Annotated in this window: 40 protein-coding genes and 3 tRNA genes (1 of these 43 running past the window's edge); 19 read left to right on the top strand and 24 right to left on the bottom strand. The window is 64.1% G+C overall.

Annotation, left to right across the window (positions count from 1 at the left end):
- Window positions 1-1,498, top strand: partial view of a sodium:solute symporter family protein gene (locus B7R93_RS06675; protein ID WP_103020042.1) — the 3' portion only. It extends 5 nt beyond the left edge of the window; the window shows 1,498 of its 1,503 coding nt (coding positions 6-1,503); its start codon lies beyond the left edge, outside the window; the stop codon is at window positions 1,496-1,498.
- A gap of 70 nt (window positions 1,499-1,568) precedes the next feature.
- Window positions 1,569-2,564, top strand: coding sequence for a DUF6588 family protein (locus B7R93_RS06670; RefSeq protein WP_103020041.1), 996 nt, complete (start codon window positions 1,569-1,571; stop codon window positions 2,562-2,564).
- Between the two features lie 140 nt (window positions 2,565-2,704).
- On the opposite strand, the gene B7R93_RS06665 is transcribed toward B7R93_RS06670, so the two are convergent.
- The 7 genes from B7R93_RS06665 to B7R93_RS06635 all read right to left on the bottom strand — a co-directional run bounded on the left by B7R93_RS06665 (window position 2,705) and on the right by B7R93_RS06635 (window position 12,175).
- The gene (locus tag B7R93_RS06665) at window positions 2,705-3,250 is read right to left on the bottom strand and encodes an inorganic diphosphatase (protein WP_103020040.1); all 546 of its coding nucleotides are present in this window, start codon (window positions 3,248-3,250) and stop codon (window positions 2,705-2,707) included.
- 105 nt (window positions 3,251-3,355) lie between these two features.
- A complete protein-coding gene (locus B7R93_RS06660; protein ID WP_103020039.1) occupies window positions 3,356-4,036 on the bottom strand; it encodes a hypothetical protein in 681 nt (226 codons plus the stop codon).
- Window positions 4,037-4,148: 112 nt separating this feature from the next.
- Window positions 4,149-5,135: an L-histidine N(alpha)-methyltransferase gene (gene egtD / locus B7R93_RS06655; RefSeq protein WP_103020038.1), complete on the bottom strand. Its 987-nt coding sequence runs from the start codon at window positions 5,133-5,135 to the stop codon at window positions 4,149-4,151.
- A 175-nt stretch (window positions 5,136-5,310) separates the two neighbouring features.
- Complete coding sequence (locus tag B7R93_RS06650) at window positions 5,311-6,162, bottom strand: SDR family oxidoreductase (protein WP_103020037.1); 852 nt, start codon at window positions 6,160-6,162, stop codon at window positions 5,311-5,313.
- A 121-nt stretch (window positions 6,163-6,283) separates the two neighbouring features.
- On the bottom strand, window positions 6,284-6,988 hold the full coding sequence (locus tag B7R93_RS06645; protein WP_103020036.1) for a hypothetical protein: 705 nt from the start codon (window positions 6,986-6,988) through the stop codon (window positions 6,284-6,286).
- A gap of 319 nt (window positions 6,989-7,307) precedes the next feature.
- A complete protein-coding gene (locus B7R93_RS06640) occupies window positions 7,308-10,874 on the bottom strand; it encodes an AAA family ATPase (RefSeq protein WP_103020035.1) in 3,567 nt (1,188 codons plus the stop codon).
- Window positions 10,871-12,175: a metallophosphoesterase family protein gene (locus B7R93_RS06635; protein WP_103020034.1), complete on the bottom strand. Its 1,305-nt coding sequence runs from the start codon at window positions 12,173-12,175 to the stop codon at window positions 10,871-10,873. Before B7R93_RS06635 ends, B7R93_RS06640 begins: the two co-directional genes overlap by 4 nt.
- Window positions 12,176-13,221: 1,046 nt before the next feature.
- Here B7R93_RS06635 and B7R93_RS06630 point away from each other — a divergent pair.
- Entirely contained in the window at window positions 13,222-17,010 is a 3,789-nt protein-coding gene (locus B7R93_RS06630; protein WP_103020033.1) for a PAS domain S-box protein, read from the top strand.
- A 421-nt stretch (window positions 17,011-17,431) separates the two neighbouring features.
- On the opposite strand, the gene B7R93_RS15235 is transcribed toward B7R93_RS06630, so the two are convergent.
- Window positions 17,432-17,566 (bottom strand) — tRNA-Leu (locus tag B7R93_RS15235).
- Between the two features lies 1 nt (window position 17,567).
- Between B7R93_RS15235 and B7R93_RS06625 the strand changes: the two genes are divergently transcribed.
- On the top strand, window positions 17,568-18,746 hold the full coding sequence (locus tag B7R93_RS06625) for a tyrosine-type recombinase/integrase (protein WP_157942221.1): 1,179 nt from the start codon (window positions 17,568-17,570) through the stop codon (window positions 18,744-18,746).
- Between the two features lie 1,020 nt (window positions 18,747-19,766).
- On the opposite strand, the gene B7R93_RS06620 is transcribed toward B7R93_RS06625, so the two are convergent.
- The 3 genes from B7R93_RS06620 to B7R93_RS06610 all read right to left on the bottom strand — a co-directional run bounded on the left by B7R93_RS06620 (window position 19,767) and on the right by B7R93_RS06610 (window position 23,330).
- The gene (locus tag B7R93_RS06620) at window positions 19,767-20,363 is read right to left on the bottom strand and encodes a COG1361 family protein (protein ID WP_157942220.1); all 597 of its coding nucleotides are present in this window, start codon (window positions 20,361-20,363) and stop codon (window positions 19,767-19,769) included.
- Window positions 20,364-20,832: 469 nt separating this feature from the next.
- The gene (locus tag B7R93_RS06615; protein ID WP_157942219.1) at window positions 20,833-21,747 is read right to left on the bottom strand and encodes a DUF2806 domain-containing protein; all 915 of its coding nucleotides are present in this window, start codon (window positions 21,745-21,747) and stop codon (window positions 20,833-20,835) included.
- Window positions 21,748-22,010: 263 nt separating this feature from the next.
- Window positions 22,011-23,330 (bottom strand): hypothetical protein, encoded by a 1,320-nt coding sequence (locus B7R93_RS06610; RefSeq protein ID WP_103020029.1) that lies wholly within the window; start codon window positions 23,328-23,330, stop codon window positions 22,011-22,013.
- 561 nt (window positions 23,331-23,891) lie between these two features.
- Here B7R93_RS06610 and B7R93_RS06605 point away from each other — a divergent pair.
- The 3 genes from B7R93_RS06605 (at window position 23,892) to B7R93_RS06595 (ending at window position 25,112) form a co-directional block, all read left to right on the top strand.
- A complete protein-coding gene (locus B7R93_RS06605) occupies window positions 23,892-24,125 on the top strand; it encodes a hypothetical protein (protein ID WP_103020028.1) in 234 nt (77 codons plus the stop codon).
- On the top strand, window positions 24,118-24,363 hold the full coding sequence (locus B7R93_RS06600) for a hypothetical protein (RefSeq protein WP_103020027.1): 246 nt from the start codon (window positions 24,118-24,120) through the stop codon (window positions 24,361-24,363). Before B7R93_RS06605 ends, B7R93_RS06600 begins: the two co-directional genes overlap by 8 nt.
- A 188-nt stretch (window positions 24,364-24,551) precedes the next feature.
- Entirely contained in the window at window positions 24,552-25,112 is a 561-nt protein-coding gene (locus B7R93_RS06595; protein ID WP_103020026.1) for a hypothetical protein, read from the top strand.
- 327 nt (window positions 25,113-25,439) lie between these two features.
- Here the strand turns inward: B7R93_RS06595 and B7R93_RS15230 are convergent, their stop codons facing one another.
- Together B7R93_RS15230 and B7R93_RS06590 are read right to left on the bottom strand one after the other, a co-directional pair.
- Window positions 25,440-26,288, bottom strand: a complete 849-nt coding sequence (locus B7R93_RS15230; RefSeq protein ID WP_157942218.1) for an AbiJ-NTD4 domain-containing protein — start codon at window positions 26,286-26,288, stop codon at window positions 25,440-25,442.
- A gap of 510 nt (window positions 26,289-26,798) precedes the next feature.
- Window positions 26,799-26,883 (bottom strand) — tRNA-Leu (locus B7R93_RS06590).
- 153 nt (window positions 26,884-27,036) lie between these two features.
- On the opposite strand from B7R93_RS06590, the gene B7R93_RS06585 reads away from it, so the two are divergent.
- From B7R93_RS06585 to moeB, 9 genes are all read left to right on the top strand, one after another.
- Window positions 27,037-29,115, top strand: a complete 2,079-nt coding sequence (locus B7R93_RS06585) for an alpha/beta hydrolase family protein (protein WP_103020025.1) — start codon at window positions 27,037-27,039, stop codon at window positions 29,113-29,115.
- A 206-nt stretch (window positions 29,116-29,321) separates the two neighbouring features.
- A tRNA-Asn gene (locus B7R93_RS06580) sits at window positions 29,322-29,396 on the top strand.
- 271 nt (window positions 29,397-29,667) lie between these two features.
- Window positions 29,668-30,231, top strand: a complete 564-nt coding sequence (locus B7R93_RS06575) for a fasciclin domain-containing protein (protein ID WP_232798110.1) — start codon at window positions 29,668-29,670, stop codon at window positions 30,229-30,231.
- Window positions 30,232-30,343: 112 nt separating this feature from the next.
- Window positions 30,344-31,102, top strand: a complete 759-nt coding sequence (locus B7R93_RS06570; RefSeq protein WP_103020023.1) for an SDR family NAD(P)-dependent oxidoreductase — start codon at window positions 30,344-30,346, stop codon at window positions 31,100-31,102.
- Between the two features lie 117 nt (window positions 31,103-31,219).
- Window positions 31,220-32,764, top strand: coding sequence for a cryptochrome/photolyase family protein (locus tag B7R93_RS06565; protein ID WP_103020022.1), 1,545 nt, complete (start codon window positions 31,220-31,222; stop codon window positions 32,762-32,764).
- A 377-nt stretch (window positions 32,765-33,141) separates the two neighbouring features.
- Window positions 33,142-34,089 carry a PLP-dependent cysteine synthase family protein gene (locus B7R93_RS06560; protein WP_103020021.1) on the top strand — a complete coding sequence of 316 codons (948 nt, stop codon included), beginning with the start codon at window positions 33,142-33,144 and terminating at the stop codon, window positions 34,087-34,089.
- 81 nt (window positions 34,090-34,170) lie between these two features.
- Window positions 34,171-34,608 (top strand): M67 family metallopeptidase, encoded by a 438-nt coding sequence (locus tag B7R93_RS06555; protein ID WP_103020020.1) that lies wholly within the window; start codon window positions 34,171-34,173, stop codon window positions 34,606-34,608.
- A 55-nt stretch (window positions 34,609-34,663) separates the two neighbouring features.
- Window positions 34,664-34,957, top strand: a complete 294-nt coding sequence (locus B7R93_RS06550) for a ubiquitin-like small modifier protein 1 (protein WP_103020019.1) — start codon at window positions 34,664-34,666, stop codon at window positions 34,955-34,957.
- Between the two features lie 108 nt (window positions 34,958-35,065).
- Entirely contained in the window at window positions 35,066-36,271 is a 1,206-nt protein-coding gene (gene moeB / locus B7R93_RS06545) for a molybdopterin-synthase adenylyltransferase MoeB (RefSeq protein WP_103020018.1), read from the top strand.
- A gap of 413 nt (window positions 36,272-36,684) precedes the next feature.
- On the opposite strand, the gene B7R93_RS06540 is transcribed toward moeB, so the two are convergent.
- The 3 genes from B7R93_RS06540 to B7R93_RS06525 form a co-directional block, all read right to left on the bottom strand.
- Window positions 36,685-38,769 carry a carboxypeptidase-like regulatory domain-containing protein gene (locus B7R93_RS06540; protein ID WP_157942217.1) on the bottom strand — a complete coding sequence of 695 codons (2,085 nt, stop codon included), beginning with the start codon at window positions 38,767-38,769 and terminating at the stop codon, window positions 36,685-36,687.
- Window positions 38,770-40,181: 1,412 nt separating this feature from the next.
- Complete coding sequence (locus tag B7R93_RS06530) at window positions 40,182-40,547, bottom strand: FxLYD domain-containing protein (protein ID WP_232798109.1); 366 nt, start codon at window positions 40,545-40,547, stop codon at window positions 40,182-40,184.
- 141 nt (window positions 40,548-40,688) lie between these two features.
- The gene (locus B7R93_RS06525; protein ID WP_232798108.1) at window positions 40,689-43,382 is read right to left on the bottom strand and encodes a valine--tRNA ligase; all 2,694 of its coding nucleotides are present in this window, start codon (window positions 43,380-43,382) and stop codon (window positions 40,689-40,691) included.
- A gap of 290 nt (window positions 43,383-43,672) precedes the next feature.
- Here B7R93_RS06525 and B7R93_RS06520 point away from each other — a divergent pair, with 290 nt between their 5' ends.
- Together B7R93_RS06520 and B7R93_RS06515 are read left to right on the top strand one after the other, a co-directional pair.
- Complete coding sequence (locus tag B7R93_RS06520) at window positions 43,673-44,326, top strand: metal-dependent transcriptional regulator (RefSeq protein WP_103020014.1); 654 nt, start codon at window positions 43,673-43,675, stop codon at window positions 44,324-44,326.
- Window positions 44,327-44,741: 415 nt separating this feature from the next.
- Complete coding sequence (locus tag B7R93_RS06515; protein ID WP_103020013.1) at window positions 44,742-46,118, top strand: putative manganese transporter; 1,377 nt, start codon at window positions 44,742-44,744, stop codon at window positions 46,116-46,118.
- 15 nt (window positions 46,119-46,133) lie between these two features.
- On the opposite strand, the gene B7R93_RS06510 is transcribed toward B7R93_RS06515, so the two are convergent.
- From B7R93_RS06510 to B7R93_RS06500, 3 genes are all read right to left on the bottom strand, one after another.
- The gene (locus tag B7R93_RS06510; RefSeq protein WP_232798107.1) at window positions 46,134-46,451 is read right to left on the bottom strand and encodes a DUF971 domain-containing protein; all 318 of its coding nucleotides are present in this window, start codon (window positions 46,449-46,451) and stop codon (window positions 46,134-46,136) included.
- 135 nt (window positions 46,452-46,586) lie between these two features.
- The gene (locus tag B7R93_RS06505) at window positions 46,587-49,415 is read right to left on the bottom strand and encodes a PAS domain S-box protein (RefSeq protein ID WP_103020012.1); all 2,829 of its coding nucleotides are present in this window, start codon (window positions 49,413-49,415) and stop codon (window positions 46,587-46,589) included.
- A gap of 257 nt (window positions 49,416-49,672) precedes the next feature.
- Complete coding sequence (locus B7R93_RS06500; RefSeq protein WP_232798106.1) at window positions 49,673-50,452, bottom strand: hypothetical protein; 780 nt, start codon at window positions 50,450-50,452, stop codon at window positions 49,673-49,675.
- Between the two features lie 424 nt (window positions 50,453-50,876).
- Between B7R93_RS06500 and B7R93_RS06495 the strand changes: the two genes are divergently transcribed.
- Window positions 50,877-51,461, top strand: a complete 585-nt coding sequence (locus tag B7R93_RS06495) for a YceI family protein (protein ID WP_232798105.1) — start codon at window positions 50,877-50,879, stop codon at window positions 51,459-51,461.
- Between the two features lie 47 nt (window positions 51,462-51,508).
- On the opposite strand, the gene B7R93_RS06490 is transcribed toward B7R93_RS06495, so the two are convergent.
- The 5 genes from B7R93_RS06490 to B7R93_RS06470 all read right to left on the bottom strand — a co-directional run bounded on the left by B7R93_RS06490 (window position 51,509) and on the right by B7R93_RS06470 (window position 57,418).
- Window positions 51,509-52,318 carry a VOC family protein gene (locus B7R93_RS06490; RefSeq protein WP_103020010.1) on the bottom strand — a complete coding sequence of 270 codons (810 nt, stop codon included), beginning with the start codon at window positions 52,316-52,318 and terminating at the stop codon, window positions 51,509-51,511.
- A gap of 87 nt (window positions 52,319-52,405) precedes the next feature.
- Window positions 52,406-52,963, bottom strand: coding sequence for an iron transporter (locus tag B7R93_RS06485; RefSeq protein WP_232798104.1), 558 nt, complete (start codon window positions 52,961-52,963; stop codon window positions 52,406-52,408).
- Between the two features lie 179 nt (window positions 52,964-53,142).
- The gene (locus tag B7R93_RS06480; RefSeq protein ID WP_103020008.1) at window positions 53,143-53,499 is read right to left on the bottom strand and encodes a P-II family nitrogen regulator; all 357 of its coding nucleotides are present in this window, start codon (window positions 53,497-53,499) and stop codon (window positions 53,143-53,145) included.
- A gap of 24 nt (window positions 53,500-53,523) precedes the next feature.
- A complete protein-coding gene (locus tag B7R93_RS06475; protein WP_103020007.1) occupies window positions 53,524-55,992 on the bottom strand; it encodes a DUF2309 domain-containing protein in 2,469 nt (822 codons plus the stop codon).
- Window positions 55,982-57,418, bottom strand: a complete 1,437-nt coding sequence (locus tag B7R93_RS06470; protein WP_103020006.1) for a proton-conducting transporter transmembrane domain-containing protein — start codon at window positions 57,416-57,418, stop codon at window positions 55,982-55,984. Before B7R93_RS06470 ends, B7R93_RS06475 begins: the two co-directional genes overlap by 11 nt.
- Window positions 57,419-57,671: the final 253 nt, after the last annotated feature.

The raw sequence follows: 57,671 nt of genomic DNA, 5'->3' as shown, positions 1-57,671 counted from the left end.
CGAGCGGGCCGTCATTCTGGTCATCTGCGGTCTCTATCTTGTCCTGGTGCTGGGGATCGGCGTCTGGTCGGGGCGCACCGCAACCGCAAGCGTGGACGGGTACGTGGCGGGCGACCGGACGCTGGGCGTGGTCGTGCTCTACTTTGTGCTCGGGGCATCGGTCTTCTCGTCGTTCGCGTTCCTCGGCGCCCCCGGCTGGGCCTACTCCCGGGGGGCGGCGGCCTTTTACATTATTGCCTACGGCACGGTGGGAATGGTGCCCTTCTATTTTCTCGGGCCGCGCGCCCGACAGGTCGGCGAGGCGTTCGGCTTCGTCACCCAGGCGGAAATGCTGGCCCACCGGTACGACAGCCGCACGCTCTCGGTGGTGCTGGCCGTGCTCAGCGTCGTCGCGTTCGTGCCCTACCTCACGCTGCAAATGAAGGGGGCAGGCCTGCTGTTGTCGACCATCTCCGAAGGGCTCGTGCCGCAGTGGCTCGGGGCGCTCCTGGCCTACGGCGTGGTCCTGGTGTACGTCTTCGCCAGCGGCATGATGGCGATCGGGTGGACGAACACGGTCCAGGGCCTCTTCATGATGGCCGTCGCTTGGTTCCTGGGGCTCTACCTGCCGGAGACGCTGCACGGGGGCATCCAGCCTATGTTCGAGGCAATTGCGGCGAGCGACAAGGCGGCCCTGCTCGACGTGCCGGGCCTCGCGGCGGACGGGGCGCCCTGGAGCTGGGCAGGCTACAGCTCCGCCGTCGTCGTCTCGGCCGTCGGCTTCTCAATGTGGCCCCACCTCTTCATGCGCGCCTTCACGGCGAAGAGCGACCGCACCCTCAAGCTGACGGTGGTCCTGTACCCCACCTTCCAGCTGTTCCTGGTGCCCATCCTGCTGATCGGCTTCGCGGGCGTCCTGGCGTTTCCGGAGGTTTCGCCGCCCGACACGATCGTCCCTCACCTGCTCACCCAGATCGAGCTGTCGCCCGTCCTGGTGGGGCTGGTGTGCGCGGGGGCGCTGGCCGCCTCGATGTCGTCGGGCGACGCCATCCTGCACGCCGCGGCCTCCATCGGGCTGCGCGACGGCATCAAGCCGCTGCTCTCCGATCCCATCAGCGATGCCCAGCAACGACAATGGATTCGCGGCCTCGTCGTTGCCACGAGCGCAGTAGCCTACTACTTCGCGGTCTTCTCGGAGGTCGGCATCGTGGCGCTCCTGCTCGGGGCCTATGGCGGGGTGGCGCAGATCTTCCCCCTCATCTTTGCCGCCTTCTACTGGCCCCGCGCCACCGGCCCCGGCGCGCTGGCGGGCCTGCTGGCAGGCATCGGGGTCAACACCTTCTTCCTCGTGGCATCGCACCTCCACCCCTTCCCCCTGCACGAGGGCCTCTACGGACTCGGGGCGAACGTAGCCGTGTTTGTCGTGGTGAGCCTCCTCACTGCGCCGCACGCGCGAGACCGCCTCCGGGCCTATACCCACCCCCACCGTCTCTCCGCCGACGAGACGGCCACGCCGTAGCCCACGGCACAGAGCTTGCTTCGTTTTTGTCTCCCCAACTCGCACGCTGTTCTTGACTCCCCCTCTTCTCATGCACACTCTCCGATTCCGCCTCCTTTCGTCCCTAATCGCCCTCACCGTTCTCATTGTCCCACCGGCCCAGGCCCAGGACGAGCTTGGCGACGCCCTAAACAGCATCGGCCAGCAGTACGCCGACGGCTACACGCAGCCGGTAACCGACGCCCTCGGAGCCGACCTGAACGCCGGGCTCTTCCGCACCGCGGAGGTCGGGGGCGAGGGCATCATTCCCGGAATCGACGTGTACATAGGCGTCGCTGGAATGGGCGCCCTCACGTCTGGATCAGCGGAGTCGTTCCGTCTGAGCGACGAGGTGATCGAGACCGAAAGCGGCCGTCGACTGCGCATCGAGTATCCGAATACGGACCTCCCGACGGCCTTCGGCGAGAACGAATCCCCCGGCTCGGCCGACGTTATTGACGAGCAGACCGGCGTTCCGGTCGACGAGGTTCCCCTTCCCGCCTCGTTAATCGACACCCCCATTGCCCCCCTGGCCGTCCCACAGATTGGCGCCGGGACCGTCTTCGGCACCGACGCGCAGGTTCGCTTCCTCCCGGAGACGAGCATCAGCGACTACGGGTCCGTCTCGCTCTTCGGCCTCTCCGTGCGGCACAGCATCAGCCAGTACATTCCCCTCTCGCCCGTGGAGCTCGCCGTGCAGGGAACGTGGCAGAGCCTGTCGCTCTCCGGCAGTGACGACGGCCCCAATCCCGGCGAGATCGTCGACGCCTCCGGCTGGGCCCTCAACGCGCAGGTGAGCAAGAGCATCCCCGTCGCCCCCATCACGTTCTACGGCGGCCTGCAGTACGAGCAGTTTGGCGTGGACGTGGGGTACACGTTCCAGACGCCGGACGGCAGCACCTCAACCGTCTCGCTCGATCAAGACGCCTCGAACAGCGTCCGGGCCCTCGCCGGCGTGTCCGTCACCCTCGCCGTCGTTCAGCTCAACGTCGACTACGCCCTGGCCAGCAACAACACCGTGAGCGCGGGGGTGGGCATCGCGCTTTAGATACTGCCCTCCATGCGAGCGGTCGTCTCCGACGGCAGAGAGGCGTCCGCGCGGCAGTCCCCGCTCGTCGGGAGGCCGTCGCTCCCACGCCGTCTTGTGCGGATGAAGGTCGACGTGGGACTCATCGAAGCGCTCAGAGATCACTCCTCGTGCTTCGCGGTAATTTCGTTCTCGTAGCGTTTGAGGGCCCCATCGACGATCCCCTTCGCCCGATCCGGCCCGAAAAAGTCTTTCACCTGAACGGTCTTGTCCTCCAGGGCCTTGTAGTCCTGGAAAAACCGGCGCAATTCCCGAAGGCGATGGTCGGGAAGCTCTTTGATGTGCCAGTAATCGTTGAAGGCCGGGTCGTCGAGATGAATGCAGATGATTTTCGCGTCCTCCTCGTCGTCGTCGAGCATGTTCATGAGCCCAATGGGACGGGCGCGCAGGATGCTCAGCGGGTCGACACTTTCCTGCGCCAGCACGAGCATGTCGAGGGGGTCCCCGTCGTCCGCGTAGGTGCGCGGGATGAAGCCGTAGTTGGCCGGGTAGACGACCGAAGAGTGGAGCATCCGGTCCACCCGGAGCAACCCGCTCTCCTTGTCCAGCTCGTACTTGACCTTGCAGCCCTGGGGGATTTCGATGATGCAGCTGAACATGTCGGGGGCCTCCGCCCCCACAGCAATGTCGTGCCAGGGATGGCTCATGATGGGTCTACGGGCAGTGGGCAAAACAGAAAGCACAGGGGACCGCAGGAAGGCCGGACGGACAGATACAGCCCCCGGGATTGAGCATCTGGGCGGGGCTCGGGCCTAGGCCCCGGCATCCGACGCGGCATCCGTTTGGGGCGCCCCCTTCAGGCGCTGGGACGGATCGAACGATCGCTCCGCCCCGAGCCATACCGCAATGGCGGCACTTGTGATGTGCGTGGCCCCGGGGTCGAAGGAGAGGCCCTCGGTCTGCGTCTCGCCCAGTCCCTCCATGTCCCCGTCGATCTCGTCGAGCCGCTCGGAGAGGACCTGCACGTCTCGGGCAAGCTGGGACGCTGCCTCGGTGGCATGGTTCTCGAGACGGAGTCGCTCGTCGCGGTGCAGGTTGACAAACCGATGCAGGACATTTCTCCCCTCAAGGTGGACGCCCATCTCTTCGGGATCACCGGCCGCCGCTCCGCCTCCGTTCGTGACGGTTGCCGCGACAGGATCGAGGCCCCGGTCCTCGAGGGCCTCCACGAGCGCCGCGCCGATGTCGGGCCCCCGGTTGACGATGAGGCTCGTGCGGCCGATATAGGGCTGGTCGGCCACGAGCTCCTGAAGACGGTCGGCGAGGTCGTCGGCCGACTCCCCATCCGTGTGGTGTCGGATGCGGGTGAGCCGGTAGGTCGCCGGCTCGTCGGAGTTCTCCTTCGACTTTTCGAACAGCGCATGGGTGACGTCCGGGGCGCCGTCCCCGTCGGCCGGGGTGACATCGACGCCCAGAAAGAATGCGTGGGCCATATCGGGCGGAGAGATGGACGGTTGAAGTGTGATAAGCGGGGACCATACGGATGGACCTCTCCACCCACTCGTTCCCTTTCGAGGAACAGCGCCCTCCCGGTGCCGCATGAATTCACGCCGAGTCAGGGCTGGTGGTGCAGTACTGCACGCTGAAGTACGAACGATCATCCGTCCATACCGACTCCACCTCGAACCCGGTTTCGGCCGCGAGGCTCGCAAACCCCTCGAGCGTATACTTGTGGGAGTCTTCGGTGTGGATTGTCTCGCCCTCCTCAAAGGCAAACGACTCGCCGGCCACAGTCACAGACTGTGCGATTGTGCTTCGGAGATGGCTCTCCACACAGCCACGCGCTTCGTTCCAGCGCACCTGGTGCTCGAAGGCGTCGAGGTCGAAGGTCGCGTTCAGCTCTTGGTTCATGCGACGGAGCAGATTCTTGCTAAAGGCCGCCGTCACTCCCTCGGCGTCGTCGTAGGCGGTCGTCATCACGTCCACGTCCTTCTTCAGATCCACACCGATGAGCAGCCCGCCGTCGGGCCCTGTCGTGTCGGCAATCTGTGACAGAAACGCGCGGGCCTGGGCTCGCGGAAAGTTTCCAATCGTAGAGCCCGGATAGTATCCCACCGTGCGGCGTGCCGGGCGCGGCGACTCGGGCAGCTCAAAGGAGGCCGTGTAGTCCGCACACACCGGCTGAATGGGCACCGCCGGATGGTCCTCGGCGAGTGCCTCGGCACTTTCGAGGAGATGACGCTTCGAGATGTCGACCGGCACGTAGGTCGCCAGGTCCTCCCCCATCCGCTCCAGCAGGATGCGTGTCTTCAGGCTGCTGCCACTGCCGTACTCGACGAGGCGGGCCGCCGGCCCGATGGCCTCGGCCATGGCGGACACGTTCTCCCGCATGATTCCAATCTCAGTGCGGGTGGGGTAGTATTCGTCGAGCTCGCAGATCGCGTCGAAGAGCTTCGACCCGCGCTCGTCGTAGAGGAACTTGGAGGGAACACGTTTCTGATTCTTGCGGAGACCGCGCAGCGTCGCCTTCCGGAAGGATTCCGTGGTAGGCGCCTGATCAAGGACGGGGTGAATGCTTGTGGAGGTGGGCATACACCTGGGGTGTTGGTGGCAAGAAGAGATCGCAGGGGCCCCGATTCGGACCCGCACGTGTGTCGGAGACTCGAGATTGGCCTTAAACAATGGGGGGCCCGCCGGGAAATCAACTGCACGCGGGCGTGCCCCGAAGCATGGGGGAATCGTTACAGGCCGTGCCCGGGACGCTGCCCTACCCCTCCAGGTCCGCCAGAGGATCGGGCCGACGAAATTGATACCCGCACCGGTCCTTGACCTTCTGGCTGTCGACGCGTTTTCCGGTGGTGGAGTCCGATGCGTCGAAGGCCGGCGGGTCCAGGCCGAGCACCTCCGCCGCGCGGGTGTAGAGGGCTTGTCGGGTCGGGTGGGCGTCTGCACAAGCGTTGAAGACCTCGTCTCGAACGTCTTGTTCGAGGAGAGTGGTGAGCAGAGCCACACAGTCCTCCCGATGAATCAGATTGACCGGGGCCTCCGGCCGCCCGATGCCGGATCGTCCCGCGAGGAAGCGCCCAGGGTGACGATCGCCCCCGTAGAGCCCACCAAGCCGCACGACCGTGGTGGCAAACGACGGGTCGCTCATCAGCCTCTCCTCGGCGGCCAGTACGGCCCGCCCCGTTGAGCGGCGTGTTCCCGGCAGGGCACCGGGGCGGCCCGGCGGCTGATCGGCCTCCGTCACCGTCCGCTCCACGTTCGGATACACCCCGGTGGAGCTCGCAAACAAAATCCACTCGACTGCCCCATCGGAGGCGGCCTCGCGGACCGCATCGATTTGGCGACAATAGTACGCCTCCGCGTCGTCGGCGCTCCGGGACGGGGGGACGTTCAGGACGAGGATGGGCGACTCGAAGAATGCCGATGCGTTCTCGCCGGCGAGCGCCGGGGCAAGGGTCAGCAGGTACGGCTCGAGGCCCTCTCCACGTAGGGGATCGACCTTCTCCGGAGTGGTGGTGGAACCGCGCACGTGAACGCCGTGCGCCACGAGGTGCCGGCCCAGCGGCCGACCGAGCCAGCCGCAGCCGAGAATACTGATGTCCGCGTCGATCATGCAGGACAGAATCCGATTCGTCTGAGCAGTGCTTGTCCCTGATTCTGCTCAAGGCAGAACCGTCGGACGACCACACAGGGAAGGCGGCGGGCTGTTTCCTCGACGCCTGCGTCCCCCTCCGTCACGGACCGTACAACCGCTCCTGGAGGTCTTCGAGGGCGTGTTTCACAATGTCCTTCCCAAAGACGCCGGTCGTTGTCCCCTCTCCTGCTTCTCCTTTGCTCGGCGACCCCGGCGCCTCTTCTTGGGCCGCGGGGGACTTCGTCGCGTCATCGGGGGCGTTCCGCTGCCGCGTCAGGTACTCTCGGACCTGGCGGCGGCAAATGGGCCTCTGCAGGGCCGCTCGAACAGTGTCCATGTCGAGCACCGGCCGGGCGAGCTGTCGAAGCGCCGCTACGTCTTCGGACGTGTAGTCGAGAAGGTCAAAGTCCAGGACCGGCCCTTCAAGCCCTTCCGCCTCGGTCCCGCCGCCCGCGTAAAACTGGAACCGAAGGCCATTCGTGAACAGGACGAGCGGCCCTCCCGTCGGTGCGGCACGCCGGAACAGAACATGATTCTCCGGAACGTCCAGGGGCCTCGTCGCCTCCGTGCACTCGACGAGGACCAGCGGCGTGCCATCTCGTCTCAGGACGTAGTCTGCCCTCCCGTTTTCTTTATCGTCAGTGCTCGCTTCCGGCTCCACAGCCCGAACATCGAAAGGGTCGTAGCCCAGCGCGTCGAAGAACGGAAGAACAAGCGCGGTTTCGGTCTTCTTCTGACAATCGAGGACGGCATGCTGTCTGTCGGCCCGGGCTTGAAGCGTCGAGAGTCGGTCGGCGAGATTCATCGGGACGACGGCACCACACATCAGAACGGCGAGGGTGCCTTTTGAACCACAAACACGATGCCAACGCGGCTCCCTTTTCGTTCCCGATGCACAACGACATCCCCCCGTGAGGGACGGGCCGAGTGGATCCCTCCGGTGAACGCACGGGCCGCCGGGTGACCTGCGCAATGCTCGACGGGGACAGGACGGTTCTCGTCAGACGGCCCCAACCGAGCAAACGTGGGAGACACCACCGTTCTTCGGAGTGAGGAGACACGAGACGTGAAGCTGTTCGCCGAGACGCGCACACCGTTGACGGGAGAGAACGTGGAAGACCTCGTCAGGTCGAATTCGCGTTCGTTCCGGCAGAGGGACTGTCTTCGATTCCCGGAGCACGGTCACAGATTCGGTCCAGCACGGCCTCGACCTCGTCCCGCCGGATGCGCCCCGCTTCAAGGTCCTCGCTTACTGCCTCCAGGGCCCGGCGCCACCACGCCTCAGGGGGAAACTTCGTCTCCGACGTCAGGTGTCCTTCCGCCTGGAAATAAGCATCCAGCTCGTCCACCTTATCGGAGCGGAAGCGCTTGACGGCCCCCTTTCTCAGTCCGTCGAGAATGCGGGCGGCCTCCCCGTCGACGCGCTCCGCCAGGGCGGCCACCTCGTCGATGAAGGTGTCGGACACGGCGTCCGTCGCCTCCAGGGCCGCCCGCCCCACCGGGCTCCCGCGTCCCACGCGCCACGCGGCGGCCCAATGCTCCACCGCGCGGGCCAGCGCCTCCAAACGCCGGTAGCTCGACGGATCCAGGTCGATGAGCGAAAGGGCGTCCCGCTCCGCCAGGCCGGCGAGCTGTCCCCACCGCCGATAGGAGGCCTCCACGGCACGACACAGCAGGTTCCCGTCGTCGGTCAGGTGCCACAGATGCAGCGCCGCAACGTCATTTCGGGGCGTCCAGACCGGGATGTCGAGGTGACGCGCAAGGGCCTCGTGGCTGCGCTCGTCGGGGGGCGGGAGTGCCGGCGACGCGGGCCGTCCCGACCGGAGGGCACCGTCCCCACTCATGTTCTCAACCGCAACGCTCCCCCCATCGGCCCCGGACAGCGTGTGGATCGCAAGTGCCGTGTCGGTTTCGTCGAGCTGCCGCCGCCACTTCGCAACTTCATCGGACTGCGCCGTCAGATAGAACACCTGGCGTCCCTCGGCGGCGATCGTGTGGATCGCTTCGATGAGGGCCGCCGCCTTCTCGTCGTCACTGTTGGCCAGGGCCTCGTCCAACACCAGGGGCAGCTGGACGCCTTGCTCCTGGGTCTCAACAAAGGCCATCCGAACGGCAAGCAGGAGCTGGACCTTGGTGCCGCCCGACAGTTCTCGAAGCGCGAGCCCGCGTCCGGCGTCCGTCACCACGCGGAACGTGCTTTCCGCCCGGTCAAGGTCCAGGCGGTAGCGGTCACTCGTGACTTGCCGGAAGAGTGCGTCGGCACGGGAAAAGACGGCCGGCAGATCCTGATTTCGGGTCCGCTCGTGGACGACGTCCGCCAGGGCCTGCCCGACGACCCGCCGCAGGTCGCGACGGCCTCGACGCCGCAGCGCCCGGCGGGCCGATTGGTGCTCCGCGAGTGCCTCTTCAAGGCCGTGGTCCGCCTTCGCGTCTTCGACCTGCTGCTGAATGCGGCTGATCCGGTCGGAGAGGTCGTCGGCCTGCTCGGCCTGCCGGGTCGCCTCCTCCTTCCGCCGCTCCAGCTCTTCGGCCGTCGCTGCGAGCATCGAGTCCTCGCCCCCCTCCCGTTCCTGGAGGCGCTCGCGTTCGAGCTCGACGGACCGCTCGGCCCGGTTCAACGCCTCCTCGGCGGCCTCGTACGCGTCGAACTGAGCGCACCACTCCGCAACCGTCTCGTCGCTTCCCTCGTCCAGCCCGAGCCGATCAAACAGCTGCTCGATCTTGTCGTCGATCCGTTCAACCTGTTCCGTCGCCTGATCGAGACGCTGCTGTGCGGTTTCCCGGTCGGCATGGGCCGCCTCGAGGACGCGCTGGTCGTCCCGGAGTTGCTCCAGGGCCGCCTGGCCGTCGCTGATGTCCTCCACGTCCTTTCCGTACGGCTCGACGAGCGCTTGCACCTTGTCCCACCACGCCTCTGCCTGGCGCTCGGCCGCGCGGATCTTCTCCTCCGCCCCCCGGACCTCCGTCCACGCCGCCTGCCAGGCCCCCAGCCGCTGCACGAACCAGAGTAGCGAGTGGGCCCCGAGCCCAGGGTCTACCTGGAGCCGATCCGCAAGCTCGGCCTCGCGTTCCCCCAACGCTGCCCGTTCGTCCTCGATGGCCCCCGCCTCGTCGGCGTGGCGGGCCCACTCCTGTGCCTTTGCCGCCTCCAGCCGCGCGTCCGTCCAGTCGTGAAGGAGCGAGTCGAGGTGGGCGTGGACCGCGTCGCGCGACCAGGCTGGGGGCGTGGGAAGGTCGAGCCGCTCGAAGCGCTGTTCTAGATCCGGCCGACGCGTCCCCGTCGGGACGCCGGTCGAGCGGGGGGCGACGTACGCAGCGACGGCCACGACGACGCCCCCCCCAGCCACGACCCAGCCCAGGAGCGCCCCGTCAAGTCCCAGTACGGTGCCCAACGCAACGATGGCGACCGTCCCCGCGAGGACCACATAGCGACGGATCTGTCCCCGTCCTGCCTCAGCAGGAGCCGACGCCGGCTCGCGCAGCCACTCCGCAAGCTGCTCGACCCCGCGACGAATCTGCTCCGGAGGGGGCTCGGGGTCGGCCTCGCCAAGCCGCCGCTCCAGGGCGCGGAGCGCCTCCTCTCGCCCCTGCACCTCCAGGCGTGACTCCGCCAGCGACCGGACCGCGTCGACCGCCGGCGCGTCGATCTGGGCGGCCGCCTCCCTGTCGTCCCCCGACAGACGCTCCCACTCCGTCGCCTCCGTCTTTGCCGCCCGGGCTCGCTCGCGCTCCGCCTGGTCGACGGTCGTCCGCGCCTGCTCCCATTCCTGTAGGGCCGTCCGGAGCGTGTCGAGGGTGCCGTCCGGCAGCCCCTCCGCCGGCAGCCGGCTTTCGGCGATGCGTGTCTCCGCCGCCGCCCGCTGCGCGGTGGCATCCCCTTGTTTCTCGACGGCGTCCTCCCGGTCGGCCCGAAGGTGTTCGAGGCGCTCGGCCTCGTCTCCCTGAAGGGCGTGCATGCCCTCGGGAAACGCGTTGACCGCCCGTTCGGCCTCCTGGCGCTCCTGCTCCGCCCGCGCCACCGCCAGGGCCTGCGCAAGGGCGTCGCGTCGACGGGCCGCCGCCTGCGCCTCGTCCCGCTCGCGGCGGAGCCGCCGCAGCGACCGCTCTTTGCGCTCCAGGGTCCGGTGCAGCGACCGGGCCTCCTCCACACGCCCCCGCGCCTCTTCGACCTCGCGCGTCTCCTTCAGCGTTCCCTTTGCGTACTCGCCGAAGCCAAGCGCCCCGGCGGCCCCCGGCACGTCGTACCCGCCCTGGGCCTCCTGCAGGATGGCGTCGGCCAGGGCCCGTTCCGAATCTTCGGTGGCGGCGAGCAGGTCGCGCAGGGACATGTGGTAGCGATCCCGGTGGCTAGGCGGCGGCATCGACGGCGGGCCTGCCGGGGCGCCGCCCTTCTGGTACTGCACCCGGCTGCCCTCCACATCGCCCCGCCACGGCTCGTCCCTCAGGCGAAACGTTCCCTCAACGAGAGGCCGCCCCCACCCGTGGGCCTCCGGCCATAGGAGCACCGTCACGGCCCGGGCGAGCGTGGTCTTGCCGGAGCCGTTCGGCCCCGCGATGACGTTGACGCCCGGGACGAGCCCCTCTGCCTCAAGCCCAAACGACCGGCCGTACATCCGCTGCACCGCAAGGCGGCGGAGGTGGAGGGCAGCGTCGGCCGTTGCCGTCGGCGTGTCGGAGGAAGCATCCGTCATTTGTGGGGCGCAGCGTCGGTCTGAGAGCGCAGTTCGTCGAGGAGCAGGAGTCCCTGACGCTGGACCATGTCGGCAAGCGCCTCCCGATCCGGCGACAGGTCGTCCGCGTCGGAGAGCGGGCCGTAGGCGGGCGAGTCCTGTACCGCAGAGCATGCCTCTTTGATCGCGACCCAGGCGTCCTGGGCAGGCTCGTCCTCCTCCCCGTGCCGCACCGCTAGAAGAAGCTGAGCGAGCACGGCCGGCGGATCGGTGCCCTCCGCGATGCGTTTCAAATCGAGAGCCGGGCGCGTCCGGGCGGCGGCCGACTCCACGATGGCGGTCGACCCCTCCACCGGCACCTCAAGCGCGCCCGGCCACGTCTCCACCAGGTCGCACACCGCACGGTGAACGGACGTACGGCCCGTGAGCGTGAGGCGACAAACGAGCCGCTGCGGCGTGGGGCCTTTCTCGCGGGCCGCTCGGAGCCGGTCACGCATCGCATCCGTCACCGCGGCCTCGACGGCCCCCTCCTCCATCGCATCCACGTCCACGTCGAGGTGCTCATAGCGGAGGGGAGCGCGGGGCAGATGGGTCGCCGTGCTGTCTCCGTCCGGGGCCACCTCTACGCGCCAGGGACCGTGGGTGCCCGTCTCCGACGGGTCCAGCGGCTGGAGCGAGCCGGGGTACAGCACGAGGGGCGACCGGTCGTCTCGAAGCGAGGGCGCATGGATGTGGCCCAGGAGCCACGCCGATACGGGACGTCGGCGCAGGGCGTCGAGCGACACTGGGGCGTAGACGCTCTCCGGGGCGTTCAGGTCGGCGTGCAGCAGCCCCACCGTCGGGACGTCGTCACGGAGGCGCCCGTCCGGAAACGACTCGACCGGAGACCGCTGCGTGTGCGCCTCTCGAAACGACCACCCGACAAACTGAAGAGGCGCGCGCCCCTCCGGCGCTACGGTCAGGGTGCCCCACTTCCCGCCGCGCCCCAGTAGGTGAAAGTGGTCGGCCTCGATCATCCCGGCCAGGCGGGGCAGCGCATCGAAATCGTGGTTCCCGGCCACCGCCACGACGGGAATGCCGGCCTCTCCGAGCCGGCGGAGTCCCCGCTGGAGCGGCCCCAAGGCCTCGTACCGCTTGTTCTGGGCGTCCACCACATCTCCGGTCAGCACCACCACGTCCACCGCCTGCTGCACGGCGTACGACACCGTGTCCTCCCACACGTGGTCGACCGCCCAGGCCCGGTCGCGCGAGTGGGTGCGGGACGGGTAGCGCCCGAGATGAAGGTCCCCAGTGCACAGAATCCGACACGGTGCGTCGGCCACGCGGACGTACAGAGTTGTGAAGACGAGAGCGGCACGCTTATCCCGTGAACTTGCCCAGGATAATAATGAGGGATCTCCAACGTAAGAAAACCTGCGCCCGTCCCCAACCCGCCCACGCGCATCGTAACGGTCGTCGTCCTCAGAACGACTCGACTGTGCATTGGTGGCGACCTGAGTGTACCTGGGACGAAGCTAGCCCCAAACCGTTGTTCGGGTCTTGCCCACGGAGCTGTGGGCGCCCCACGTCGGGAGTCCCTTCCAGAGACCAATCCGGCGTGGGGCTTTTTGCATGCCAGCCGGCCGGCCCTTGGGGTGTCCTCCGGTGCATTCCGCCCCCCCAGATGGTCGGCGTCCACTTCGGGCATTCGTCCCCGACCTGTTTCCCCTCTTCTCCAGCGAAGGACTCCGCTGCATCGGCTCCTCGAATCCAAGAGGCCCCCCACATCGCCGGTGTCAGGCCTCAGAGGGCATTCTGAGGACCACCGGGGCGTTCGTCTCCGCCCCTTGACGGTTCTCGAGAAGCCGTTGCTCGAGACGTCGCCCCGCCCCAACGTGTACAGCGTCGATAGCCTCGGGGACATCCGGGGCTGAGTTCGTTGTTCTCCGGACGCCCCGAGCGGATCTCGGGCAGAATGGGATCTGCACTCGCCCATCAGCGCCGCTACAGAGACCATTCGGGGTCCATTCGTGCCCGTCGCCCGTGGGCATCTCGGCTCGCGATCAGTCTACCGCCCAGCCCCTGGGACCAGCACACATTCAATTTGCACAGGGCCGGGGCCAGTGAGAGACCCGTCCGGGGCTGGTCCTCCTGCACGCACTGAGTACTGCCCTGCAATCGTTTACATAAACTTCACTCATGGAACAAACGGTACCTCTTTGTTGGACGTCGAGGCTTTTTAGGGAGAGGTAAGATTTGTATGATGTATATTCTTGCTCTGGTTGGTTCTCTTTCTACCAACTCATCGTTTTTGTGACCGCTTTTCGTCGCCTCCCGTCGGGGCATTTGGCTGGGTGCTGCCTTCAATCCATACTCCCCTCCCTGTACGATGGGCGAACTTGACTCTGTTTTCCTTTCCGCCCCCAGTAGGCTGGCCGCCCTGCGTCGTTACGGCGTTTCTGGCGGCTTCTCCAAAGAGGCATTCGAGCGCGTGGCCGCTCTAGCAGCGCGCGTTTTTGACGCCCCCATCGCCGGCGTCCACTTTGTCGACGACCGGTGCCGATGGGCCGAAGCCCACGTGGGCCACGAGGCCCAGACGGTGGACCTTGACGTGTCGTTCTCTGCCCGTGGACTCGGGACCGAAGAGGTGCTCGTCGTTGAGGACGCGGCCGAGGACCCGCGGTTTCAAGACCATCCGCTCGTGGCCGGCGAGCCGGGCGTCCGTTTCTACGCCGGTGCTGCCATCACCACGCCCGAGGGGCATGCGCTGGGGCGGCTCTGCGTGCTCGATACGGCGCCGCGATTGGAGGGCCTCTCCGAGCACAATCGGGGGACGCTCCGTGAGCTTGCCGGTGTCGTCATGGACGAGCTGACGCACCGCGCCCAGCCGCCTCCCCGCGAAGAGATTCTCGAAAGCATTACCGACGCGTTTTACACGCTGGACGACGAATGGCGCTTCACCTATGTCAACCAGCGAGCCGAGGCACTTCTTGAGTGTTCTAGAGAAGAGATACTGGGCGAAACGATCTGGGAGCAGTTTCCCGAAACGAAGGACCTTCCGACCCACGAAAAATACCACCGCGCCGTAGCGACCGGCGACCCCACTCAGTTCGAGACGTATTCGTCCCGGTTCGAGGCATGGTTTAGCGTTACGGCCTCCCCGTTTAGGGGCGGACTGTCGGTCTGCTTCAACAACATCACGGAGCGCAAGGAGCGCGAGCAGGCCCTGCGGGAGCGGGAGGAGTATCTGTCGGTCACGCTTTCCTCCATCGGTGATGCCGTCATCGCCACCGACACGAGCGGTCGCGTGACCGAGATGAACGGCGTCGCCGAGCGTCTCACCGGCTGGGCCCAAGAGGAGGCCCAGGGGCGTCTCCTGGAAGAGATCTTCCAGATCAAAAATGCCAAGACGGGCGCCCCGGTGGAGAGCCCGAGCAACGAAGTGCTCCGCAAGGGCCGCACGGTCGGGCTTGCCAACCACACGGTTCTCACCGCCCGCGACGGCACCGAGTACCAGATTGCCGACAGCGCAGCCCCCATTCGCACCGATGAAGACGACCTGTTGGGTGTGGTTCTGGTCTTCCGTGACGTAACCGATGAGTATGAGCGGCGGGCCGCACTCGAGGAGCAACGCGAACGTCTAGAGATGGCCCTGCTTGGGGGAGACGCGGGGATGTGGGACTGGGACATGCAGACGGGAGAGGCCGTCTACAACGAGCGCTGGGCGGCCATTCTCGGCTACACGCTCGACGAGGTCGAGTGTGACAATACATTCTTCGAGCGCCACGTCCACCCCAATGACCTTGAGCGGGTCTACGACGACATCGAGCGCCATGCCCGCGGCGAGACTCCCTACCTCGACCAGGAGATCCGGATGCGCCACAAGGACGGCTCGTGGCGGTGGGTCCTCAACCGAGGCCGAATCGTAGAGCGGGCCGAGGACGGGACCCCGCTTCGCATGGTGGGAACGCACGTGGACATCACCGATCGCAAAGAGCGGGAGCAGGAGCTCCGCACGGTCCGTCGCCGGTTCGAGCAGTTTGCAGAAAACGTCCAGGACGCGTTTTTCCTCTTGCCCACGGACTACTCGGACCTCGAGTACGCAAACTCCGCGGTCGAACGGATCTATGGTGTATCGTTGGAGACGCTCAACGAGGCCCCAATGGCCTGGCTCCGGCACGTGCACCCCGACGACAAGGATGAACTGCTGGCAGACATGACCCGCCAGCAACACGAATCGGTCGACTGGCCCGTGCAGCAAGAGTTTCGCATCCAGCACCCCGACCGGGGGCGCCGCTGGGTGAACTCGCGACTCGACATCATTGAGACCAATGGGGGGCTGTCACGAATCACTGGCGTGGCGACGGACATCACTGAGCGGAAGGACGCCGAGCAAAAGCTCCGCCTCCAACTGGATACGCTCCGGCAGGTGGCGACAGGCCCCCCCCTCCAGACCACCCTACGAGGCCTCATCACGGCCATCGAAGCGCAGCGTCCAGACATGATCGGGTCGATTCTGTTCCACGACCGCGCACAGGGTCGCATCCAGCACGGCGTGGCCCCCAACGTGCCCGATTCCTACAACGCGGCCATAGACGGCATGGAAATCGGTCCGGCCGCCGGGTCCTGCGGCACGGCGATGCACGAACGCGCCCCCGTCATCACCGAAGACATCGAACGCGACCCGCGCTGGTCCGACCACCGCGACCTTGCCCGTTCGCACGGGCTCCAGGCCTGCTGGTCGGTTCCCATTTTTGATTCCCACGACGACGTACTCGGGACGTTTGCGCTCTACCACGAGCAGCCCACCGCTCCAACCGAGAAGGACCGGACGCTCATCGACCAGGCGTGTTCACTGGCCGGCATCGCCATCGAGCGCCACCGCACCGCAGAAACACTGCGTACCCGGGAACAGCGCGTGGAGAAGCTCTACGACGCCATGAGCACCCTGGCGCAGTCCGACACGCCAAACGAGCTGGCGGAGGTGCTCCTCGACCTCATCGCCGACACGCTGGGCTATTCCATCTGCGCAGTGCGGTACGCCGAGGGCGGCCGGCTCGTCCCAGCGGTCGTCTCGCCCACCGGTCGGGACGTCCTGGGTCCGCACACGGACTGCCCCGTCGACGGCCCACAGGCTGCGGCCGAGGCCTTTCGCACCGGCACCCTGCTGCACCACGACGCCGCCGCGGAGGCAGACGTGATCGATGCGCCGGGTCCAGTGGAGGGCGCCGCCTACGTCCCCCTCGGGCCCTATGGGGTTCTGTCCGTTGGCCTGACCGGCTCCGGCTCGCTTCCCGCCTTCGATGTCCGCCTGCTCAACCTCCTGGCCCAGAACGTTGAGGGCGTTCTCCGTCGCATTGAGCGCGAGCAGGAGTTGGTAGAGGCGAAGGAGACGGCCGAGGAGATGAGCCGCCTCAAGTCGGCCTTCCTCGCCAACATCAGCCACGAAATCCGCACGCCGCTAACCTCCATTCTCGGCTTTGCGGAAGTGATCGGCGAGGAGGTTGAGGGCGCGCTGGACGTCCAGGAGCTTGATCTTTCATCGCTCGCACAGTTTTCGTCGCTGATCGAACGGAGCGGACAGCGTCTGATGGACACCCTGACTGGTGTGCTGAACCTTTCAAAGCTACAGACTGGGGAGATGAACCTCAGCTTCGGTCCGGTCAATCTAGCGGCGGAGGCCGGGGCGGCGGCCGATGAGTTTACCCCCCAGGCGGAAGACGCTGGCGTGGACCTGACCGTGCAGGGGGACGAACGGACGGTCTGGGCCTGGGCCGACGCGGGCGGGGTGCAAATCGTGCTCCGCAACCTGCTGTCCAACGCGATCAAGTACACGGAGGAGGGGGGAGAAGTGTGCGTCCGCGTCCGCAGCGAGCAGGCAACAGCGGCCGTATTGGAGGTGGAGGACACCGGAATTGGGATGGACCCCGAGGCAACAGACGGGCTGTTTGAGGCGTTCAAGCAGGCCTCAGAAGGCATCGGGCGAGAGTACGAAGGCACAGGGCTGGGCCTGACCGTCGTCAAGGAGGTCCTGGGCGAAATGGAGGGCTCGATTGCGGTGGAGACCGAGGCGGGCGAGGGAAGCCGATTTACTGTGCGGCTGCCACAAGCCGACCGGACGGATCAGGGCCAGACCGGGCCCGAGGGCGCGAACCAGTTAGTCCCCCCCGAATCGTGACCTGGGCCTGGGCCGAGGCGGGAAGCCCCCGCCGCTAAATGCACAAGACCAGCCGCCGAGAGCAGAGCCGAGCGTGCCACGGGGACGGGTCGTCGGGGCGGCGCGTTGAGCCGCAAACGGAGGCCTCTCTTTCCGTGGCGAGTCCCGGTTCGCCTGCGCTGTCTCCCGCGGTGCTCGCCCCGCACAGGTCCTTCGCCACTCGCCAATGACAGACGTCGTGTGGGGGTGCCTGCCCGATGCACGATGGTTCTCAGTCTGCCCCGAACAAGGTGCTCGACGGTGAACTGCCCTGCCGATCTCAAAGAGGGGGGCGAGGAATTGCTGCGCGGAGCGCTTGACAAAGGTGCAAAACGATAGGGCTCACACACCACAGACGTATGAAAGCCCGCCTGAGGGCTAATCTCAAGCGGGCTGCGTGCAGTGCCCGAGAGAGGACTCGAACCTCCACGGCCGTAGAGGCCACGTGACCCTGAACCACGCGCGTCTACCGTCCGAATCCTTGCTCAGCGCCGCTGAGCGGCGGATTAACGGACCTTCCGGCCTCCGCCACTCGGGCATTGTGTACAGTCGCGTGTGCAGTTGCTGTGTGCAGTGGGCTTTTCGACGCCATAACCCCCGATTTGGTTATGGCAAGCATCTTCGACCGCTCCGGCAACTATTACGCTCAGTTCTACGACTCCAACCGATCTCCGAAGCGGAAACGGTTCTCCCTCCGCACATCGAACCGCAAGGAAGCGCGGAGACGGCTCACAGACTTCGAGCGGGACTACGATAACGGGCAGTTCGACCCGTGGACCGATGACCCGTTCGCAGAGGACTCCGACAGCGACGAAGAGAAGACGGGACCGTCTACGGTCGGTGAAGCGATTGAGGCGTTCTGTGAGGCGAAGAAGGAGCAGGGACGCACCGAATCCACAATCCGCAACTACCGCAAACAGTGGCGGCTCTTCCGGCGTCGCGTCGGCGAGGAAACGCCGCTCGACGATCTCCAATCGAGTGACGTTCGCTCGTTCGTCTACGACAGCGACGTGAAGGCCACAACCGGCGCGAACCGTTACCGGCACGTCGGGGCCGTCCTCCGTTGGTGCGGGCATGAGAGCGTTATAGACGCCGTAGAGAAGCCAAAGACAGGCGATAAGCTACCGAAGGCGCTCCGCCCGGACGAACTCCGCTCAATCTGCCGTGCAGCCGTTAAGGACTATCGAGAGAAGCGGCTGAATGGCGGTTGCCGTTCCCGAGAGATCGTGTGGATCGTTCCTGCGCTCCGGTTCGCTTACTTCACGGGTCTCCGTGGAAGCGAACTTGCACGTCTCCGTTGGTCACACGTCGATCTCGAACGAGAGCAACTGACGATCTACCGGCAGAAGAACGGAGACGAGAGCACTGTCCCCCTTATCAAACCTGCACAGGAGATGCTGCGGCGTCTCTACGACGGAGAGAACGGGGACACCTTCGTTTTCCGTTCGCCCGGTTGTGATCCCGAAGAGAGGTCTGCACGGCGGTTCAGGGAGCACGTGAGCCGCAAGTTCGCCGAGTGGAGAGACGAAGCAGAGGTCCGCCCGGAACTGACTCTGCACTCGACCCGGCACGGCTTCGCTACGCGCCTTGCGGAGAACGGAGTTTCTACCGTAGCGATCAAATCAGCGATGCGCCATTCGGACATCAGCACCTCGATGAAATACGTGCACATGGCGGGCAAACGGCTGCAATCGGAGGTAGAGGCCGCGTTCGCTTGACGAGCCACATACGACCGCTCTCTGCCAGTTCGTTCCGGTAGGGAGTGCCATGGGCAAGCCCATAAGTCCCCTCACAGACGTTGTCTGATCTGCTCGACTCAACTCCGTGCGGTAGCTCCACACCGCTCAACGCGCTATCGCTTCTGCAGGGCGATGAAGGGGCGATCCTCTCCGGTCCCCTGCGGACAGCGGGCAGGTCTCACAGCGCCCCGCACAGCGGTTCGGGCTCGCAGAGGGGGCAACGGGGGCAACACGTTGCCGCTACCACGAACGGCACTCTCCGTACTCTGCACCGATGGATTTGGAATTCTGAAGGGTGTTGGGCGTCCGATCCGAGAGCCGTTGACCTGCAGGACACCGAGATTGGAGCCGCCAACCTCAACGTGCCTACAGAGATTCAACTCACCCTCATAGAGATACCGTTCGAGCCGTTTTGAAGGGGTTATGCCGGAGAGTTGAGGCACACGCGCCCCCCACCCCACCGTCCACAGGGGCAGAAATGGCACCCCACACCCCCTACCGGTCCGGGAATTGCCGATCACCGAGACAGTAGCGAAACGAACGGGAAAATCGGTCTCGGTGACGTTAGCGTGAGAGCGAACCGTGCGATATACCCGAATATTCCCGCTGTGACGGGTCTTTTACGGTGCTCTGCGGTCATGAATCGAACGATACCGTTCACTTCGACCCTTGCCGTTCACCGTTTATTGGAAATAAACTGAACGGTTGCGAAACGGTAGATCCGGGGCTGTCCGTAGGCCTATACACTGCAGTGAGGCAGAGTATGTCAGAAGATTCTATTGTCCAACTCTCTCGGGGCGACAGCAAGTGTCAAGAAGGATTTGGGGAGCGTCTCAACCCCGCAACAGTGATGAGAAGGCGGTTCGGAACTGCACGGCGATGTCTTTAACTCTTGACGCACGCCGATATCCACATAGGTATGCAAAAAGATTAATCTGCAGGGGTGAGCAGGGCACTTCTCCGTTCATCAGGCACCTCTTCCGCGTCGGCTGAATCATGCTACGCTTTCGAATCTCTTTTCCGTAAGTGCGAAATGATCCTCAACGTTGCCAACACGGTGACCAATGTCCCTAACACACTCGCTATTACGTTTCCCCACGCGTCAGATTCTTTTTCATCCCCTCTCTCTTGACCGACAACACCACGACCCCGAACGTCCACTTCCACAGCTTGCGGAGAAGGGGAGCCTGAAAGCAGGAACGAGAATTTGGCGCTCTCACCGGGGTTCAGCAGTGGAAAGGCGTACTCACGGATGCTCAGAGCAGACGTATCTTCGAAGGTGTAGGTCATCGCCCCGGATGAAGTGCTAACCTTACTGTCCTGCACCTTCACTCCGTTTGGGAAATCGACCACCATTCGCACATCTTCTGCTTCCGCATCCCCTTGATTTGCAGCGCGCACTGTGTAGATCGTTCGTTCCGTCTGCTCACTTACAAAGGAAGACGGCGGGAAAACTTCATAGGTCAGATCGGGTGACTCATTCGTGAAGTAGAAGAACGGGAGACTTGCAAGAAGGGTGAAGAAAGCGCCTCCGGCCCAATCCATGATACGGTCCATGAGTAGCCTTCTTTGTGGTGAATCGGTTTCGTCAGCCATTGTGGAAGACTCCGAACCGGATAGTCCCTTGACTTTCAAGCAGAGGGTTGAATATAACGGAGAAAGCCTCCGCATCGCGATCTGTCGTTGTGCCATTATATAGCGGAGCCACGGCATTCACAACGGAGACCCCCTGACTCTCATTTCTAAGCGGTAGAAACCGGGCAAGTAAAGTGGCTCCATCCCTGCAGACGTTGACTCAGTGCCGTCAACCTTGACACTTCCGCGCTGCTCTTCAGTATCAAATCGAAAGATACCGTTTTTCTCACCCCCCTGCCGTTCACCCGTATATCGAAGGTAAGCTAAACGGCTTCAAGACGGGGTTCCCGGCATGTCTGCTTCGCAGCATATCAAATACTTCTCGGAGCGGCTACGGCTACTCCAAACACGAACCAAACAGATCTGAGCCTTGGAAAACATTAATATCACTTGGGCCATATCCCTAACATTCAACCACCCTTGTGAACTTCTATTCTACCTTTTTATCTATATACTCTGTAGCATGCTTATAGAACCCTTCTACGTGATTTCTTTCTACTATCTCAAACAGCTCAGTACCCGTCTTCGTGAATAGTGCATTTCCTACAGGTAATTTTTCTTCTTCGTAAACTTTCGCTCTTCCGTCGTATTCGAAAACTACTTTTCCGTCTTCCCCTATAATGTAAAATGATCTAAATCCACCTCTGTCGTAATTTACTAACCCTATAGAGTCTATATGTGACAACATGTCGTACGAAAGATTAGTGTATATATCTAATGTTATATCTGTTATTATAGGTTGATAGTCTTCGCCTACCGACGCAACATATTTGCACGCCCTCCTAAATATTTCTGCATCACCCTTGGACATCGTGGAAAGGGTATGGAGCGTACGTTTCGAAAATGAACCGGGTCTATTTGCCTCTCCGGACAACACCCTTGACCAAGCATGCTTCATTTCATCGCTTGTCACACTACCCACGTGGTCAAAGAACTCAAAAAGCCAACTGTCGTCAATTTCTTCAGGGCTTGAATTATCTTCGAGCATCTCAAGAGATCTCTCAATTACATCATCCCTATTTTCCTTTTTTATCTTCCTCTCAGCCAACATAGATCCTGCTAGCTTCTTGGCTCTTCTCTTGCTAATTCCAATTTCCTTTTCTGCGAGTTGTGCAATCTCATCTATTCCCCGAGCTTCTAATTTCTTTTCTTCAACGCGAGCCACTGCCATACGCTCTCGATGTATAGGCTCATAGAGGTGACCAATGCCATCTGCGATCTTCTCAACGAGGGCTTCAGCAGGACCCTTCAAACCAAGTACATCTGAAACTTCAAAATTCAAATCAACAAGACCTCCCTCGCTATCCTTCATACCGTTGGATTCCGAAGCGGAGTTCGCAGTCATAGACATTCTCGTTGCAAGTGAATGATATCAAAGTCGATTTAGTTTTATTCTTCAAGCACCTTCGGGATTCATCGAGATAATTTGCTCTACACACCTACATTGGGACGAGAGCAACCCCTCTTCCTATCCCGACTCTCATCGGGATTACAATTTGATCTTTGTTCTTAGGTAATGAGCCGATACATATTTTCTTTGGTCTTCGGAATTCACGTATTTGCATCATCAGATATGTTGTCCGACGCAAATGATATCATTGTATCAGCTCACTCCACTTCCAACTCCGTAGGATACCCTTCCCGTCGGCACTTCCGGTTGACCGCCCGCATGATCCGTTTGTGGTGGTGCTCCTTCGCGTAGTGATACTTGACGGAGAAGCCGTCGTATTCGTAGAGGGCAATCTGAAATGCGGCACGGCTGTTTTCCTCCTCCTCGATTGCGAGATCAAGGGCCGGAGACAGTAGATCCATCTCCTTCGACTGATTCAGGTTGGCAAGTACGGTCCGAATCGCTCCGTTTTCCGTCTTCCCGTGCTCCCGTTGCAATTCTCCGAGATCCATGTGCCGCCCGAAGCAATCGACCGCTCCACCTTCCGCTTCAATCTCACACCATTTCCGCTTTCGAGCGTCGATTAACTCCTCCAAGAACGGGACACTCAGAATCCGCTCGCCCTCTTCGTCCGGATCGTACTCCAAACCTTTCTCTTCGGCACGGTCGGCCATGTGCTTGAATCGGATGTTCTCGGGGTTCGCTCCGTAGCACGTCGAGTACAGCCCTTTTTTGAAGACGGGTTTGTACTTTAATGGGAGTCCGGTCTCCTCCGCGAAAAGGTCCCACACGTCGCCACCGTCGAGGAGGAACTCTGCAATCCCGTCTGCCCCCCAATCGACGGATGCGATAGCAAGTTGGGCGCTCGAAAGGTCGTACGTTACCCACACGTCGCCCACGAGAGCAACCCGCAGGGTAGAGTTGATCGTTTGCAGGGAGGTTGTAGCGGTGATCCGACACGTGGTATCGTTGTACTTGTAGATTGGCTTCGGCTGCGTTTCTAACGCCTGCAAGTGGCGGCGTGCCCCGTCCTGCGATCCCTCCGGAAGTTCCTCAACCTTCTCCCAGGCATCAGCAAGATTGCGCTGCGCATCGCGGGTGTAGAGATCGGCGGGACGGCTGTTCATGTACTCCGCCCACCGCTTCGACTCGGAGCACGGTTCGTCCATGCCCTGCACCTCTGCCTGCGCCTCTTTCCGGACGTTCGTGATGTACTTCGCATCGATCTTCCGGCCCGTGATGAGGTTCACGTAGTTGCCGATTGACGAGGGGCGCATCTTAAGCTCTCTGTTCAGCCGTGACTTGATCTCCGACTTGACGGGCACGGAGAGAGCGATTCGGCACCGCTCTTTCTTGGGGTGGTAGCCGCTCCACTGAAAACCGGAGAGCACGTCCCGTTTGAATAGCTCCAACAGCCGCTCTGCCGACACTCGTGCTCCGCGCCGATCCTTGACGCCGTAACAGCGCACGACGGTCTCGCAGTGCAGGAGAGGGCGTCCCCGATCGTCACGCTGCGCAGTGAAGAGCAGGTACGCCATGAACGTCCGGTGCCCAATGTGCCCCTTCAGTGTCGGATACTCTTCAAATAGCCTCGACCTCAGTTCATCGGAGCTTCCAATTCGGCGGGTACTCGGGATGACCGACCCGGCTTCAGTGGCGCTGAGAGGGTCCTCATTTGCAAGTTTTTCTGCGTTCCTGCGCCATTCGCTCTCAGAACGGCCCGCAGCGCCTGCAACTGCCGACCTGCCTACAACCCCTCGTGCAACATGGTGCCCGTCCTCGGTTGCGGGGGCCGTGTCGGGTGCTGAGGGTCCTACTTCCCGGTTAGCAGGGATCGTGATGGTGGTCTTTTCGCCGTCGCGCTGCCGTCGTGCGGTGGTTGTTGCCATCTGCTTCACGGTTCGGTAGTCAAAGCATTGGTTCAGTGTTTTATATGCGGAGAGGGGGGTGATTGTTTCAATTCGCATGAAAACTCAGCGCCCTAATGAAACAACACAGTTTACTCAGCGTTATTATTGTTTTTTATTTTGGAGCAATTGAGGTCGAGAGCCGTACAACTTGATGCATGCGATATCCAACACCCTAAGCAGTAAAGTGCTATGGACCGCTTCGATTACGTCCGGCTCTCTACACTCAGCGACGCGCTGCCGTACTCTTACCAAGCACTGCGGTACCACCTGACGGACACGGAACTCATCCCGCATCGAAAATCGGAGAAGGGAGAGGTTCTCGTGCCCCGAGACTTCGCCCTACGGGTGGCGGACGAAGCGGAAAACTTTAACTCACTCTCGCAACTTCTCTCAGCAATCAACTACTCCTACACCCATGCTTGACACCGACACCGAACTTGAAGACGTGCTCGATGACGCACCGCACGGCGGCTACTCTTCGGACGTGGAGGCGCTTGCCTTTGCATTTGGAATTGGCGAAAGCCGCATGAAAGGAGCACTGCAGGCAACGAAGGGCGCGGAAGTTTCCGATTTTGGCGCGGGCAACTTCTCCCCCGTCGAAATCTCCGGAAAGGCTCTTTCTCGTCTCGTCGAACAAATTGACTCGCAGCTCAACAGATGAAAGACCAAACAACCACGGTCACGCTCCGGCTGAACTTTCCCGCCAAGGGTCAGGGCGGCCAATACTGACCCACTCTTCAGAACGCCGAACCCGGCCCCCTACAGGTCCCCGAAGAGAGGCTTGCAGAGGGGCCGCTCGGTTCGGTGTTCACGATCTGCTCTTTTCAACCCCAAACCTTCCCCGATACGATGAACTTACAGTTGAAGCTCGGCAGACAGGACACCTTCCTCGTCGATGCTCGGGAGGCTCAAACCTATCTCGAAGATCACTACAACAGCGACGAACTCCCGTCCGTCCGAGAGTTCGCTGATGTGCGGGGCGTTTCAGGGCCGAAGACAAGGGCCGAAACGATCCGAACCCTGCATCCCAAAAAGACGGCCACGACGCCCGCCGTTGACGCGGCTGATGAACTCGTCGAGGACTTCAAGCACCCGGCTGTGCTGTCTATAGAGAAGGAGATTCGGGAGTGCAGGGGGGAGCTTTCGGACGAGACGAACCCCCTCGCTCAGTGTCGGAAAAGGTGCAGAATAGAGCGCCTGAAGTCCGAAAAGGCTTCGGTAAACGGGCGGCTCGGACAGTTGCTGCAGAAGATCGACAATGGGGCGCAATTGGACGCGCAGGAAATGTCCTTCCTGCTGAATCGTGAGGACATAGACAGCTCCACTAAGCAGATCTCGACCATTCCGACGACGGATGAAAAATATGGAGCGTCGGTCAGCAGGTCGAGCAGATCGGTCTTCGGACACTGAAGGAAGAGTCTGAGCACTTCGGAGACGGAAGCGCCCCTGACCGCAACCTTGCAGGACGGGCGCAGGGACTGCAGGGAAACGATCCCCGCCGGGAGAGTCGCCCACAGTTCTCGACGATATGACTGATCTAAACAGTACCCTCTACCGGCTCAGATTCGACAAGGCGCGCCATTTGGGCGAAGAAAGTTTACCGAGGTGAACGGAGAATTCTCGGGACGCACGACCGGCATCTGAATTTAATGCTGTGTCTTGCAGACCGGACGGTTCTATGGCATGGGGTCCGATCCGACACTGATCTTAAAAGGTGCAGCCTCACAACTCCAAGATTTAGTTTTCAGCGACCACTCCGACTTCCCGCTCTTCCAACTTACTTATCAAGTAGTTAATAAATGCCGCACATGTAACAAGCATATATTTTGCGTCCGTCATCGATAGATTCGACTTTTCACTCATTGCATGACGGATTCCATCAGCATCGCTTGTATAACCATAAAGTTTCAACCAACCGCTCTTAAGAGCACCATGTATCTCTATTTCATCCTCCAAGTTATTTAATGCTTCTCCCAAGGTAGCCGATTCGTCGCCCGTTATTTTTTGAGATATTGACTCCACTGCACTTATAGATTCCTTTATCGAGTTTGCATAGTCAGGATCTTTCCTGTCAGAGAGATTCGCTATTGCTTTTCTAATATGCTCTCTCACACCACTAAAATTTTTGGATCTTTCTATGGCTTCATCTACTGACTCAACTTCCACCTCGTCAGTTATTGGAGTCACCTTTCCGTCTATTATTTTATATCCTATTTTTTCTTCTTCGAATATTCTATTGTGTGTTTCCGATGCACCTTTCAATCCTACATGTTTATTTTCGCAGTTACACAATAACTCTACCAAGTCCATAACTTCATACCACAATTCTGTAATGATTTGTTCCTTTATATTGTATACGAATTTTTCATTGTAAGGTATTTCGTCTAAAGGTTTTCGAAAGTATATTCTCCATATTTCCTCTTTTATATCAGTCAGTTCACCTATAACTCTTCCTGACGCTGTCTCTCTTACGAAGTTCGTTACCCAATAATTCCATATTTTTACTCTTGATTCCTTATCTAACTCTTCAATTTGAACTGAATCACGTAGAGGGGTATATCCCTGTCTTTCAGAAAACAGCATCATATCTTAAGTAAATACGTCCGTGATAGGGTAGCAAACTCCGATCTGACCTAATGATCAGTCGCAGCGAGACTTGACAACATGCATTGGGCTACAATTGTGCCAACAGACAACTCCGTCTATTGATTGGCTGCACCACATCTCAGGATGGAAGACCCTGCAGAACTCGAAACCGGTGGGGCGACTCACGGAACGGATGGTGGCCGAACACCGAACGGCGCTGAAGTACCTGCAGTGAGTACGGAGGGGCACACCCTCACGAACCCCCCTCCCCTTCATGATGACGCGAGAGCATGGGGGCGACTCTCCCCCTCTCGTCAGTGAGAGACGGAACGACCACAGACGGGCGGACGTGACGGAGAGCACGTTCGTTCTCTGATTCACAACGGCGTCGAGCCGTCCGCTGTGTGCAGTGTGAGCAGAGGTGTGTACAGTGCTGTGTGCAGCCGCAGGTACCGGCAATAAAAAAGCCCCGCTCAGATCGAACTGAACGGGGCCAACGGCCCGAAGGGGTGCCCGAGAGAGGACTCGAACCTCCACGGCCGTAAAGGCCACGTGACCCTGAATCACGCGCGTCTACCAATTCCGCCACTCGGGCATCAAAATGTGGACTCACCCAACGCCTATGGCCTCCTGAAATGTTCCTTGAAATTACCACACACCCGCTCACCTGGAGCGGAGACTCGCACTCTCCGTCCCCAGTTCATACTTTGCGACCGCGCTCTTATTTCCAAACCGTCCCGGCCCCCTCATGCGTAGTGTGCGCCTTCTCGTAGTTCTCGGTCTCGTCCTCGTCGGCCTCGCGGGGGCCGCCCCCCCGGCTCAGGCGCAGTACGCCCAGGACTCCCTCGCCTTCGACCTGGGGCACGTGTTCGACCTGGAGTACGCGTCGGACCCACAGATTTCGCCAAGCGGCAACCGGGTGGTGTACGCCCGCACCATCATGGACAAGATGGAGGACCGCCGCGCCGCCCGGCTCTGGGTGGTGCGCGCGGACGGTTCGGGCCACCGTCCGATTACTGCCCCCGAGACAGACGCGTCGCAGCCGCGGTGGTCCCCAAGCGGCGATCGAGTCGCCTACGTGGCGTCCACGGAGGGCGACGGGGCCGAGATCTTCGTCCGGTGGATGGACACCGGCCAAACCGCCCGAATCACGCAGCTCGACGCGTCTCCGAGTGGCCTCTCGTGGGGGCCGGAGGGGGATCGGCTGGCCTTTTCGATGTTCGTCCCGGCGGAGCCGGAGCCGTTCGCCCGCCTACCGAGCCCGCCGGAGGGGGCCGACTGGGCCGAACGGCCCGACGTCTTCGACCAGACCTACTACCGCTCCGACGGGGGCGGGTACACCAAGAAGGGCCACACGCAGCTCTTCACGGTGTCGGCGTCGGGCGGCACGCCGCGACAGGTCACGACCGGTCCCTACGACCACGGCGGCGCTCCCACCTGGACGCCCGACGGCGAGTCGCTTTTGATCAGTGCCAACCGCCACGAGGACCGACGCCTCGATCCGCTCAACACCGAGGTGTACGCCGTGAACGTGGCAAGCGGCGCGGTCACGGCCCTTACCACCCGGCAGGGCCCGGACGGCGACGTGGCCCTCTCGCCGGACGGCTCCACGGTCGCCTATACCGGCTTTGACGACCGTGAGCAGGGCTACCAGGTGACCAAGCTGTACGCAATGAACCGCGACGGCACCAATGCCCGCCTCTTGACCGAGAACCTCGGCCGGGACGTCCAGAACCCGACGTTTACCGCCGACGGGGAGCGCGTCGTCTTTCAGTACGTGGACGAGGGATCGACCAAAATCGGCAGCGTGGCGCTCGACGGGGGACGGCGCGTCGTGGCAGAGAACGTGGGCGGCACGTCCGTCGGCCGCCCCTACACAAGCGGCTCCTTCAGTCTCGCGTCGAACGGCCGGGTGGCCTTCACGCACGCCACGCCCCAGCGCCCGGCCGACGTGGCGGTGGCCCAGGCCGGACGCGAGGCGCGGGTCCTCACGGCCCTGAACGACGATCTGTTTGGGCAGGTCGACCTTGGCTCCGTCAAACAGATCACGTACGAGTCGTCCCATGACGGGCGCACGATCGAGGGCTGGATCGTGACCCCGCCGGGCTTCGATGCGTCGCAGGAGTACCCGCTCATCCTGGAGATTCACGGCGGGCCCTTTGCCTCGTACGGCCCGTACTTTTCCGCGGAGGTGCAGCTGTACGCCGCCGCCGGCTACGTGGTGCTCTACACCAATCCCCGGGGCTCGACCAGCTACGGCCAGAACTTCGGCAACGCCATCCACCACGACTATCCCGGACACGACTACGACGACCTGATGTCCGGCGTGGACGCCGTGCTGGAGCGCGGCTACGTGGATGAGGATCGCCTCTACGTGACGGGCGGAAGCGGGGGCGGGGTCCTCACGTCCTGGATCGTGGGCCACACCGATCGCTTCCGGGCCGCCGTGGCCGCCAAGCCGGTCATCAACTGGTACAGCTGGGCGCTCACGGCGGACATGTACCCCTACGGCGTCAAGTACTGGTTCCCCGGCCTGCCGTGGAACCACGAAGAGCACTACATGGACCGCTCGCCCCTCTCGTACGTCGACGACGTGACAACCCCCACCATGCTGATGACGGGCACCGAGGACTACCGCACCCCAATGTCCGAATCGGAGCAGTTCTACCAGGCCCTGAAGCTGCAAGAGGTGGAGACGGCGCTCGTCCGCGTTCCGGGCGCGTCCCACGGCATCGCCGCCCGTCCGAGCCGCCTGGCCGCCAAAGCGGCCCACGTGCTGGAATGGTTTCGTCGCCACGGGGGGGGGCACACTCAGCGAGTAGAATGAACGCGAGGCCCGAGAGGCGACACGCGCTCGCCCCCCTGGACCGCCCCCCGTGAAAAGAAAATCAATCCCTTGCACAGCAGGGCCGCATCGGGGAGAACCGCGGGCGGGTCGCCCGGACTCGTCGGAACCCACCCCCCTCCGCGTCGTTTTGCCGTGTGCACATTTTGAGGCGCAGAACTCCTTTCGCCTCCTACTTCGTGTCCGATTCCTCGGTAGCTCAACGGTAGAGCATGCGGCTGTTAACCGCAGGGCTGCTGGTTCGAGTCCAGCCCGGGGAGCCAACCGCCTGATCGGGGTCTCCGATCAGGCGTTTTCTTTGTCGGGGCGAGTCGTTCTCTCCGCGAAGTGCACTCCACCGAGAGTGCCCAGTCGGTCTCTCAAGAGGCGGCGTGCGTCTCTGCCCACACTCCGATTGCCGAGGATCGCCCGCGGGCGTCGTGTCGGGCGGCAGCATGCAGGGTCGTGCCGGCTCGAAGGGCCGGTCCTGGGGCGATGGGGACCACTCGTTTCAAATCTTTCCCCATCTCCGCGATGCACACCGTGCCGAAGTGGATGCCTCGCTGGTCCCGCCGTCGGATACTGCTCGGAGGCGTCCTGGTCGTCGCGCTTGCCATCGGACTTGCGGCCTGTGGCCCAGACGCGCCCCGGACGTCGGAGCGCCCGTCCTCCCGCTCGTCTCGTTCTCTCGTCGCGGACAGCACGACCGTCCCCCGGATGCTGGCAACCGACGATCGGTTCTCGGCCCTGCGCGCCGCCCTCGACTCCACCGGCCTTGATTCTGTGCTGGCCACCAGGGGTCCCTACACCGTCTTTGCACCGCCGAACTATGCGTTCGCCGAGCGTCCATCTGGCACGATTGAGACCATGCTCTCGCAGGATCGGGGCCGGCTTCGCACCCTTCTGGCCCGCCACATTGTGGAGCGCCGCGTCTCAGTAGACGGACCCTCAGAATCTCGCCCGGTGATCACGATGGGCGGCGATACCCTCTCCCTTCACGCCGCCCCGAGTGGCGTATCGGTTGACAGCGCCCACATCCTCGACGGCGACATCGAAGCGGGGAATGGGCTCCTCCACGTCGTCGACGCGGTGCTCCAGACCGACAACTCACAGGAATGAGCCTTCTTGTTCGGGGCCGTAACGATCCGCGAATATGTGTCTGTGCCGTCGAACCTGGGCGTGAAGGCAGACTTGGAAGAGTGTTCGTCTCTTCAAAGCTCCTCCCATCCTCATGGCTTCTGATTCTCCCGTCTACCTCCTTCTTGGCGCAACCGGCGGCATCGGGACCGAGGTGGCCCACCGCCTCGCCGACGATGGCGCACAGCTCGTCCTTGGATCCCGCACGGAAAGCGACCTTGACGACCTCGCGGCGGCCACTGGCGGCGACGCAGTGCCCCTCGACGCTACCGAGTTCGAACAGGTGCAGGCCGCTGTATCCCACGCCATCGACACCTACGGCGGCCTCGACGGGGTCGTCAACTTCGTCGGCTCGGTCCTGCTGAAGCCCGCCCACCTTACCAGCATTGACGAGTACCGCACCCAGATCGAAAAGAACCTCGACACGGCCTTCAACACCGTGAAGGCCGCCGGGCGTCCCATGATGCGCGGCGGCGGGTCGATCGTGCTCATGGCATCGGCCGTCTCGCGCACCGGCCTCAAGAATCACGAGGCGATTGCCGCGGCGAAAGGCGGCGTGACGGGCCTCATGCGGGCCGCGGCCGCCACCTACTCCGGCCGGGGCATCCGCGTAAATGCCGTGGCCCCAGGGCTCATCGGGAGCGGGGAGCGGTCGACGAGCCAAATGTCGGAGCAGATCCTCAGCTCCGAGGCGGGCCGGAAGCAGTCCGAGAAGATGCACGCCCTCGGCCGCGTCGGCACCCCCGAGGACGTCGCCCCGGCGGTCACGTGGCTCCTCGATCCCAAAACCGACTGGGTCACTGGGCAGGTCATCGGCGTGGACGGAGGGCTCGGCACCGTGCGGCCCGGGTAGGAGGACGGCACGCTCCCCCCGGTTGCACGCAGTCTCGCCCCGCGAGCGGGTGTCGCCTTGCAAATTTGACCGGTCCGGCCGGCCTCCTGTGCTTCTCCCCAGCTCCCCAGCGCCCTCATGCGTACGCTGATTTTCGTTCTCCGCGACCAACTTGACCGTGACGCCACCGTCCTGCACGAGGGCGCCCCCGACCGCGACGCCGTGGCGATGACGGAGGCGGACGTGCATCGGGACCGGTACGCGGAGCACAAGCAGCGCCTCGCCCTCGGCTTCGCGGCGATGCGTCACTACCGGGACGACCTGCGCGGCGATGGCTGGACCGTCCACTACCAGTCGGCCGACGCCCCATCGAGGGCCAAGGACGCCCCCGCCTTTCTCCGGCAACAACTTGCTGAGCACCAGCCCGAGCGCGTCGCCGTAACCGAGCCGGGGCGGCACGAGCTTCTGGAGGCCATCGAGGCCGTGTGCGAGGAGATGGGCGTCGCGCTCCGTGTGCATGCCGACGACCACTTTCTGGCGACCCACGAGACCTTCGAGCAGTGGGCCGACGGGCGCAAAGAACTCACGCTGGAATACTTCTACCGCGAGCGGCGCCGCGAGTACGACGTCCTCGTCACCGACGACGGCGATCCTGTGGGGGGCGACTGGAACTTCGACGACGACAACCAGGAGAGCTTTGGGGGGGACGGACCGGGCATGGTGCCGGAGGGCCCTGCGTTCGAGCGTGACGCCATCACCGAAAAGGTGCTCGACCTGGTCCGCACCCAGTTTGCCGACGCGCCCGGGGCGCTCAACGAATTCCGATGGCCGGTGACCCCCGCGCAGGCCCGCACTGCCCTCGCGGACTTCGTGGAGCACCGGCTGCCGAACTTCGGCACGTACCAGGACGCAATGTGGACCGGCCGGGCCTTTCTCTATCACTCGCGCCTCTCGTGCGCTCTGAACCTCAAGCTGCTCGACCCCATGACCGCGGTCCGGGCCGCCGAGGAGGCATACTACGACGGCCACGCGCCCCTCAACGCCGTGGAGGGCTTCGTGCGCCAGATCCTCGGCTGGCGCGAGTTCGTGCGGGGCGTCTACTGGCTGCATGCCCCCGAGTACGTCGACCGCAATGCGCTGAAGGCGACCGAGGACCTGCCCGAGCTCTACTGGACCGGCGACACAGACATGCGGTGCCTGAGCGAGTGCACCGGGCAGGTCCGCGATCACGCGTACGCCCACCACATCCCCCGCCTCATGGTGATGGGGCTCTTCGGGCTGCTCTACGGCGTCGACCCGCAACAGATGAACGAGTGGCACGAGGCGATGTACATCGACGCCTGGGAGTGGGTCTCCACCCCCAACATGGTCGGGATGGCCCTGTACGCCGACGGGGGCACCGTCGGCACCAAGCCGTACACGGCCTCCGGGAAGTACATCAACCGGATGAGCAACTACTGCTCGCACTGCCGCTACGACCCGGACGAGGCCGTCGGGGAGGATGCCTGCCCCTTCACGTCGCTCTACTGGAACTTCCTGGATCGGCATCAGGAGACCTTCTCGGGCAACCGCCGCATGAACTTTCAGCTCGCCAACGTCCGGCGGAAATCCGACGCGGAGCTGCAAGACATCGCCGAGCGGGTGGCGGAGGTGCGGGCCCTCACCAAGGCCGGCGAAATTTAACCCCAGGGCCCTCGGTCAAGGCCACGGACCCGCCCAAAAATGTGACGATGCGGGCCGAGCGGCCTCCAATCCGGAACGCTCGTGTGTTTCGTCAAGTACTAGGTCACAGATTTTGGACTCGCTCCTCTCCAGGAACGTACCGACCATGCACCGACGCAGTCGTCCCATTACGGCGTGCGCAGCGATGGCCCCCGAGGCCGTCCGGTGTCGTTGTTGGTGTCGATGTTGTTCTCCCCCGGAGAGGCCGCGTTCTGTCGGCGCCCCGCTCCCTGTCCCTGCGTCCGGACGGTAGCCCGCGCCCGACATTTTATCGACGCCCATCGCCTCTCCGGCCCCGCCGCGAGAGGCGTTTTCTATTTGTCCCCCTCCCCACACCGATGAGCACAGCCCCTACTCTCTCATCAACGTCGGCGGCCGCCCCCGCGTCGTCGCTGGTCGACGACATTGGCCAGACCCCCCTCCTGCGGCTCGACCACATGGCCGCCGACCTGCCGGAGTCCGTGGCTGTCTACGGCAAGGCGGAGCACCTCAACCCCGGCGGCTCGGTCAAGGACCGTCCCGCCCTCCGGATGATCGAGGCGGGGCTCGACGCCGGCGCGTTCCACCCCAACCAGACGCTCATCGACGCCACGAGCGGCAACACGGGCATCGCCTACGCGATGATCGGCGCTGCGAAGGGGCTGGACGTGGCCCTCGCCCTGCCCGAGAACGCCTCCGCGGAGCGCAAGAAGGTGCTGCGCGCCTACGGGGCCGAACTGGTCCTGACGGACCCGATGGCGGGCACGGACGGCGCACAGCGGCGCGTGAAGGAGATTGTCGAGGCCCACCCGGACCGCTACTTCTACCCCGACCAGTACAACAACGACGCCAACTGGCGGGCGCACTACGACGGCACCGGCACGGAAATTCTGGAGCAGACGGACGGGCAGGTGTCCCACTTCGTGACGGGCCTCGGCACCACCGGCACCTTCACGGGCGTCACCCGCCGCCTGAAGGCACACGACCCATCGATTCAGTGCGTCGCCGTGGAACCGGCGACGGCCCTGCACGGCTTGGAGGGCCTGAAGCATATGGAGACGGCGATCGTGCCCGGCATCTACGCCCCGGACCTTGCCGACGCCCGTCGCACCTGCACCACCGAAGCGGCCGTCGACATGACGCGTCGGCTGGCCCAGGAGGCCGGACTGCTGGTCGGCCCGTCGGCGGGTGCAAACGTGACCGCGGCCCTCGACGCGGCCCGGTCGCTCGACGCCGGCACCGTCGTCACGATCCTCTGCGACACCGGCACGCGCTACCTGAGCGACGATTTCTGGACCGAGGCGTGACGCGGGAGAAAGGTGCGATGGGACATCCTCACACATCACGTCTCACACGTCAATCTCCCCTTTCACCGACGCAGACCCTGAATGGAAACGACCGAATCGATCCTCGACGCCATCCGTCAGCACGGCACCGACACCTACCCCGAGGAGGGGTGCGGCTTCCTGCTCGGCACCATGATGGACGACGGCAACAATCGCGTCACGGCCCTCCACCGGGCCACGAACCGTCGCTCTGAGAACCGCGAGCGGCGCTACGAGCTGACGGCCGACGACTACCGCGAAGCGGACGCGGCGGCCCAGGAACAGGGCCTCGACGTGGTGGGCGTGTACCACTCCCACCCCGACCACCCGGCCCGCCCTTCGGAGACGGACCTGCAAGAGGCCCCCTTCCCCGGCTACACCTACGTCATCGTCTCCGTCCACGACGGCGCCCCGGAGGCCCTGACCGCCTGGGCCCTCGCCCCCGACCGCTCCGAATTCCACCGCGAGGAGATTTCTCTTCGTACCCCCGAAGTCACCTGACGGCGGTGCCCCACGAGCCCCTCTCCTTTCAACCTCCCAACCCTCCTCTCAACACATGCCTACCACCGACACGACTACCGTCACGCTCCGCATCCCAACCCCCCTCCGCTCTGCCACCGACGGGCAAGCGACCGTCGAGGTGAAGGCGGAGACGGTCGACGCGGCCCTCCGTACCCTCGTGGACCGCTACCCCGACCTCGCCGACAACCTCTACGACGCGGACGACGAGCTGCGCCAGTTCGTGAACATCTACGTCGACGACGACGACGTGCGGTTCGGCGACGGCGTGGACACCCCGCTGGAGCCGGGCGACGAGGTCTCCATCGTGCCCTCGATTGCTGGCGGCTGAATGTTCTGGTCGTGTAGTGTTCTGGTGTTTTGGTGCTTCGGTCTACCTTCAAGCACCCGAGCACTCAAACACTCCAACACAAGTCTTTCCAGCACAAAACTGATCCTCATGGAAGCAACTGCTTCGCGTACCAACAGCGCCCCACTCTCCTCGGAGGAACTACAACGCTACAGCCGTCACCTCACGCTCCCCGAGTTTGGGCGCGAGGGGCAGGAGACGCTCAAGAACTCGTCCGTCCTCCTCATAGGGGCCGGCGGCCTCGGCTCCCCCGCGGCCACCTACCTCGCCGCCGCGGGCGTTGGGCGCATCGGCCTCGTCGACTTCGATACCGTGGAGGCCTCCAACCTGCAGCGCCAGATCCTCTACGGCACCAGCGACGTGGGCCGCTCCAAACTGGACGCCGCGTCCGAGCGCCTCGAAGACCTCAACCCGCACGTCGACATTGAGCACCACGAGGTGCGCCTCACGAGCGACAACGCGCTCGGCATCATCGACGAGTACGACGTGGTGGCCGACGGGACCGACAACTTCCCAACCCGCTACCTCGTCAACGACGCCTGCGTGATGACGGGGACGCCCAACGTGTACGCGTCCATCTTCCGCTTCGAGGGGCAGGTGTCCGTCTTCGCCACCGAGGACGGCCCCTGCTACCGCTGCCTCTACGAGGAGCCGCCCCCGCCGGGCCTCGTCCCCTCCTGCGCCGAGGGCGGCGTGCTTGGCATCCTGCCCGGCTTCATCGGCACGCTGCAGGCCACCGAGGTCATCAAGCTGCTGGCCGATATCGGCGAGCCGCTCATTGGGCGCTTGCTGATGGTGGATGCCCTCAACATGGACTTCCGCACGGTCAACGTGCCCAAGAATCCCGACTGCCCGGTCTGCGGCGACGACCCGACGGTGACGGAACTGATCGACTACGAGGCCTTTTGCGGCATTCCGCAAGACAACGAGTCCTCCCCCAACGGAACCACCGAGACCGACGTGGCCGACGACGCCAACGCCGAAACCTCCGTCCACGACCTCAAAACCCGCCGCGACGACGGCGACGCCCCGTTCGTGCTCGACGTGCGTGAGCCCTACGAGGCCGAGATTGCAAGCATTGGGGCCGACCAGCTCATCCCAGTCGACGAGCTGAAAGACCGCCTCGACGAGCTGGACGCCGACCCGGATGAGGAGATCGTCGTGCACTGCCGCTCGGGCGGCCGTTCTGCGAAAGCCACCGAGTTTCTGCGCGAACAGGGCTACGACGCGTCCAACCTGGCGGGCGGCGTGCTCGCCTGGAGCGACGAGATTGACGACAGCGTGCCGCAGTACTAGGCATCGGCACGTCTCAGACTCAGGGCCGCTCGGCCCCCCGGGCCGATGGGCCGCCGATGTCTCTTCCCTCGCCGGATGTGCTCCGGCGGGGAATTTTTGTTTGCCGGGACTGTTTCTAAACCCGGATGCGACGGCGCCTCCCCCCGTTCCCCTTCTCGAACAGGCTGAGTACCGACCTCTTCATTTTCCTCAGGCTGTACGGAACAGGCCACCGCCTCAATCGCCCGAGAGCTGTCTGATCCCAGGCTGGAGGCCGTAGGTCATTCGCCAGACGAAACCTTGCCTCCTGTGGCCCCCGTGCCCGCAGCCGTTCCCCCTACATACAGAAAGGGCCCGAGCCGTCGCCGGCCCGGACCCTTTCTCGTTGTGCGTCGCTGAGTGGAGTGCCTACTCAGACGTTCAGACTTCTTCCGTTACAGGGTGAAGTCTTGGTTGTCATCGGGGTCATCGACGTCTTCGTCTCCGTCGCCAACCTCAATCGGATTGCCGGCGAGGTCGGTTACGAAGTCGTCGTTCGACTCCTTTCTTTTGACCGTCAACTCGTCGTTGCCGGTGTTGCTGCCATCGTCATCGAGGGCAACCGTAACCGTTGCACCCGGACCTGTGTTGACGCCACGATTTTCAACCTCCTCAACATTGCCGAGGGAGGTTGCCGTACCAGACCCGTCGTTGATGGCGAAGTAGTTGGTCCCATCGTCACCGACACTGATTCCCGAGACCGGCTCGTCGAACTCGACCACGAGCGCATTGTCGTCGCCATCGCCGTTGGTGTCCTCGAAGCGGGTGGAGTTTTCCACCAGGCTGAGCGAGTCGGTGTCCGCGATCGTGAGCGTCTCGGAGAACGCGCTCCGCTCGTTGTTGATGCTCACGGCGCGCACCTTGACCTCAATGTCCCCGTACGAGCCGTCCTGGGCCGCGAACGGATTATTGTCGTTCGTGGATGCAGAGAAGGTCAGTCGGCCGTTGTTAAACTCGGCCTCGCTGGCGTCGACAATGTTTTCGGAGACCTCAAAGTCTCCAGACGGCAGTTGGCTGCCTACGGCACTGCGCTCGTACTCACCGACCTGCTGAAACTCGCTGGCCGAATTCGCGCCACGGTTTTCCCGAATGTCCTGGCTCGAGTAGAAGACCTCGTAGCCCTTCACCTCGGCCTGGCTGTTGTCCACCTCGTCGACCTGCAGCGGCACAATGGCCCGTTTGTTTCTGTGCAGCGGCGACGAAGCGACCTGTCCGTCGGTGTAGCCATACGTACCGGCAGCAATCTCACCGTCGTCGTTCAGTGCAGAGGGCTGAACCGAGATCGACGGCGCGGCCGGCGCGCTGTTGTCGAGCCCGACCGTGAATTCGATGTCCAGGTCAGAGGTACTGCTCAAGCTCTCTCCGTACTGGGCATCCGTGAAGTCGGACGCCGAGACGTTAGCTGTGTGTTCGTACCGAAAGCCGTCCGACAGGTCCTGCGTCGGCGTCACGGTCAGCTCCGTCCGGTCCTCGTTGAACGAGGTTTCGACCTTAATGTCACCGTTCGAGGTGAGACTTTTCTGCGCCGGACTCTGCGTCGTGATGAGAAGCTCCTCGTTCTCAGCGAGGCTGTTGACCGTGCGGTTGTCCGCCACCGGGCGGTTGAACGTGAAGACGAACGACGGCCGGGCGTCTTCGACGTCAATGTCTGTCTCCGGGTCCGGCGTGACGTCGACGATCTCGAGGGCTGGAGCACTCACGGACTCCTCCAGCGGAGCGGCATCGCCTTCGTCCGGGATAGATTGACTACCGACGTTTTGTTCAGTCCCATCATCGAATAGCGCGTCCACGTCGACATCTTCACCTACCACGAGGTTCTCGACCGAGAAGGCGCCTTGCTCATCGGTCGTGGTGGTCGTGACCACGCTGAGGCTGCTGTTGCCAGTTGTTGCGTCGCCGTCGGCGTCAAATTCGACGTTCACGTCCTGAGACAGGCGCAGCTCCGTGTTGCGGAGCGGCGCGTCGGAATTAGAATTACTCACACCGAGCTGCCCGGACAGCGAGCCGTTGGTCTTCGAGAGCGGGAACGTAATGTTCGCGCCCAGCTCGATCGCCCCGGTCTCGTTGTTGCCGAAGGCCAGCTCGACCTCTCCGCGGTAGGCGGAGCGGTACGCGCTGCCCTCGGGTGTCTCTACACGAATTCCGTAGCGGGCAGACGGGTCTTCGCCCGTGTTGGAGCCATCGTCCGCGGTCGTCGCGGGCAGGTCGGTGATGGCGAACCGGCCTTCCGAGCCCGTCGTGGCGCTGAAGGATTCAGCGTCGGTGTCCAGGGACCCGACGGCCGCAACCACCGTGGCGCCCTCAATGGGCTCGTTGGTCGCGTTGTCGATGACCTGGCCGGTAATGGCCCCAGTCACGTCACCAATCTCGGACGTGTCGGGAGAAGGGTCGTTGGAGTCACACCCGCTCGCGACGAGCCCAAGTCCCAAAGTTGCAATAAGAATTACTGATGTATTTAGCCAAGTTCGTAGCTTGCTCATACTTGCAGTGTTTTCATTAAGGAATTGAGTGGTACTGAGGGAAGGGTCGCCTGCGGGACATCTTCGCCCGCCTCACGAAATGAGGCAACAAAACACGTGCCTACTCTCTTCTTCGGCACAACAGCGACCGCATTCTTGCTTTCTCCTGTACGATTGTGCCCCTGACAGGAGGAGTTAGAGGTGATTTTCTGCTTTCACAGTGTTTCCACAAAGATACATTTATCTTCGTGCACGAGTAAGGGATAAATCTTACTGCTCTATTTCAAGCCCTATATATAAGTATTTGGCGAAAGGGAGCCCGCCGAAGACACCGGACCCGTCCGGAACAACCGACGCTAGAGCCGGGAAATATTTTCGGCAGGGACTTTTTACTCGTCGAAGTATAAGCTGGTTAAAACCTTCTTTTTTTCTAGGATACTCTTGTATCATCGATCTGCTTCCGGATAGCGGGGCATTCTAGCCCCTCGTGCTCTCATGAAGGTCTCTCTCGCCCCCCTTGCGTCGAGGCGGCATGATCGCGCAGAACGGGGCGGGAGAAAAGGCGTATTTCGGCACTGAGTGCCGACCCTGCTCGCGGGTAGGCCCGAATTCCCCCCGTGGGGTTTTTGGCGTCCGCCGTTCAACGACCCTCTAATTCGCGAACTGCCTTCTCCGGGGCCCATCTCGCGCACGGAAGGACTGCACACGAAATGGAGGGGCCAGAGGGCAAGATGCTGCCTATCGTCGTTGCGGTTGGCATCCGGACCTCCGACTCTCTTTTCTATCGGATTTCCGCCACGGTCAGAAACGCTGGCCCCCGTGAGCCGATCACCCCCGGTGCTCCGTCCGTTCCCGAGCCCCTCACGGACGACAACCCCGTGGCCACCGCTCTTAGGACTCACGCTCTCCACATTTTTGACAGATCCAATCCGGACTGGACACTCACCGGGTCACGGGCGCTCACCATGACGGCCGCCGCCCCCAGCCAAGAGGGCAACCGAAATCAGTCGTGTAGAAATGGATTCCTTTGACGTAGATCTGTCCGCACTGGATAGACATGATGTGGGGTGAAGTGCCCGTGCCTCCGAGGCCTGCTTCAATGTCTGAGGTGCGCATCTTCGGGGGCAAAGACACGAAACGTCCCTCCAACGTCTGGACGGCCAAAGGCGACCATACGGGCAACGTTCGTGACTTCAACGAGCAGCCCGTATACACAACAAATGCTACTCCACGTCATCGGAGCTGCCCGGATCTGTGTGCTGCGGGGACAACCGAGGAACGTCCTTTTTTCAAAGAGACCGGTGCCCATAGAATGGACTGGGCACTTCTTCTTTTCGGCACTTCGAATCGATGTGCACGTCTTCGTCAGCGGCAACGTTTGGTGTTTCCCGAGACGAAAGCGCTTGTCTCATGGGGCACATGACCTTCAGGAACTACGGGCTGAGGATGTTTTGGACCTGCGCCTGCTGGATGGGTCGGTTCGAGTCAACGGTCTGGTTGAACGTGGCCGAGTCGCCGGGGGACACGTCCTGCACCTGAATCCGCATCGTCTCGATGCGGGAGCCCTGATCGTCGTACAGCGCCACCTCTACCTCCGCGATGCCGATGGGGGCACTGCCCTGGTTGACGAGCGTGCCCGCAAAGATCCGCTCGCCCGTTTCGGTCTGCAGGAGACGGGGCTCCACCACGGTCGCGTCGGCGCTCTCTCCTCCGTTCCCGCCGCACGCTCCCACGAGGGCCCCCACCCCAGCGGCAACAGCAAACAGCATCAGCGAACGCACAGGCGGGGCGACGGACATGGGGCAACGGACCGGTCGAAAGATGCAGCGAAGAGACACGGTTGGGGAGTCATTGTGACCGTAGGGGAAAACCATACAGCGCTCCCCAGATCCCCGCCCCCGTTCGTCGGCCGCGGGGAGTGCAGAACACGCACGCAACCGCTACACGGCCTCCAGGTCGGCGAGGTTGTCCCGGAGCCGCTCCAGCTCCGCGGTGGCGTCTTTCTTCTTCTGCCGCTCGCGCTCCACGACCTCGTCGGGGGCCTTGGTCACAAACTGTTTGTTCTTGAGCTTCTGCTCGACGCTCGCCAGAAAGTCTTCCTTCTCCTCAATCTCACCACGGAGCCGCGCACGCTCCTGCTCCAGGTCGATCATGCCGGCCAGCGGCACGAATACCTCACACCGTCCCACCACGACCGACGCACTCGCCGTTGGCTTCTCGGCGCCCGGTTGCACCGTTAGGTCCGTGACGCTCGCCAGCTTGTCGAAGTAGTCGGCGTAGCGGCGCACGGTCTGGGCGAGGGCGTCGGCATCCTCCGGCACGCTCACCGTCGCCTCAATGTCCTGCCCCAGGCCCACGCCATAGTCGCTCTTGATGCCACGCACGCCGGAGATCATCTCCTGAATCAGCTCGAAGGGTTCGGCCGCGGCCGCGTCCATCAGGTCGGCGTCGGGCGTCGGCCAGTCGGCGGCGATGCAGGCCTCGCCCTCCCCGCGCGGCCGCACCTTCCACCACAGCTCCTCGGTGATAAACGGCATCAGCGGGTGCAGGAGCTGCAGGAGCGTCTCGTAGATCTCGGCCGCGAGGGCAATCTTGTCCTCCGCCATCTCCTCCCCGTGCGGCGGCTTGATGAGCTCCAGGTACCAGTCGCAGTAGTCGCGCCAAAAGACATCGTAGACGCGCTCGGCAATCTCGTTGAGGCGGTAGCGGTCGAGCGAGTCCTCCACGTCCGCGATGGCCGTGTGGAGGCGGTGCAGCATCCACTGCTCCACCAGCTCCAGCTCGTCGAACGAGCGTTCGCGCCGGTAGTCGCGGGTGGGCACGCCGTCGTCGTCCCGGTCCATGAACTGGCCGAAGACGTTGAAGGCGTTCCAGATCTTGTTGGCGAAGTTGCGGCCCATCTCGAACTTCGACGGGGCGAGCTTGATGTCCTGCCCCTGCGCGCAGAGCAGCGTGAGCGTGAAGCGCGTGGCGTCGGCCCCATACTGATCCACCATCTCCAGCGGGTCGATGCCGTTGCCGAGGCTCTTGGACATCCAGCGGCCCTGCGCATCCTTCACCATGCCGGTGATGAAGACGTTCTTAAAGGGCGGCTCCCCGGTAAACTCGTAGCCCGCCATGATCATGCGGGCGATCCAGAAGAAGAGGATGTCGTAGCCGCTGACGAGGACGTCGGTCGGATAAAACTTCTCCAGGGCGTCGGTCTCCTCCGGCCAGCCGAGCGTGGCGAACGGCCAGAGCCAGGACGAGAACCAGGTGTCGAGCACGTCGGTCTCCTGCACCATGCCCTCCTCGGGCTGGTCGATGCTCACCACGTAGCCCTGTTCGGGGTCCGGCTCCCCGTCCTGGTCGGTGTGGTACCAGACCGGAATGCGGTGGCCCCACCACAGCTGACGGCTGATGCACCAGTCGCGGATGTTTTCCATCCAACGGAAGTACTCGTTCGCCCAGCGGTCGGGGAAGAACTCGATCTCGCCCTCGCGCACCGCCTCGATCGCCGGCTCGGCCAGCGGCTCCATCTCCACGAACCACTGCCGCGAGATGAGCGGCTCGATCACCGCCTCGGACCGCTCGGAGAGGGGCACGTTCATCATGTAGTCTTCCACGTCCACCAGCAGGCCCTGCTCCTCCAGGTCCTCCACGATCTGGTCGCGGGCGTCGAACCGGTCCATGCCCTCGTAGGGCCCGCCGTTCTCGTTGATGGTCCCCGTCGGGCTCATGATGGTGATCTTGTCGAGGTCGTGGTCCTCCCCGATCTCGAAGTCCGTCTCGTCGTGGGCCGGGGTCACCTTAAGCGCCCCGGTGCCAAAGTCACTGTCGATCCGCTCGTCGGCGATGATGGGAATCTCGCGCCCCAGGAGCGGCAGGAGGGCCGTCTCGCCCACGAGGTCGTCGTAGCGGTCGTCGTCGGGGTGCACGGCAATGGCGGTGTCGCCGAGCATCGTCTCGGGGCGGGTCGTAGCGATCGTCAGGGACTCGTCTTCGGCGTCCGCGAGCGGGTACTGGACGGACCACAGGTGCCCCTCCCGCTCCTCGTTCTCGACCTCTTCGTCGGAGAGGGCCGTTTCGTTCTCGGGGTCCCAGTTCACCAAGTAGTCGCCGCGGTAGATGAGTCCCTCCTCGTGGAGCTGCACGAAGACCTCCTGCACGGCCCGCGTAAAGCCCTCGTCCATCGTGAAGCGCTGGCGGCTCCAGTCGCAGGAGTCGCCAAGCGTGCGCTTCTGGTCCAGGATGAGGTCGCCGTACTCCTCCTTCCAGGCCCGCACCCGCTCCACGAAGGCCTCGCGGCCGAGGTCGTGGCGCGTCTTGCCCGCCTCCTCGCGGAGGTCCTTCTCCACCGCGTTCTGCGTGGCGATGCCCGCGTGGTCGAGGCCCGGCATCCAGAGGGTCTCGTCCCCCTTCATGCGGTGGATGCGTACGAGGGCATCCTGGATGGCGTCCTGCAGCGCGTGGCCGATGTGGAGCCGCCCGGTGACGTTGGGCGGCGGCATCATGATGACGTGCGACTCGGCGTCACTGTCGGCGTCGGCCTCGAAGAAGCCACGCTCTTCCCAGTAGTCGTACCACTTGTCTTCGATGTCGGACGGGTCGTAGGCTTTGCTCATCGAAGCCAGGGACGGAGCATCGTCGGGCATGGTGGAGTACGAACACATGAATCAGCAAACTCGCGGGACCGGCCAACCGCCAGGCTGCGGCGTTGAAGCCGGGCCATCGTCGGCGGTTGGCCCACTACGATTGCACAACGTAGGGGGGCGGATTGAGGGATGCCGGACACCTGTCGGGTATTTCATTGAATTTGGGAGAGAACCGTCGGATCCATCCCACTGGATCTCCGCCGGCCGTCCCGTCCGCTCGGTAACATCTCTCTCCTTTAAGCGTACCTGCTTTTGTCTTCTGCCGTCTGTCTTGATCCCCTTTCCGTCCCATGCGGAGCCCTTCCACCGAGGACTATCTCAAAGCGCTTTACAAGCTTGAAGACACAGGGGGCGCCCCCGTATCGACCGGCGCCCTCGCGGAGGCCATGGACGTGTCGTCGGCGTCGGCGTCGAACATGATCAAGCGTCTCGACGACCTCGATTTTCTGACGTACGAGGCCTACGAGGGAGCCACCCTCACCGACCCGGGGCGCACCGTGGCACTTGAGGTTCTCCGTCACCACCGCCTGCTGGAGCTGTACCTGAAGGAGGTGATGGGCTTCTCGTGGGATGAGATCCACGCGGAGGCCGAAATTCTGGAGCATCACATCTCCGAACGGTTCGAGGATCGCATCGAGGAAATGCTGGATCACCCCAAGCGGGACCCCCACGGGCACCCCATTCCGGCCCGGGACGGCTCCGTGGACGCCCTCCCCACCCGGTCGCTGGCCGACCTCCACGAGGGCGACACGGCCTCGATCGACCACGTCGCCGACGAAGACGGCGAGCTGCTGGACCTGCTCGAACAGCGCGGCCTCCTCCCCGGCGCCACCGTCGAGGTCGCCGACACGCGCCCGATCGATGGCCTGCTCGTCGTGGCCGTCGATGAGACCGAGCAGCTCATTGGTCGACCGGTCGCGCAGAAGGTGGTGGTGGAGGCGTAAGAAGATGAGGCGTTGAGAACCTGTTTGGCGGATTGTTTAAGGCCTGCGACTTCGTGGATCTCGTGCGAAATGACTTTTGCATTCGCCCGGTAGCTCCACTGCAGGAGCTCACTTGAGCGCCATTTTGCAGCTTCGCCCACTGTGTCTGGGCTTCTCATCCATCCACCAAACAGGTTCTGATTTTCTTTCGTGAGAGGGGCACCGCCCCCGAAGGGTTGGGGAATATTCGAGGACGCTCGAAGGGACGGGGCCATGCAACGATCGACACCGCAATAGAAACTGGACGAGCCCAGCGGTGCGCGGAACGATTTAGTGTAGACTAAATTGTTTTGTTGTCGTTGGTAATAAAGAGACGGCCCGGGGCGCCCGGACAGGCGTGCCCCACCTCTTTTGATTTGGCCTCCCTCCCCGCCTCATGTCTCTCCAGAACGCTTTCGACATCCTGATCGTCTCGATTCGGGACGGGTTTGTGCAGGTGAGCGCGTTTGTTGCGGTCACAGTTCTGCTGTTCAGCTACCTCCAGTACCAAACCGACGGGCGGATCGTCACTTTCCTCCGGAACCACCGCCCCATGCAGCCCATCGCCGGGGCCCTACTCGGCCTGACGCCCGGCTGCGGGGGTGCCATCGTGGCCATGCCACTGTACATTCGGGGCACCATCAGCTTCGGGTCCGTCGTGGCCACCCTCGGCGCCACCGCCGGCGACTCGGCCTTCGTAATTCTCGCGATTGCGCCCGGGGCCGGGGTCTACGCCTACGGATTGGCCTTTGCCGCGAGCGTGGCGTTTGGCTACGCCATCGACTACTGGGGACTGGGCGTCCGCCGCATCGACGCCGCCGTCGAGCGCGTTGCGGCCGCGATGAGCCCGGGAAGCGTCGCTCCCTCCAGCGCGGTCGCCGGCGGGCACGGCACGGCGACCGGTCCTTCGCAGGAGCCCCGCCCCGATGCCCCCGGCTCGGCGGCATCGATTGCCCAGTCCCATCCGGCCCGCCTCGACGGCGCTCTCTCGCCCCTCACCGCCGAGGCCGCTCCCGCCGGCACGGCCCCCTCGTGCCCGTCCCCGTCCGACGCCCCGCCCCCCCACGATTCGACCCACGCCGCCCCCACGGCGGACGGGTCGACCGGCGTTCTGAGCACCGTCAGTCACATCGTGCACCTCCTCTGGTGGGGGGTAGCGATCGCGGGGCTCGTGGCGGGCGTGATGTACCTAGTCCGAGGGGCCCCGGAAGTGGCCGTCGAGGTCGCCCCGACCTTCTTTGGGCTCTTTACCGTCGCCGGGGTGACGGGCACGGTGCTCTCGTTCCACCTTTACTTCGTCGGTCGCCACCACATGGACGAGGCCGGGGGCGGCCGCATCCACACTCGTTTCGGGAGTGCGTACGAGACATTCCAGCACGCCGCCATGGAGACGTCCATGGTCACGGTGTGGGTGCTCGCGGGCTACCTCCTCTACGAATACACGATGGGCGTCTTCGCCCTTGACCTCAAGGCCCTGTCCGCAGCCGCCGGCGTGGGCGCTCCCCTCGCAGGGGCGGCCCTCGGCCTCGTGCCCGGCTGCACCCCTCAGATCATCTTCGCGCAGCTCTACGCCGTCGAGGAGGTCATCCCGTTTTCCGCCCTGGCGGCCAACGCCGTCAGTCAAGACGGAGACGCACTGTTTCCACTCATGGCCATCGACCCGAAGGCGGCGCTCGTCGCCACCATCTACACGACCATCCCGGCAGTGGTCGTCGGGGCCCTCGTGTATTATCTCTGGCCGTTTGCCCGCTTCGGCTTCGGCGTGCTTGGGTAGAGCGCCCCTGCCGCCTTATTCCGACGGCTGCAGTTCACGGAGCCGGTCCCACCGGTAGATGCCGCCGCTGTGGCCATCGTCCCAGGTGATGCGCAGCCCCACGCTTCCTGCCTTCTCGATATCGACGTGCGTCCACCGATTGGTCTGGCGGAAGATCTGAAAGAAGCCCGGCTTGGGAATCCGCTCGACCTTCTGCCCTTCGCACTCGGCACACGGGCAGGCCTGGCGCAGCCCGTCGAGCGGAAAGACAGAGGCATGCCCGTCGGCCCACTCGATGTTGAGCCGCTGCATCCTGACGTCGAGCGAGACGCGTTCGGGCGGCGGGATGTCCACGGCCAAGTCACGAGGAATTTGGAAGCGTATGGCATGCCGGGTCCAGGGCCGCCTCGCAAGGAGCCTCGTTGCGGGCACATTTGCCCCTGGCAGCCCCTCCACAGACGCGTGGCCGGGATGATCCCTGCAAACACGCTACGCCTGCGCCGAGGGCCCCCCTCCAGTCGCCGTTTCCGCCTCCGGCAGCACCACCGTCACGCAGGTCCCCTCCCCCAGTTCCGTCTCTACCTCCACGGCCCCGCCCATCCGGTCAACAGCGCGCTGCACGACGGCCAACCCCAGCCCGGTGCCCTCGTACTCGCGGTCCCGTCCCTCCGATGCCTGCCGGAACGGCTCGAACAACGCCGGCACCGCGTCCGGGTCCATGCCGATGCCGGTGTCCTCGATCTCCACCAGGAGGTCGTCGCCGGCCCGGTCGACGCGCAGCTCCACGGTACCGCCCACCTCGGTGTACGTGATCGCGTTCGAGAGGAGGTGGCGCACCACGATCTCCACCTGCTCCGAGGACGCGCGGGCCCAAGCAGTCGCGTCCATCTCGTTCGTCCGGAGGGCGACATCGTTTTCGTCGGCCTGCTCCCGAAATTCGTCAACGACCGAGTGGGCCGCCGCCGTCACGTCTACCGGCTCGGCCGGTTCGGCCTGCTGCTCTGCCTCCAGCCGCGAAAGGTGGAGCATGTTGTCGAACGTCCGGAGCAACCGGTTTCCACTCTTCATGATGAGCGACGCGAACCGGGAGACGGCCCCTCCGTCCCCGCCCGTCTCCTCGCCGATCGCCTCGGCGAACCCGAGGATGGACGTGAGCGGAGTTCGTAGCTCATGGCTCATGTTCGCTAGGACCGCCGACTTGAGCCGACTTGCCTCTTCGGCCTCCGCCTTGGCCGCCCGAAGATTCTCCTCCCGACGCTTACGTTCCGTAATGTCTCGGGCCTCCGGCACCAGCAGTTTCACGTCTCCGTCTTCGTCGGTCACGGGGCGAATGGAGAAGTCGATGGTGCGCTCTTCGTCCCCCCCCTGAATCGGGCGCTCGTACCGCACAAATTCGCCCTCGGCCGCCCGTTCCACGGCCGCTTGGAGCCTTTGCCTTGAGGCCTCGCCGGTCTGGGCCCAGTGGGTCTCCCAGATCGGAGTGCCGACGACGTCCGCCCGGTCGAGCCCCCCGAACCGAAGGGCCGTATCGTTGGCCTCGATCATCGTCCCATCCGGCTCCATCAGACCGGTAAACTGGTAGGTGTGATTGAAGATGGCGTCGAGGCGACGCTCCCGCTGCTTGCGCTCCGTGATGTCGGTGTAGGTGGCGTAGATCTCCGGCGGTCCCTCGTCGGGACGGCGGGAGATCGCCTGAACCTGAAACGCGCGCATCCCCTCCGCGGTCGACCGCTGCACCTCGGCCCGGACATCTCCGTTCTCCAGGACGCGACGGTCAAATTCTCGCGCCCGGTCGTGCTCTTTTTCCGGGACGAGCATGTGGTTGATCTCCGCCCCTGCCGCCTCCGTGGCCGCCAGGCCGAAGGCATCCTCGAACGCGGGATTGGCGTCCGTGACGAAGACCCCATCGTCCTGGGCCACACAGCGTACCACTGGCGTGGGTAGCGACTCAAACAGCGTCTCAAAGCGGTCGCGCTCTTCGCGCAGGGCCTGCTCGGTGTTCTTCCGCTCGGTGATGTCCCGGATAATGGCCCCGAAGAACCGTTCCCGGTCGGCCTCCCAACTGGAGAGTGCCAGCTCCACCGGCACCTCGTGGCCCTCTTGGTGAAGTCCCTCCAGCTCCACCGTTTCACCGAGAAAATTTCCGCGGCCCGTCTCTCGGACCCGTTCCATTCCGCGACGGTGCGGCTCCCGGTGGCGGTCCGGCATAATCGTCTCGATGGGACGCCCGACGATGGCCTCCTTCTCATACCCAAACATCGATTCGGCCCCCGGATTCCAGTCGATAATGTCGCCGTCCGCGTCAGCGATGACGATCCCATCCTCCGCACTCTCCTTCAGCTCCTCGTAGGTCGTCCGGCGCCGCTCGGCCTCTTTCCGCTCCGTGATGTCGAGGATGACCCCGTTAAATACGGTTTCCCCGTCCCGCTGCTCCGGGGTCGACGCCCCGAGCGCCCAGATGCGCTCTCCGTCCGGGCGCTCGAACGGGGTCTCGAATTCCCAGTCCGACTGTTCGTCGATGGCGACCTCGATGGACTGCTCGATCTCTCGCCGGTGCGGCTCGGGGATGCAGTTCATGCACCGCTCGTGGAAGGTGGCCGGGTCCGCCTCCACCCCCAGCACGTCCTCGGCGTGCTCACTGATGAAGTAGTGCCCGACGGTGCCGTCCTCGCGCACGAAGAATTGGAAGACCACACCGGGGAGGCTATTGGTGAGGCCTCGGAGCCGGGCCTCGTGCTCGCGGACGGTCTCCCGGATCCACAACCACCCCTGCGTGAGGACGATCTCTACGACGGCGATGGTGCCCATGCTCGCAATCAGGATGAGCGGACTGGTCTGCGGGCGCCCTCCCACGAGGGCCCCCAGCGTGGTCAGTGCCCCGCCATATCCCAAAAATACGAGGACGGCCCGTACCGACTCCGCCCCGAACGCGACGATGGCCGCCAGCACCGCGTAGACGAGCAGCAAGCCCACCGCGTACTCCCCGGCAAACTGGTTCAGCGCGGCAATGGCGGCGAACCATCCCATGAGGATGTACAGCATGCCCCACACACACGACACGTAGGCGGCCCGGACACGGGCTGATCCGTACGACGCCGCGAGAACCACCAGGAAAAGCCCGGCGATGCTCAGGCGCATCCACAGCGGATCCACGGCCTCGGGCGTGGCAACGGCGTACAGCGGCGCAAAGGCCACCACGAGCCCCGCGCCGAGCAGGCTCAGCAGGCGGTGCACCTGTACCTGGGACCGCGTTTCTTTGGGGAGTTGATCGTCTTGGGGGCGGAGGCGAGAGAGTAGGCCAAATGCGGAGGACGCCATGGGGGATAACGATTCTGCACGATCGGGTCGGGACTTCAATCAAGGATCGTCCCAGGCAACGCACGCAACGGAAGACCGAGGCGTGTGTCGGTCCACACCATTCCGGTGCGTATCGTCCACGCAAAAATCGTTCATGTTGATTCTCCGACCCGACCGCCCGCACGCACACGTCCAAGTCCGGCCGCTCTCCGTTGACTGCCGCCGTGCGGAGAGCATGCGTGCCGCCTCGCCGCTCTCTGCCCTCACTCGGCGGTGGCTCACTCCAGCAGGAGTGCGTCGAGCCACCGGACCGTGACCGCCTCCCGCTGGTAGGTCCGGAGGTCGGCAAACACCTGTCGCAGGGAAACCTCAATGAGGCGCCGCTTGGGAAACCCCTGTTCGTAGCGCGCATCCAAGGCCGCAACGGCCTTGTTCAGATACCCAACCAGATCGGCGTGGATCCGGTCGACCGGGAGGGGCTGAAGATCCGGATCCATCGGGGCCGCGTCCCTCGCCATCGAAATGGAATCGAGCTGCTGCATGAGGGGACTGTCTTTGCCGTGCATCTGAAAGTCCACCAGCGACTGCCGCAGCGCAGTTTCGAGAAGAAGCCTGTGGGACAGCTCCCCGTCGTAGTTGTCATTGAGGTCCGTGGCAATCTGCCTGAAATAGTCCACGACCGTGCTCTCCAGTGCGTCCACGGGCACGGGGCGCAGCTCCGGCTCCGACGAGCGGCGCTCCTTGCCGGTACCGGGCGTTTCTACTTCCTCCTCCACGTCCGATCGGTCCAGATAAAAGGCCGTCTGCGTGGCCCCGTATTCCGTCTGGTACCGGCCCTCCTCCTCCAGCATCCGTCGATCCAGCACATAGGTGCCCCCCTGCCGGGTTTTGTAAAACCCCATCACGTCTCCACTTCGGGGCTTCTGGTGCACGTACACCTTCGTGGAGGTGACCTTCTGAATGTTGTGCTCGTGGATCATGCTCTTGCCATCGAGCCCACTAACGGTCCGGTAGACCGTATCGTGATACTCGGCATCGCGCTGAGTCTCGTCGCCCATGGAGTGGAGCTGGGACACATCGTGCAGGAACTGCGAGTGTGGCCTTGAGGCCGATCGGTGTGTTCACGTGATATGCAAAATCACCAAGACACGTTCTCCCCATGAGGTCCGAGAGAGCAACGGGCGCATTGAAGCCCGCCGGGCAAGGTCCCTACTCGTTCTCGCGCCCTGAGGCCGGTGTCCTCTTCAGCCCAACGACTGTCCGCCGCACACGCAGTTGGATCCTCTCACGGCTGGGCCGGCACGCCCGTCGGAAAGGCCCCCACCCGCCAGCGTCGGAGGTGAAAAGCGGGTTACCCCTTTTCGCATCAGCCTCAGCCCCGAACCGTCTTTCGTGCTCCACCGTGGATGGATTGCCATGTTCCTACAGACTGTCCCTGTTCATTCCGTGTGCTCTGCACTGCGCGTCTCCGCGTTCTCCCTGATGCTAGCCGGTCTCCTTCTCGGGCTGGGCAGTCCCCCGGCCCACGCCCAACAGGTCACCGCGACGGTCGACTCGGCCACGAGCGTCGTTCATTACACCGGCACGGCCCCGCTCCACAGCTGGCGGGGCACGAGCCGGAGCGTCGAGGGAGAGTTCGTCCTGCGGCCCACCCGTCCCGACAGCAGCCGCGCCGTCGTCCGCATCCCCGTGGCCAGCTTCGACAGCGGCAACAGCCGGCGGGACCGCGGCATGCGTGACGTCACCGAGGCGGAGGAGTACCCGTTCGTCACCTTCCGGGGAACGGACTTTTCGCCGGCCACCTGGGGGCGCGGCGCCTCAGGCTATCGCGGGGGGTGGGCCATCGCCGGGAAGCTCACCTTTCATGGCCGCACCCATTCCCTGGCCGACACCGTATTGGTAGACGTGGACGGCGACACGGTGCGGGCACGGGCCGAATTCGACGTGTCTCTCACCCGGTTCGACGTCGAGCGGCCCGGCTTCATGGGCTTTACCGTCGGCGACACGATTCGCATCGACGCCCAACTCACCGGCCCCATCGCGCCGGACCCGTCCTCCCTCCCGTAGGGAACGTCGGAACGGACCTTCCCGATCGGCAGGAGTCAGCTGAGATCCTACGAATCGTTGGCCTGCTCGTGCACCTGGTCCACAATGGTGTCGATCTGATCCTGTGCGCGGGCCAGGAGCATCGGCACGGTCCGGCGGCGCACCTCGTCCTTGTGCGCGAGATAGGTGTCCAGCTCGTCTTGGGTGAGGTGCCCCACCGCCAGCCCCAGGAGCGTGCGCTTGAGGCGGCCGTCCTCCTTCATCAGGTTGCGGAGACGGTCGCGCTGGTCGACCCGGTCCATCGCCGCGAAGCCGACCCCGTAGCGCACCAGCCGCTCGGCCACGAGGCGCAGGATGGTCGGGTTCAGCAGCTTCAGGATGGGGCGTAGCGTCTCGTTTTGGAATCGCTCAACGGGCCGCGACTCGGCGGTGTCGAGGTCGAGCACGGGCCGGACCCGCCGCAGCCGCTCGGCCCGGGTCGTAGTGCTCCACAGCGAGTCGCTTACCAGCTCGACGCTGTTGCCGGCCGGGTCGCGGACGTACAGCGACCGCTTCCCGTCGTCCCACTGTGTCGTGTGCTCCACCGTCACGTCGTGCCGGTTGAAGTGGCGCCGCCACGCGGCCAGCTGATCGGTCGGCACCCCGAACGCGACGTGCACCGGGCCGTCGGCGCCGTGGGGCGGCAGCGACTCACGGTGGCGGCTGGCGGCCGGATCAAAGACGTGGACCACGCCCGGACCGCACCGGAAGGTGATGTGGTTGCCCTCCGTGCGGAGCATCACGTCCAGTCCCACCACGTCGCCGTAGAACTGCTCGGCGGCCGCCAGGTCATCGGCGTAGAGGCTCGTTTCGAGGGCGAGGCGGGGCGGGGTCGGCATCTCTCGTCTACGGCGTGGGGCTGTGGGTGGGCGTGGAGGTGCGGCGCTCTCTATCCGATGCGCCACCTTGCCCAAACGCCCACTGACCTATCGCGTTGCCCGCGCGATCTCTTCGAGTTGGAGATTGTTGTACGTTACGGTCGCGGGGGCGAAGAGCTGGGAGCCGTAGGCCGTGCGCCAGTCGCTGTGGGTGGCCAGCTCGAGCGACTGGGGCGGGTGCACCTTAAAGACTACCGTGTACGGATCGTCGGGGGCGCCGGGGAGAGCAATGTTGCGGGCGTAGTGGAAGTTGTCGGTCTGGTTGACGTGAGGCACGAGCGTCGCCTTCTTTACCTGCCCCGTCTCCTCGTTCGTGACGGTCGCAAAGAGGCGGAGGTACGGCACGAAGCCCCCCGCGGGCGCCCCTACCTCCTCGCTCGCCTCCTCGGTCCAGCCCGACAGCACCTCCAGGTGCAGGTCCGAGCGCGACTCCGACAGGTTCTGGGCCGCCGGCTCCACGTCCCCGGCCGGCGCAACCAGGAAGGTAATCTTCACCCCGGGGCCGAGCACCTCTTCGCCAAAGACCTGTTCCTGGGCCTGTGCGGGAGACATCTGCAGCAGCAGGCCGGCGACAACGAGCGACAGCAGGACACGAAGGGACGTCATGGCAAAACGAACAGGTGGATGGCGTGGACTCGATGCGGTCGGCAAACCGTTAGGGAAAAACCCAATTTACAACGGTTCTAAATTACAAAGGTAGAGTATCTCACAGTCCCCCCTAGATCAAGGGCAGGCGGGCAAAGATCGGTCAAAGTTTGTCCCTCCCCCGACGGGGCCGGGCGCGCTCAGTCCTCCTGCAGAAACTTGTCGAGCCGGACGACCTGGGTATCGGAGACAAACATCACGCCCGAGCTCTTTTCGAAGAGGGGCGTGAGGCCGTCTACGATGGTCTGAATCGCCTCCTGCTGCCCGACGGCGAAAAACATGACCAGGCCGTCCCGGTCGTTGAAGAGCAGACGGCTTTCGTGGAAGCCGTGCTCCCCGCGGCCGGTCACGTTGTGGTGAATCGTGTACCCGCTCACCGTCGACTCATCGAGGAGGTCCTTCACGAAGGGCTCTTTCTCCCCCCGCACGATGATCTCGATTTTCTTAAGGGCGTGAAGCGAGTGCTGCGTGTCTTTGGGGGTCGTGTCGTCGCTCATGGGAATGTACGGTATCAATTCAACTCAAGGGGTCGGGGTGCGGTCCATCGCTTCAGGATCCCCTCCAGCGGACACCGGTGCCGTCGGCGTCGGTGCATCGGGGGACGGGTGCGGGTGCCACCCTCCGCCCGACTGGTAGTGCACAAACGCATCGTCCCGCGCCGGGTCCATCACCGTAAGGTGCATCCACTCGTGGTCGAAGAGCTGGGCGAGGGGGGCATGGCGGTCGAGGATGGCCTCGATTCGGTCCGTGGGCGCCTGGACAAGGGCCGTGAGGCGAAGCGGCCGGTGGTAGACGTGCTCGTCGTCGGCCTTCAGCGACTGCAGGGGCAGGCCGCTCATGAGGTCCCCGCCGTTGCCCTGCACCACGCCCAACTTACCCACCACGTTGTGGGTCACCTTCGACCCGCTGCCGTAGGCGGCATTGTCGACCGTCGAGAAGTAGTACTGCGTGTTGATCCACTCCCCCACCACCAGCGGCCCCGTCATGATGTTCTCCAGGGCCGTCCCGTCCTCGTCCGTGGCCCAGTCGTAGGAGTGCAGGAAGCAGCGCCCGTCGAGGTCGAGCCCGCGGGTCAGCGCACGGGGCCCCACGATGAAGGCAGCGTTGCCGGCCAGGCCCCACTCCGGCCGCGTTTCCGCCCAGTCGGCCGCCCGGCGCTCGGTCTCGTGGACGGCCGCCGCCGGGCGCCCCTCATCGACGGCGGTGTTCAGGGTGCGGACCCGTTCGGTGGCCGCGTCGGCCTGAGCCGACTGTAGATCGCGCCGCAGGCGGTCGAGCGCCTCGGGGGCAACGGGCGGATCGTCGTCGTCCACGAAGAGGATAATCTCATCGGTCGTGGTGTTGTGCTGCCCAGCGAGGAACACAGTGTCGTCCGGAATGTCGATGCCGCGCTCCCGCAGCGCGTCCCGCACGGCGTTCTCGTTGCAGATGGTGGCCAGCACGCGGGCGTTGGGGCCGCCCGGGTTGCCGGCACACGCCCCACAGTCGAGGCTCGCCTTGTACGGGTTGTTGGGCGTCTCGCTGCCGTGCCCGGTGAACACGACGATCGGCGCAAAGGTGTCCGTCCAGCCCATCAGCCGGAAGGCGGCCTCGGCGTAGAGCACCTTCGCCTCGTCGGAGAGCCCGACAGGCAGGCTGTTCTCCACCTCCGCGTCGGCGGCAGGGGGTGGGTCCAGAGCGGGCTCACAAAAGGCATCCGGGCTCGGCAGGCGCTCCTCCAGGGATTGGGCCAGGCGAGAGAGACCAGACGGGGCAAGCGTCCGGGCCGCCATGGCGGCCCCGAAGGCGCCTCCGCTCTCTTCCACAAAGCCAAAGACTGCCGCGACATTTTTCTTGAGCGTTTTCAGGAGCGTGGTGCCCGCCCTCCCCAGCTGGGCCCACCAGTCGTAGCGGTCGGCCTGGGCTTGATGCTGCTCAGCGGGACGCTCCACAACCCGGTGCTTCGGGTCTACGATCGGCGGGCAGGACTTCACGCATTCCTCCGTGCCGTAGGGCTGATGCTCCATGGGGACCCCAAAGAACCCCGCGTATCCGTGCGTTTGGTAGGCCCCCTGCTGCTCAATGTGACGCCGGATGACCTCCGACCGCGTGTCGATGCAGAACACCAGTTGCCCGGCCGGCCGGTCCGCGTCCGGGGCCGCCGACGGGGCCTGCCGCAGGTCGTCCAGCAGGCGCGTGCGGTAGCTCTCCTCCCAGGCGCGGAGCCAGATGCGGGGCAGAACGGGCTGGTCCGTGCCGTTTGTGGGCAGTTCCTCGGTCCGGTCCGGCGCGATGGCCGCTCCCATGCGGTCGGCGAGGGTGAGGCGCACCGCCAGGTACTCGGCCAGCGTAATGGGATGAGCCGCCTGCCACGCCGTGTCGGCACGCCGCGACCGCCATTTGACAAAGCCCGTCCATCCCGGCAGGGCCGTCAGGTGGTGTACGAAGATCGGCTCCCAGCGCGCCTCCGGATAGCTCTCCAGCACGGCCTCGAACGCCTCGGCCACGGTATCGGGCAGGTCCGACGGACGGTCGACGCCGGGAATGGCCCCGTCGTAGGGGGCCACCGTCCGCCACGCGGCGTAGAAGCCATCCTCCCGGTTCGGCATGGGCCAGGCGGCCTGTCCCTGGTCCAGAAAGGCCGCGAGCCACTTCGTCAGCACCCGGTCGAGAGGATGGTCGGTGGGCACCGTGTCGTGGCCGGGGGCATCGGCCTCCATCCGGTCCAACAGAACCTCGGGGCGCTCCGTGATGCCGTGCTCGGCGAGGCAACGGGTCAGCACGTCGGCGTCGATCTCGCCGTCCTCCCACGCCTGTCGGAACACCTGTGGGCCCGGGTAGCCCCGCCCCCCAAAGAGCTGTCCGGCCTTCTGGACCGCCCGGTGAAACGGCTGGTCCTCGAAGCCCAAAAGCGGATTGGTCGCGTTAAACGTTCTCAGGGGCCAGAGCGACCCCACATACTCGGCGGCATTCTCGATGCGGGCCCGCACGACCGATCGGTCAATGGGCATTGTACTGGTCGCGGTTGTTGAGAAGCGTGGTCGACAGGGGCTGGGCGGTGTTGCGGAGCGCCACGTAGAGGCGCGTGCTGGCCCGGTGCCATCCGCGCTCCACGGCGACGTACGCCCCACCGAAGACCACCAGCAGGACTGCGTGCAGCGGCGTGAGCGCCGTGGGGGCCGCGGCCGACGGTACGTCCACAAAAAGCATCCCCATTCCCTTGTAGACCCCGGCATACAGTGCGAGGGTGGGCAGTAGGATGCTCGGGACGAGTGCGATGCGAACGGGCCGGGAGAGCGACGAGCGCCGCACGAGCGTGCGGGTAGCGTGCAGGACGGCCAGCACCACGAAGACCGTGAGCACGGTCCCGCTGTTGAGGGCCGTCAGCGACTTTCCCGTAAGCACGGCGAACAGGACCCCGCCCCCCATCGCCGCGGCCGCCGTGACGAGTCCTCCGACCACGCCCGTTCCCGGCGCCTCGGGCCGGCCCGGTGCCGTGTGTTTCACCGCCGACCCGGATGCGAGGAAGAGGTAGGCCTTGTAAAACCCGTGCAGGATCAAGTGGGCGATGGCGGCAGGGATGAAGCCCAATCCGCACTGCAACACCATAAATCCCATCTGGGCCACCGTGGAGGCGCCGAGCTGCCGCTTCACGTCGGTCTGTACGAGCATCCAGGCCTGCCCCAGCAGCGCGCTGACGCCCCCGACGAGGACGATGGCCGACATCACGACGGGGAGTTCAAACACGACGGGCGCAAATCGCGCGAGGAGCACGCCCCCTGCATTCACCAGGCCGGCGTGCATGAAGGCCGAGACCGGCGTCGGGGCCGTCATCGAAGAGAGCAACCACCGGTGGAACGGCACCAGGGCGGACTGTACCATCGCCGCGAGGAGCAGGAGGCCGGCGGCCCCCGCCACGACAAACGTCGGGAGCGTTCCCACGGCCGCGAGCACCCCGCTGATCGTCCACGCCTCCGCCCCTCCCCCCAGCAGCCCGAGTGCGGCCGCCAACAGAACGCTGCCACCGAGGAAGTGCTGCCGCGCGTACCGCGAGGCCGCCCGCGCCTGCGGCCACCCTCGGACGTGCCCGATCAGATCGGCCAGCACCCACCCCATCGCCGCCCACGCCCCGGCAAACAGCACGAGGTGGTTGGCCGCCGTCAGAACCAGCACGATCAGCGTCAGGCCGAAGAGGCGACCGTAGAACGCGTTCAGGCGCTTCGCTCCCGCCATGTAGCGACGCGAAAAGCTGTGCACAATGCCACTCACGAACGTCGTCATGAGCGCCATCACGCGCGCCAGGCCGTCCACCCGGAGGAGCACGTCGCCGGCCCCCTCCAGATTGGGGGACCAGACAAGCGTGCCGAGGCTGAGGGCAAAAAGGCCCCATGTGAGGCGCGTGAACAGAAGCGGTAGCCACGAAGAGGAGCGACTCATGCGGTGTCGACGGCCGATGCACACGCTGTCGTTCAAGGACTGCTCCGCACACCCGCCCCCCCACAAACAAAAAGGGCCGACACGCAGCGCCCGGGGGCACTGAATGTCGGCCTACAGTCGTTGCACCCGCTCGGGTCGAGCGTGTGCGCGGCATGCATGCCGGAGCAAAATAAGCAGGTTGAGGAGCTGGCCCGCCCAGAGGGGCGTTCCGTTTCGTCAACCGATGTCAAGTATAGGATCCATCTTTGAGCAG

The organism is Salinibacter altiplanensis (assembly GCF_002894645.1).
Lineage (GTDB): Bacteria > Bacteroidota > Rhodothermia > Rhodothermales > Salinibacteraceae > Salinibacter > Salinibacter altiplanensis.
This window is presented reverse-complemented; position numbering and strand designations above follow the sequence as displayed.

Coding starts and splice junctions, on each gene's coding strand:
- B7R93_RS06570 (WP_103020023.1), top strand. CDS start 30,344: ATGGCTTCTGATTCTCCCGTCTACCTCCTTCTTGGCGCAACCGGCGGC.
- B7R93_RS06490 (WP_103020010.1), bottom strand. CDS start 52,318: ATGCCGACCCCGCCCCGCCTCGCCCTCGAAACGAGCCTCTACGCCGAT.
- B7R93_RS06615 (WP_157942219.1), bottom strand. CDS start 21,747: ATGACTGCGAACTCCGCTTCGGAATCCAACGGTATGAAGGATAGCGAG.
- B7R93_RS06515 (WP_103020013.1), top strand. CDS start 44,742: ATGTCTCTCCAGAACGCTTTCGACATCCTGATCGTCTCGATTCGGGAC.
- B7R93_RS15230 (WP_157942218.1), bottom strand. CDS start 26,288: ATGATGCTGTTTTCTGAAAGACAGGGATATACCCCTCTACGTGATTCA.
- B7R93_RS06650 (WP_103020037.1), bottom strand. CDS start 6,162: ATGATCGACGCGGACATCAGTATTCTCGGCTGCGGCTGGCTCGGTCGG.
- B7R93_RS06585 (WP_103020025.1), top strand. CDS start 27,037: ATGCGTAGTGTGCGCCTTCTCGTAGTTCTCGGTCTCGTCCTCGTCGGC.
- B7R93_RS06540 (WP_157942217.1), bottom strand. CDS start 38,769: ATGAGCAAGCTACGAACTTGGCTAAATACATCAGTAATTCTTATTGCA.
- B7R93_RS06520 (WP_103020014.1), top strand. CDS start 43,673: ATGCGGAGCCCTTCCACCGAGGACTATCTCAAAGCGCTTTACAAGCTT.
- B7R93_RS06595 (WP_103020026.1), top strand. CDS start 24,552: ATGAACTTACAGTTGAAGCTCGGCAGACAGGACACCTTCCTCGTCGAT.
- B7R93_RS06600 (WP_103020027.1), top strand. CDS start 24,118: ATGCTTGACACCGACACCGAACTTGAAGACGTGCTCGATGACGCACCG.
- B7R93_RS06670 (WP_103020041.1), top strand. CDS start 1,569: ATGCACACTCTCCGATTCCGCCTCCTTTCGTCCCTAATCGCCCTCACC.
- B7R93_RS06495 (WP_232798105.1), top strand. CDS start 50,877: ATGCTAGCCGGTCTCCTTCTCGGGCTGGGCAGTCCCCCGGCCCACGCC.
- B7R93_RS06565 (WP_103020022.1), top strand. CDS start 31,220: ATGCGTACGCTGATTTTCGTTCTCCGCGACCAACTTGACCGTGACGCC.
- B7R93_RS06610 (WP_103020029.1), bottom strand. CDS start 23,330: ATGGCGTACCTGCTCTTCACTGCGCAGCGTGACGATCGGGGACGCCCT.
- B7R93_RS06630 (WP_103020033.1), top strand. CDS start 13,222: ATGGGCGAACTTGACTCTGTTTTCCTTTCCGCCCCCAGTAGGCTGGCC.
- B7R93_RS06500 (WP_232798106.1), bottom strand. CDS start 50,452: ATGGGCGACGAGACTCAGCGCGATGCCGAGTATCACGATACGGTCTAC.
- B7R93_RS06530 (WP_232798109.1), bottom strand. CDS start 40,547: ATGTCCGTCGCCCCGCCTGTGCGTTCGCTGATGCTGTTTGCTGTTGCC.
- B7R93_RS06605 (WP_103020028.1), top strand. CDS start 23,892: ATGGACCGCTTCGATTACGTCCGGCTCTCTACACTCAGCGACGCGCTG.
- B7R93_RS06475 (WP_103020007.1), bottom strand. CDS start 55,992: ATGCCCATTGACCGATCGGTCGTGCGGGCCCGCATCGAGAATGCCGCC.
- B7R93_RS06660 (WP_103020039.1), bottom strand. CDS start 4,036: ATGGCCCACGCATTCTTTCTGGGCGTCGATGTCACCCCGGCCGACGGG.
- B7R93_RS06555 (WP_103020020.1), top strand. CDS start 34,171: ATGGAAACGACCGAATCGATCCTCGACGCCATCCGTCAGCACGGCACC.
- B7R93_RS06550 (WP_103020019.1), top strand. CDS start 34,664: ATGCCTACCACCGACACGACTACCGTCACGCTCCGCATCCCAACCCCC.
- B7R93_RS06480 (WP_103020008.1), bottom strand. CDS start 53,499: ATGAGCGACGACACGACCCCCAAAGACACGCAGCACTCGCTTCACGCC.
- B7R93_RS06470 (WP_103020006.1), bottom strand. CDS start 57,418: ATGAGTCGCTCCTCTTCGTGGCTACCGCTTCTGTTCACGCGCCTCACA.
- egtD (WP_103020038.1), bottom strand. CDS start 5,135: ATGCCCACCTCCACAAGCATTCACCCCGTCCTTGATCAGGCGCCTACC.
- B7R93_RS06665 (WP_103020040.1), bottom strand. CDS start 3,250: ATGAGCCATCCCTGGCACGACATTGCTGTGGGGGCGGAGGCCCCCGAC.
- B7R93_RS06560 (WP_103020021.1), top strand. CDS start 33,142: ATGAGCACAGCCCCTACTCTCTCATCAACGTCGGCGGCCGCCCCCGCG.
- B7R93_RS06485 (WP_232798104.1), bottom strand. CDS start 52,963: ATGACGTCCCTTCGTGTCCTGCTGTCGCTCGTTGTCGCCGGCCTGCTG.
- moeB (WP_103020018.1), top strand. CDS start 35,066: ATGGAAGCAACTGCTTCGCGTACCAACAGCGCCCCACTCTCCTCGGAG.
- B7R93_RS06620 (WP_157942220.1), bottom strand. CDS start 20,363: ATGGCTGACGAAACCGATTCACCACAAAGAAGGCTACTCATGGACCGT.
- B7R93_RS06505 (WP_103020012.1), bottom strand. CDS start 49,415: ATGGCGTCCTCCGCATTTGGCCTACTCTCTCGCCTCCGCCCCCAAGAC.
- B7R93_RS06525 (WP_232798108.1), bottom strand. CDS start 43,382: ATGCCCGACGATGCTCCGTCCCTGGCTTCGATGAGCAAAGCCTACGAC.
- B7R93_RS06575 (WP_232798110.1), top strand. CDS start 29,668: ATGCCTCGCTGGTCCCGCCGTCGGATACTGCTCGGAGGCGTCCTGGTC.
- B7R93_RS06645 (WP_103020036.1), bottom strand. CDS start 6,988: ATGAATCTCGCCGACCGACTCTCGACGCTTCAAGCCCGGGCCGACAGA.
- B7R93_RS06640 (WP_103020035.1), bottom strand. CDS start 10,874: ATGACGGATGCTTCCTCCGACACGCCGACGGCAACGGCCGACGCTGCC.